Source organism: Rummeliibacillus suwonensis, from assembly GCF_007896435.1.
Lineage (GTDB): Bacteria > Bacillota > Bacilli > Bacillales_A > Planococcaceae > Rummeliibacillus > Rummeliibacillus suwonensis.
This window is the reverse complement of record NZ_VCBL01000002.1, coordinates 57672-115342: the sequence shown is the minus strand read 5'-3', so window position 1 is coordinate 115342 and position 57671 is coordinate 57672. Positions and strand designations below refer to the sequence as shown.

Here is a 57671-nt window from a genome sequence, read left to right as displayed (position 1 = left end):
ACAGAGGCTTCAACAGAATTAACTGGAACAGTTACAGCTGCTGGATCGACTGCACTTCAACCTTTAGCTGAAGAAGCGGCAAATGAAATTCAAAGTTCTAATCCAGAACTTACAGTTACTGTACAAGGTGGGGGAAGCGGAACTGGTGTAAACCAAGTAGCCTCTGGCGCTGTCGATATCGGTAACTCTGATGTTCCTTCAGCAGATAAATTAGAAGATAAAACAAAAGCGGACAAGCTTGTTGATACGAAAGTAGCAGGGATTGCCTTTGCTATGGTAGTAAATAAAGATGTTAAAGTCGAATCTTTGACTGAAAAACAAATTCAAGATATCTTCTCAGGAAAAGTTAAAAACTGGAAAGATGTTGGAGGAAACGATGAAAAAATCAATGTTATTAATCGTCCAGCCTCTTCTGGTACTCGTGCAACATTCGAATCCATTCTTATGAAAGATGCTAAAATTGACGATAGCCTTGGAACAGCTCAAGATTCAAACGGTGCAGTCGAACAATCAGTTAACTCAACACCAGGTTCTATTAGTTACCTTGCAATGTCTTATTTAGTAGGAGACAAAAAGGATGCTTTAAAAGTTTTGAAGATTAACGATGTTGAACCAACTACTGAAAATGTTGCAGCAAATAAATATCCATTCTGGGCATATGAATATATGATTACTGATGGTGAACCTAAAGATGCTGTAAAAGGATTTATTGACTTTGTATCTGGTGAAGATTTTGCTGATACAGTGGAAAAAATGGGTTATATCCCAATGTCAGAATTAAAATAATCAGTTTTTGAATGAAAATAACGGATAAAAAGAAGAGGCGGGCGGGGCTACTGGCCAGCCTCTTCCTTTTATTTGTCAGTAAGGTGGTAATAAGATGAAGGGGCAGAAAAAATCGATCAATTATTTTGTAAATGAGTATATTGGCAAAACGATTGTAACCATTTGTGGGTTGCTCATTGTTGTTGCAACTATTTCAATTATTGCTTTTATTTGTGGTAAAGGTCTTCAATCATTCTTACATGGCAATATTTCACCGTGGGAGATGCTAACATCTACGGATTGGAGTCCAAATGATCCAAAGGATAAATCATATGGCGCATTGATTTTTATCGTTGGTTCTACTTTGGTATCGATTGGCGCTACATTAATCAGTACACCAATTGCACTTGGGATTGCTATATTCAATAATTATATTTCGCCGAAATTTGGCTCCACTTTTGTAAAGCCTGTTCTTGAATTATTTTTAGGTATCCCCTCTGTTGTTTATGGGTTTTTGGGGGTTACAATTCTTGTTCCATTTTTACGGAATCAATTGGGTGGAGTAGGCTTTAGTTTACTAGCAGGGATTATCGTGCTAAGTGTTATGATTCTACCTACTATAGCAAGTATTTCGGATGACGCGGTTAAAGGAGTTCCATTTGAGTTTTTGGAAGGTTCTTATGGCTTGGGTTCTACTCGTTGGCAGGCGATTCATCGTATCATTATCCCAGCTGCCAAAAATGGTATTTTAACTGCTATCGTATTAGGGTTGGCCAGAGCATTTGGTGAGGCATTAGCTGTTCAAATGGTTATCGGTAATACTGTCAAATTACCAGATAGTTTGTATAGTCCAACTTCTACTTTAACAGGAATACTAACTATGGACATGTCTAATACCCTAAATGGTACAGCATGGAATGATGCTCTATGGAGTTTAGCAATGATCTTATTGATCATTTCCTTCTTATTTATTTTAATCATTCGAATGATTGGTAAAAGGGGTATGCAAAATGAACAATAAAAAAAACCATAACAATCAAGCTCGGATTGTCAACAATGTCTGGACAGCTATCTTTTATGCAATAGCTATTTTAGTCATTGCCTTGTTAGTGTTTATAGCTGAAAAAATTATTACAATGGGATGGGGATTTTGGGATACTGATTTCCTTTTTGGAGCTCCTAGTAACACGATGGCAGGGGGCGGAATTGGACCACAATTATTCAATTCCTTCTATTTATTAGTTATTTCTCTAATCGTATCTTTCCCATTAGGATTGGGAGCTGGGATCTATCTATCTCAATATGCGAAAAAAGGAAGATTTTTAAACTTTGTACGACTTTGTATCGAAACAATGGCATCACTACCATCTATTGTTGTAGGGCTGTTTGGTTTGCTAGTTTTTGTAACATTAGCAGATTGGGGGTATACATTAGTAGGTGGTGCGTTAGTGCTGACTATTTTAAATCTCCCAAACTTAACGAGAATTTGTGAGATGGCGATTAGTTCGGTTTCAGCGAGTGTAAAGGAAGCAAGTCTTGGGTTGGGCGCAACTAAGTGGCAAACCATCACAAAAGTATTGATTCCTACTGCTATTCAGGAAATTATTACCGGTGTTATTTTAACTGCCGGAAGGATTTTTGGAGAAGCAGCAGCACTCATTTACACAGCTGGTTTAACGACTCCTACACTAAATGCGGCAGCTCCTCTTGATAGCCCTGTTAATCCTTTTAATATATTTAGACCTGCTGAAACTCTTGCTGTTCATATTTGGAAGTTAAACTCTGAAGGTATTGTTCCAGATGCTCGTGAAATTGCGACAAAATCAGCAGCGATATTAATTATCATGGTATTTGTATTTAATATTGCAGCACGTTTAATTGCTAAATTATTGGATAAACGCTTTAAAGGCTCGGTAGGCGCAAAACCAAAAAAGGTAAAAAGTAAACTAATAAGCTAACTTGTTACAAACATAAAATGCACTTTATTAGACTACTGTATCTCTAAATTTTAGGGGAAAGTAGTCTTTTTAGTAAGTGTTGTGGATAGCAGTTATCCCACTTTAACGGGCAGTAAGACCCCCACCCCCACTTCAAGATGTAGAGAGAAACGAGAAAGATAAGTGGGGGATCAACTGCCCGTAAAAGTCCGATTGGTTTAGCTAACCATCAGTGGGGGATGAAGAAAACCCCCACTGATGGAAGCTTCACTTTATTGGAAAGCGGGCAAGTCTTTGTTGCAATCAACGAATTTCCCTTTCTATGGATTAAATTGGATAATTAGCACATCTATTTTTTATGTTTAATAATAAAATGATACTAGCTTAATATTCGTGTGGTTAAATATGTTAAATGGAATTATTTGAACGTTCAATGACAAAAAGAAATAAAGTCGACTAATAAAAGAGGGAATTGAATCTATGTTAAAAATACATAAATTTAGCTTTCGAATAATGTTGATGGCTCCCATTATTTTAATTATTATTTTATCTTCTAGCATTATTGCATTTGTAAGTTACGATAAAAACAAGAATGTTATCATTCACTCTACTGAGCAGCAGATGCTTTCTTCAGCCGAAGTGATCAATCAAAAAATCACCATGTTAAAATCGACATCCACTGCAGAAGAATTTGATCATAAATTATCCTATGCACTAACTCAAAATAGAAGTAGTTTTAAGTCAGCGTCCTTAACGCCTATGCAATTTAAAATAACAAAGGAAGGAAAGGCTGAGCCCTTTAACCAATTTAAGAGTGAGATACCAAAACTTTCTTCTAGCTTTGCCAAGAAACTTTATCAACAAAAAAATGGAATCATACATGATAACGGGGTGACTTATGCCCTTTCTTTTCAAGTAGAACTAGATCAATCTGTATATGTCATTGCATTAAACGACCAAGAGTATTTAAAGCCTGTATATAGCTATAGAAATTTAATGATAGGTATTACGCTTTTTACGGTGCTAATCGCAAGCATTATCGGATTTATGTTGATCAGTAAAGTGACCAAACCAGTTCTTTCTTTAAAAAAATTAATGGATAAGATATCTCAAGGAGATTTACAAGCAAGGATAAAGATAGGTCAATCTAGTAAAGAAATCTATGCATTATCCACTGGGTTTAACCAGATGGCAGATCGACTTCAATCTTTAATGACTCATGTAGAATCGAGTGCAAAACAGGTAACGCAAACTTCTGATAGATTAAAAATCACTTCTTCAGAATCTAGACAGGCTATAGAACAAGTCTCTATAGCAATTGAAGAAGTAGCGAGTGGAACAGAAGTACAAGTTGAATCTGCGACACAAGCTTCAGGAAAAGTTTCTCATATCTCAACTAAAATGACTCATACTGGTCAATCTATTCATAGCGTCGAAAATTCAATAAATAGCGCATTACAAATAGCAAATTCAGGAAATCAGTTAGTGAATAATACGGTCGAGCAAATATCCTTAGTCGAAAAAACGGTTGAAAATACAGCTGAGATGCTGGAGTCATTACAGCTAAAATCAAAGGATATCGATCAAATTTTGAATTTAATAAGTGAAATATCCAGTCAAACCAATCTTCTATCATTAAATGCGGCAATTGAAGCTGCACGTGCAGGTGAACAGGGAAAAGGTTTTGCTGTTGTTGCACAAGAGGTTCGAAAACTCTCTGATCAATCAGAACAAGCAGTTATGCAAATAAAAGAAATAACCGATAAGATAAGAGAAGAAACAGATGATGTCGCGTTATCGATGAATCAAGGATTAAAAGTATTAAAAGAAGGCATTATAATGGTCAATCAAACCGAAGAATCTTTTGAAAACATTGTAAAAGCCGTTCAAAACGTCACGAACGAAACCAATGACGTTTCGTCTATCGTAGATAATGTAAGTGTAGAAACAAAGAATATGGTCGACCGAATGAAGGAAATCTCTTCGATTTCAGGACAATTCGCTGGAACAATGCAACAGATTTCAGCTGTCACTGAAGAACAATTAGCATCTATGGATAATGTTACAAATGAGGCACTTGCATTAAATCATTTGGCGAAGGGTCTGGAAGATATCATCAATGATTTTAAAGTATAAATATTTGAGATGTGTAAATATATTGATGTATTGATGCCTAAATTATTCTATGTTTTAGTGTGAGAAAAGGCGACATACGAAAATCCCCCATACAGGAATGAATGTATGGGGGATTTGTCATTTTTTATGACATATTGATAGGTTCGCTCCGTTAAGATTTTATAAAACAACTTCTTCTTTTTGATCTACTACTTTCAATACTTCTTGTAATGCACTCAATTCATCAGTGTTTAAAGGAAGAATCGGTAAGCGGACGCCGCCGACAGAAACTCCTTTTAAATTTAATGCTGCTTTAACAGGTGATGGATTTGGCGCTGCGAATAATCCTCTGAAAATAGGAAGAAGTCTACGATGTTCCTGTGCTGCTTCTTTCAATTTTCCATTTTTAAAGTTGTTCACCATTGCTTGCATTTCATTTCCAATGATGTGGGATGCTACTGAAATAACACCCGCACCACCGATTGATAATATTGGTAAAGTTAAACCATCATCACCACTATATAGTGAGAAATCTTCTGGTGTCTGTTCAATGATTTGTGCCATCGCATCCAAATTCCCACTTGCTTCTTTAATGGCAACGATGTTAGGAATTTGTGAAAGACGAACGACTGTATCCACAGCCATATTGATAACACTTCTTCCAGGGATATTGTATAAAACAATTGGAAGTGTAGTTGCTGCAGCAATTGTTTTAAAGTGTTGGTATAAGCCTTCTTGAGAAGGTTTGTTGTAATATGGAACAACCAGCATGATTGCGTCAACACCAGCATCTTCAGCTTGTTTTGTTAATTCGATTGAAGCTTTTGTATTATTTGAGCCCGTTCCAGCAATGATTGGTACTTTTCCATTGACTACTTTTACGACAAATTTAAATAATTCTACTTTTTCTTCTGCGGATAAGGTAGGAGATTCTCCAGTTGTACCAGCAACTACAATTCCATCCGTACCGTTTGAGATTAAATGATGAATTAAATTTTCTGTAGCGGGAAAGTCAATTTCCCCGTTTTGATCAAATGGCGTCACCATAGCGGTTAAAACTTGTCCAAAATTCATTACTTCTCCACATCCTTCATGATTTTTTTATCAACATAATAGAGGGAGAAGGGCAATTAGTAAGATAACGCAAAAAAGCAACAACGAGGCTACGTTGTTGCAGTAGAAACAAAATCATTTCTGTGCGTAGATAGCCCTCCATATAGTTTTCTACTACATGACAGTTCTGTATTTATTCAACAACAGAACCAGCTTTGAGAAGAATGAGATTCTCTCCACTTCGGCAAATTCCCCTTTCCACAATCATCGACGGATCTCATTATCCTCCAATTGTATACTGATGGTCTTTGCTCCTCTATCCTTACTTCAAAGAAATATTGAAATAAGTGAATATTTAAATTAAAGATATCGTAGCACTCCTTTAGAGTTTTTGCAATACCTTCATTGAAAGTTTTAGAAAGTGACCAAGATTTACGATTAATTTTTCAAATGGATTTGACGATTATTATATGATTACTCAAGATGTGAAGCTGGAAGAATTACAGTTACAAGAAGATGAAGTGCAAGCAGTAAAATGGGTAAACAAAGAAGAACTACACCAAATGGTTAAAAACAGGAAAATGATTCCTTATTATTTCTTAGATAAAATTTTTGAACTGAAAAATATATGGGGAAGTAGGATAACAGATATAGAATAGAAATTTTGCATAGCAGTCGTGTTGAGTAGGAGAAATAGGATGAATATTTGGTGTGATTCTAAAAAATTTTGCATTTTTGGTTCCATTTATATAGGGCTTGCTCAAGTCCTAGAAAATGCATGCTCAATTCCTTCGTACAGGTGTCAATTCCGATGAAGCAATTCAAATTCGTAAAGTATAAAAAGCTGTAATGAAAAATCAATACAGCTTTTTAATCTCTATAATAATTCATCTAAAAATGATTGGTGATTTATTTGATAAAATTGAATGCGTGGGACGACTTTTCCAGAAATTGAAACGGAAACTCGGGCATTTCTGTCATCCATGCGATACGTATATAAAGTACTAACGCCAGTAAGTCCGTTATAAGTAAAACATTTCTCATTATTTTTAAAACGATCATTAAAGGACAGAGAGGTGGGATTTGTCTTGATGAATCCACTTCCTAGTTCCTTTAGATAAGCTTCCTTTAATGTCCATATCGTTAACAAATAATCAAGAGCAGCGGGTCTATTTTGTATGGATCGAAATGAACTCAATTCATTTTCAGATAAAAAAATGATCTCTGAACCCTTTATCAATGGGAAAGGATGTAGATCTTCAATGTCTACTCCAATATTTCCATGGGTACTTATTCCTGTCAATATCCATTCTTTAGAATGAGAGATACTAATATCCCCAGCCCAGTTGACAGCTTTGGGTTTGCCGTAACGATTTTTGATGATCGTTATATTTTTTTCAAAATTTGTTTTAAAACAATATTTTAATTGTGTGATAGCTAGCAAAGAGCGCAATTGATCTTCTAGGTGTTTGTAGGCAAAGACTGACTTTCGCTCATCTATTGTACATTGATCCAAAAGGGCAGAAAAGCTTTGCTCGGCGATTGGAATGTATCTTGTCAGAGCTAACACAACCATATTTTGATGACCTTCCATTGTTCTAGAAAGCGAACTCTTTCCTTTTTAGAATTGGAAAATATCCGACATTTTCTCCATGTTGAACAAGCAGTGAAAGATAATTTTTCTTATCAAAGGAAATTCCGCTCGTATAATTTTGTGTTTGTGTGCAGTCCCAGCGGAGCAATGAATCCTTTACACCCTCTCCCTCTAAGATACTTACGGCTAATTGAAGGTCTTCCTTACTTAAACCTTTTTCTGGTAAGAATAAATCGGAGAAGGATTTCTTATCGACCAAGTCTATTTCATAACCAAGCTCTTTCAGATGGTTCATAAACTGAACAAATGATATTGGTTTAGGATCAACGATATGGAATGTTCTTCTGATCGTTTCATGATTCATAGCTATCTCCACAATGGATCTACTAGCAAGATCTACTGGTGTAAGATCAATCAGAGAAGTGAATTTAGGCATTTTTTCTAGTGTCATGGCTGCTTTTAACATGCGATAGAATGCATTGGCATTGATATTCTTTTGGAATTTTCCAGTGACAGAGTGACCAGTTAGATTTCCCATTCGGCAAACCGTTGCTAATGCACCTTTTTCCATAGCATCATAAACTAGTTTTTCAGCTTCAAATTTGCTACTTGTATAAACATTTTCAAGGGCATGAGAAAAATTTGTAGGTTTAGTATTGATATACTCTTCCCATAAGTTTGAATGTGCTAAATCATCAGGAATACCAATTGTAGAAATATAAATAAATCGAATGCTCTTATTTTCTTCAATAAGCTTTAATAATGCTTCCGTTCCATTCACATTGGTATGATTAAAATGACTTTCATCCCCAAAATGTCTTACATCAGCAGCACAGTGAATCACCATGTCTAGGTGAACTATTAGTTCTTTTCTTGTTTTGGCGCCAAGTCCCAAAGCATTTTTTGAAAGATCCCCGATAATCGGATAAATGCGTGATAGCCAAGATTTTGGGTAATCATCGAAATAATAATTTAATGTTTCTTCTAATCTTGTTTTTGCTTCTTCTATACTTTTCGCTCTAGTTAAACAAAAAATTTGGGCCGTTGTATTTTTTAATAAATCATATAAAATATGGCTACCTAGGAAACCTGTAGCTCCTGTTAAAAGTATAGTATTGATCTTTGCTTTCATTTGTTGAGAACAGTCAACAAGAGGTTTTGTGTAAATTGGATGTTCGATGAGATTGCTTTTAACTAGCATCCCTTCATCGTTGGCATGTCCATCATGAATAGCTGTATCCGTTAAAATAAATTGAGCTATTTTTTCAATTGATCTGTATTGGTAGAAGTCTTGAATACTGATGTTAGGATAATTTGGTTTTAATTTCACTAAAACATTTAACACTTTCAAAGAATTTAATCCATTTGTAAACAAATCCTCTGTCGTATCGATTTTTTTTATCTCCAATTCATCACATATCGCCTGCGCCAGTATACGTTCTGTTTCATTTCTTGGCTCAATGATATTGGCAGATTGAAGTTGATCATAATCAAGGATTGCTAGAAGCTTTCTGTCTATCTTTCCAGTTGGAGCAATAGGCATTTCTTCTAGTTGGATAAAATAGCTTGGAATCATGTAATCTGGTAGTGTATTTTTTAGTTCTTGAAAGATTGTACTCTTATCTATTGTTGTGTTTGTTTTAGAAGTATAAAAGGCAAATAATTCTTTTTCCTGATTCTTTACTTGTTTTGGTATAACAGCAACTTCTTTTAAAAATGGAATCTTCAACATTTTATCTTCAATTTCACCAATTTCAACTCTATGTCCTCGAATCTTCACTTGATGATCGTTTCTTCCAACAAATTCTATATTGCCATTATCTAATAATCGAACGATATCTCCTGTTTTATAAAGTTTTGTATCTTTTTTAGTTGGATGATCGATGAATGCTTGGGCTGTTTTTTCTGGTTTGTGAAGATAGCCGACTGATAACCCAGGCCCTTCTATTAAAAGTTCTCCAGATTCATTTGTTTTACACATTTCCCCCGATTCATTCACAATATATAGATGAAAATCTTGAATCGGTTTCCCTATTGGTACATTTGCCATATCTTCCGGCCATTTTCCTTCAATATCATAGAAGGATGCCATGACAGTTGTTTCAGTAGGTCCATAGAAATTGCTTATTTTGATGGAGTAACCAAATTTTTGTTGCCAAAGTCGGACCATCTCGCCAGTCAGAGCTTCACCCGCAAGTGCAATCACTTTTAGAGAAGATAGTTTTGGTAAATCTTCTTCTTTCAATAAAATCGTCATATTACGGAAATAAGCAGTTGGCAATATCATATTGGTGATCTGCTCGTCAGAAATTTCATCGATCAAACGAATAGGATCCTTTCTAGAATCCTCAGATAAAATATGTAAACGAACGCCATTTAAAAGGGCTTGGAAAATATCGATGATAGATGCATCAAAGCTAAAGGAAGCAAATTCAGAAATAACAGTAGCGTCATTAAAACGATAATGTTCTCCAAGCCATTCTGCCAAGTTTAGAACACCTTTATGTTTAATCAAAGTTCCTTTTGGATTTCCTGTAGAGCCAGAAGTATAGATCACATAAGCTAGATCTGATTCATCTAGTTGAGAGCATTGGATATTTTGAGCGTTTGCTTCTATATGATCAACAGTATATACTTTTTTATCAAATCCGATATTTTTCAATTTTCCGTGATGAAGAGAATTTGTGATGACTAGTTTGCAGGATGTATCATCCATCATATATTGAATTCTTTCATCCGGGTAAGCTGGGTCGATTGGTACATAGACAGCACCTGTTTTCATAATGCCTAATAGACTAATGATTCCCTCAATGCTTCTATTGAGGAATACGCCCACAAAGTCTCCCTTTTGAATACCTTGTGCAATGAGATGGTGAGCAATATTGTTTGACAGCTCATTTAAGTCATTATAGGTCAAAGATTTATCTTTCATAGAAATGGCTGATTTTTTTGGTGAATCGCCTACAATTTCGTAAAATTTGTCAATAATCGTCATATGTACTTTTTTATTATTTGAAATCATACTTTATCCCTCTTTTTATTCGTGAAATTTTTAAGTCCATTTTATTGTATATTAGAAAAATTGTAAGACTATTTTATTATAAAAGAATACAAAATCACATGTAGTAATAGTATAATAGGTTTGCTGTTATTTTTAAAGAGTAAGGAGAAAAGTCATGAGAAAAAGTAAATCATTTGTTTTCAGAAATATTTCTATTTCAGTTGTCATTTCCATATTCATCGCTGTAGCCATTAGCCTTTCTAGTTACTTTGTTTTCTCAAGCATCTTAAAAGATGACATTACAAAAGAAGCAAAGAAAATTTCGACAACATGGGCTAAGGAATTGGATGTCGATATGATCCAAAAGGCAATGAAGGAAGATTCAGATTCAGAAGACCAACAAAAGTTAATGGAATTTTTTGATAATATTTCAAAAACCAATAACAAAGTTGCACAGGCTTATGTTTTTAGCTCAGACATTGTTGATGGAAATAAGACACCTCTAGTCAGTGCTCCAACTGGATTGATCAAGGCTTTAAAAGAAAGTGATGTCAATATAGGGGATCCTTATCCACAACCAGATGTCATTGTTTCAGCTATTAAAAAAATGAAACAAGAAAAAGCAATGGTTTCAACGAAAATTTATAATGATTCCATTGGTACATGGATTACAGAACTATATCCACTAAAAGATGAAAATGGTAAAATCTTTGCTTACTTTGGAGTGGATGTAAACGCAAGCTTATTCCATGAAAGTCAAGTGAAATTATTGCAAATGACACTATTTGTTTTCTTACCGGTCTTAATCTTAATCATCATTCTACAAGTGTTACATACAAAAAAATCATTTAGACCACTGGAAGAGTTGGTAAGAGGATTAAATGAAGTGGGTAATGGGAACTTCGATATCAATTTAAAGGTAGAAAAGGACGATGAATTTGGACAGATCGTCAAGCTCTTTAACAAAGTCATTCATAATATAGAGCAGCTTATATCTAAAGTGAAAGAAACTTCAGCTCACATTAACAACGCAACAACTGTTTTGCATCAAGGGGCACAGCAAACTGAAGAAGATTCTATCCAAATTACTCATGATATTGAGAATATGAACCAGGGAATGAATACTCAAAAGGAATCTATTTCTCATACGGTCATTGCAATAGATGGGGTGGCATCTTCCATCCAAATCATTGCTGGTAATTCTTCGGATGTTAGCAGTTCTTCTATAGAGATGAATGAAATAACAAAAGAAGGATCCAAATCAATCAATAATTTAGCTGAACAAATGGAAACGATTAATACATCGTTTAAAAAGACATCAAATGCAATCGTCCAACTTAAGGATCGCTCACAATCGATTCAAGATTTCCTTACAATTATTAGTTCCATTGCTGATCAAACAAACCTTCTTGCTTTAAATGCTGCAATTGAAGCAGCACGAGCTGGTGAAGCTGGTAAAGGATTCTCAGTTGTAGCAGAAGAGGTCAAGAAATTAGCAGAAGAGTCAAGAGGCTCTACAGAAATGATCGCTAAAATTATTGAAGAAATTCAAACTGACACAGATACTGCGGCTAAATTGATCGAGCTTGGAAATAAGGACATTGTTCAAGGTGTAAGTATTGTTCAAGATACCGGAAAAATCTTCGATAAGATTCAAACCTATACAAACGAAGTGGCAAAAGATATTTCAGAAGTATCAGCATCTGCTCAAGAAATTTCTGCAAATGCAGAAGAAATCACGGCTACTTCTCAAGAATTAGAGAATATTTCTTTCACCAACAAAACGATTTCTGATTCTATTAGTGAAAAAATGCAGGCTCAAGAGGAAAACGTTAATAATATGTTCAACGCTTCTAATAAGTTATTTGAACTTTCCGGTGAATTAGAAAAATTAGTAGAAATTCTTAAAGTAAAATAATGTTCTAAATAATAGAAGAAAAAACTGCAATGATCATGCATCATTGCAGTTTTTATCATTACATAAGAAAGGTAATTGGGTTATAAAACTTTTGATTTACTTAGCATATTTTCATTTTTCTATCATAATTTATTGGATAGTGGAGTATAGTGTTATGATAAAGTAGAATTGCCTATAAATGATGGCTTATCATTTTCTTTGAGCAATATATTGTGTAATGTTTTTTTTTGCTTTATTATAAATAAGCTGTATTTGCTTTTTTTAGAGCAAATTTTAACATTTTGCATATGTTTAGCCCACATAAACAGGCATAAGCTCCTTATTATAAGATTCAAGAAATACTGAAAAAATTAATTTCTCTCCAAAAACTTGATCATTTGGGTTCGTAAAAGGAAATAATAGATGAATCTTTATCGATAAAATGGGGATGTTATAGTTTTTCAGTACCTTAAGTAGAGGATAAATAGGAGATCGATTGCCTATAAAAGCCCAATTGATTCAATTAATATGCAGTATGCAGTGGGGAATGAGGATCCTCGCTGTGTGAAGTTTCACTTTATTTTATTCAGTTCAGATGAAACATTTACTATTTTTAAAGATTCAATTGACATCTTATGATGATATAGATGATCAATCATGTAGAGGGGGGAATGGAATTATGGAGAACAAGAATACATATATTCCATCAAAATTTAACGCATTGTCTAAAACGGATGATGGTGGCGTTATTTTATACAATAGTTATACAGGCGCCATTGTTGACTTTTTACCAGAAGAAAAAGAAGAGGTAATGGCCTCTTTGAAAAGAACAGGTACTAGTGAATTAAATACTGAAGTAAAAAAAGCTTTGTTTGATAATGGTTATTTAGTTCCGGGTCATGTGGACGAAAAGAAAAGAGCACAGTATTTGCACCAATCGATGCATCGTACAGATATGCTGCATCTAATCCTTATGACGACAGAACAATGTAATTTCCGTTGTACGTATTGTTACGAAACATTTGCTCGTGGAAAAATGACAGATGAAACAAAAAGTGGTGTAAAAGCATTAGTGAAGGAACGAGCTTCTACTTTAAATAATTTGCATATTAGCTGGTTTGGCGGTGAACCATTACTTGAATTGGGTATTATCGAGGAATTATCCAATACATTTATGCAAGAAGCAAAAGAAAACAAAATAGATTACTCTGCCGACATCGTAACAAATGGTTTCTTTTTAACAAAAGAAGTATTTGAAAAATTGCTATCATGGGAAGTGCGCCAATATATGGTAACAATCGATGGTGTTCAAGCAGTACATGATAGCCGTAGACATATGGCTGGTGGTCAAGGTACATTTGAGAGAATTGTTGAAAATCTAAAAGCTATTAGAGATGTAGATGGTCAATTTGATATGACTATCCGTGTCAACTTCGATGAAGACAATTTACGAGAAACAGGCGAATTGATCCAGTTCTTAAAAGACTATTTTGCTGATGACAAACGTTTTGGTCTATTCTTCCGTCCTGTGGGCAGATGGGGTGGAGAACATAATGATGAAATCCCTACTTGTACACATATCACAGCCAACAAAAAAATCTGGGAATTTACTGAAACAGCAATGGATGAAGGACTTAGCATGAGTAATATGATCACAGGTGCACTTATGCCAACAGCCTCTGTCTGCTATGCAGCAAAACCAAATGCGATGGTCATTGGCTCTGACGGGCAATTATATAAATGCACGACCGTATTAGATGAAGAAGTAAACCACGTGGGTCATATCCATGCAGATGGTACGATGGATCTTGACTATGATAAGATTGCTTCATGGGTAATGTCTGGAGAAGAAACCGATTCAGTCTGCCAATCTTGCTTCTATCGTCCAGTATGTCAAGGAAATCACTGTCCATGGTATCGAGTAGTATCTGGAGAAAGACCTTGTCCATCTGAAAAGAAAAATATTAAAAAAGTATTGAATCTTGTTTGGCGAAATAGCTTACAAAAAGAAACAGTCTAACTAGATTTCTATAGAAGAAGCTTCTCGACTAAATCCGATTAATGTTAAGATGAAATAGAAGGCTCTAGCTTTAAGCCAAAATGAGCAATTGGAAAGGGGGTGAGAGGAATGCGCGTTCTACGCCCTGCAACTTCTCCAGTATGCAAAGTGAAATCTGGAAGAATCATGAAATCAGTACCTGGTAACTTGAAATAGTTCTTGTCAACAAAGAAAAAACTCCTAGCAGTATATAACACTGTGTAGGAGTTTTTCTTTTAGTTTGATGTCCAAGACAAGGAGCGCTCTAATCTTTCATCGCTTCATAAACAACGAGCTTTCCATCCTTTAAAGCCGTTCCACCGTGAAAGTGGGAATGAAGGGTTATTAGATTTTTTAATGTATTTATTTTTTCTTCAGTGATTAATTCTCCAGACATTATGAGTGGGATTCCGGGAGGGTATGGGATCACCATTTCACCAGAGATTTTTCCAATGGCCTTATGTAAGGGTACTTGTTGTTTGATTGCCTGTTTCATATCAGAGTATGACATAGATAGTGATGTAATTTCTTCTAGAGCATTCCTCCAATTACAGTCGTTTATGGCTTCACCAATCTGGCCTTTCACAGCCTCTTTCATTTGATTGATCGTTTGTTTAAAAGGATAGTCTTCCTCTTTTTTTAATAGAGGCAATACAAATAGTACATTTTGAGAATCTGCTAATTCAGTATAAACACCTTTTGTTTCAAGTAATTTTTGTAACTCATAGCCACTAAGTCCGCATTTTGACTGGATCGTCAGTTTTAAAGGATCAAGCTCTCTGCCAACTGGAGGTTCTAATATTTCTATTTCAGGAATAGATGCTAATTGGGCTGTAAACTGAGCGATCTTTCTTATTAACGAATCTACATCCTGCTGAGAATATGAAGCTAAATAGGCTCTAGCTAGATCAAGTGAACCCATTATCGGATAGGAGGGGCTGCTCGATTGTAAGATATGCAAATATAATTCAACTTGTTTGATATCTATCAATGGACTATTGACATGTAAATAAGATCCCATTGTCATGGCTGGTAACGTTTTATGAGCAGAGTGCACAACTATATCTGCCCCAATAGCAAGTGAACTTTTGGGAAAGGGAGTTCCGATGATAAAGTGTGCGCCATGTGCTTCATCAACTAGAACAGGTATGTTTTTCTCATGAGCTAAAGCTATAATTGGGCTTATCTCTTCGGCAAGACCATAATAATTAGGATAAGTTAAAATAATTGCTTTCGTATCTGGATAGGCTATTAATGCTTCTTTCACAATTTTAAAATTTACCCCACTAGCTATCCCCCAGTTTTCGTGATATTGTGGAGCGATAAAAACGGGTTTGACATTGGCTAACATAAGCCCATGAAGAATCGATTGATGGCAGTTGCGCTGCACGAGGACGGTATCTCCTTCTTGACATGTGGCTAAAATCATTGTTAGATTTCCCACGGTCGATCCATTAACAAGAAAATAACTTTTTTTAGACTGATAGAAATCTGTGAGAAGTTCTTGTGCTTCAAGTATAGAGCCTTCTGGTGCATGCAAGTCGTCTAGCCCTGTCAATTCTGTAGCATCAATGGATAATAAAGATTGATAGAAGGGTTTTCCTTTTTCCAAAAAAATCTGTCCATTTTTATGACCTGGAACATGATAGGAAACTTTTTCTTTTTGTTGAAAATGTACTAAAGCATCGAATAAAGGTGTTTGTGATTGATTCATCGGTATCTTCCTTCAGTTGTGTATTCATTTTTTTATCCCGTTTTAACGGGCAGTAAGATCCCACCAAGGATTAAAGAGAAACGAGACAGGCGGGGGATGAAGAAAGCCTCCACTGATGGAAGAAGCCTCACTTTATTTTATCAAACAAAAGACTGCGAAGAGAAAATAAAATGGGAAAAAGAGCAAATAAACCATTAGAAAGAGCGAATAAAATAGAGAAAGGGGCAAATAAATCATTAAAAAGAGCAAATAAAGTAGGGAAAAGAGCAAATAATTTTATCTCTATATTAACTGGCAGTTAAAATCCCCACTGTATAAGACCTTGTATAATAACAGAATTGATTGATTTATCCCGCTTTAACGGGCAGTAAGACCCCCATCTCAAGATTTGGAGAGAAACGAGAAGATAGATGGGGGATGAACTGCCCGTAAAAGTCCGATTGGTTTAGCTAACCATCAGTGGGGGATGAAGAAAACCCCCACTGGTGGAAGCTTCACTTTAAGAAAGAGATCTTACTAATGATAATGGAGGATGTGATGAAATTGAAAAAAGCTGTGTTTTTAGATCGAGATGGCGTTATAAATGAAGTTTTAACAGAACGAGTGAAATTTGTAAATTCTCCAGAGGATCTTTACTTCTTACCAGGTGTCCCGGAGGCTATCCAAAAATTAAATGCTCATTTTGATTATCTATTTGTTGTGACCAATCAGGGGGGAGTTGGTCTAGGGTTTATGTCAGAAAGGCAACTTATTCACATACATCAATATATGATAGATGAATTAAAGAAAAACGGAGCGACTATCGATGAAGTGGCTTATTGTCCTCATAAACCAAGGGCAGGTTGTGCATGCCGCAAACCAAATAGCAAACTCATTGAAGATCTCGCTCAAAAATATCATGTGGATTTGACAAAGTCCTATATGGTAGGAGACACCGATAAAGATATTATTGCTGGTAAAAGGGCAGGTACGAAAGGTGTATTTTTAGGTGAAAATGATCCGCTTGCGGATGCCATATTTCCTGATTTATGGACTGCTGCTGATTGGATGATTGAGGATGCTGAAAAGAATAGCACGATTGAAGACATTTAAGAAAGTAATTATTGATGATTATATCAGCCATGTTTTGAAAATGATTGCTTAGATCAATTACTTCGCATAAAATGGATGTTCTTCATGAAAATTATTCTTAATAAACAGCTAGTTTTGCTTTTTTTAAAGCTAATATAAGATAGATTTTTTTCATCAAAATGGTGCTCAATCTAATCTTTTGACATAAAGTTTTTGGACGAATACGATAGAAGAAGTAAACAACTTCCAACTTAAAATTCTCTTAAGGAGCTGAGAAATGATGAATTTATTTGAAAGCTATACATTTTCAAATGGTATTTCTTTGAAAAATCGTGTTGTAATGGCACCGATGACGAATTATTCGAGTAATGCTGATGGTACAGTATCAGATTCAGAGGTAGCATACTATGCGCGTCGCTCAAAAGGTGTTGGTCTGGTTGTGACAGCTTGTACGCATATTACAGAAAATGGAAAAGGATTTCCAGGTCAATTTGCCGGATTTTCAGATCAATTTATTCCAAGTTTGAAACGAGTAGCGGACGCTATACATGAAGGCGGAGCAAAAGCAGTATTACAAATTTATCATGGCGGCAGACGTTCTATTCCTGAAGAAGTACCGAATGGTGAAATCGTTAGTGCTAGCGATGTCGCATTTCCAGGCAATGCGACGCCACGCCCTTTAACAATAGAAGAAATTAAAGAAATTGTTAAAGCATACGGTGAAACAACTCGTCGTGCGATTGAAGCTGGGTATGACGGTGTTGAAATTCACGGTGCAAATACGTATTTACTTCAACAATTTTTCTCAGGTTATACAAATCGACGTACCGATGAATATGGTGGTTCACTCGAAAATCGTATGCGTTTCCCATTAGAAGTTGTCGATGAAGTAAAAAAAGCTGCGGAAAAATATGCTAAGGAACCATTTATCGTTGGATATCGATTTTCTCCGGAAGAGGAAGAAGAAACTGGGATTACAATGGATCAAACAGTAAAGCTTATTGATGCTCTTGCAGGTAAGGAGTTAACCTATTTACATGTATCACAAGGAGAATTCTTCACAAAACCTCATCGTTTTAGTGGAGATAAAAATAAAACACGTGTTGAAATCTTGTTGGAGACGATTCATGGACGTACCCCGTTAATCGGTGTTGGCTCTATCTATTCATTAGAGGATGCTGAAAAAGCAAGTGAATCAGGAATCGATTTGCTCGCTCTAGGAAGAGAACTTTTAATCGAACCAGACTGGGTACAAAAAGCTGAAGCAGGAGATCACAATATCCCAACAAAAATAGATAAATCAAAACAAAAAGAACTGGTCATTCCAGATCCAATGTGGAAAATGCTACATAGACCTGGTTGGATTCCAGGAATGTAAAACGATAAAGTGAAACTTTCATCAGTGGGGTTTTTTCATCCACCATTGATGGAGAGGAACTCAGGTTAAAAGCGCCACGTCCTGTGGCAACATCTGAGGGACCAACCTCTTGTTGGCCCGAACCAATCGGGTGCATGCGGCAGTTGATTTCTTCCCTAACTCCTTTACTTTTGCTGAATTTTGAGGTGGGAGTACTACTGCTCGTTAAGGCGGGATAAAAATTGCATATTCAAATAAAGAATTGGAAACAATTAGATCATAGGTTCATCATCTATGATCTTTTTGTTCGGTTAATTTTTTAAGGTGAAAAATTTCTTTTTATGGTCTCCAATGATCCTAGTCATCAAATAATGGACACTTTCTTTGAGCGTATCAACTTTTGTATTCCTGTCAATACTAGCTACAAAGGAGGTGTTGTATGATGGCAAAGGATGTTCTTTGTGAAGTAAGCAATTGTACGTTTTGGAAAAATGGAAATCAATGTTCTGCTCATGAAATCTATGTAGTCAGCAATAGAGGGAATCAGGCCTCTACTACTGAAGAAACAGATTGTAAAACATTTGAACCAACAAAATAATTTTGCAATTATTATTAGGATAACCTTTTCGGGTTATCCTTTTATATCTATATTATTGATAATAATTATCATTTTCATACAAAAAATATTTTATTATTAATGACTTAATTGCTTTAGAAGTTGATTTATATGTTTAAATAGTATCCGATTTGACTTTAGAAAATAGCTTTCGATCCACGAGAAATGTTGCCCATCTATGGAAACTGCCCTTCGATCTACGAAAAAGTTGCCTATCCACGGAAACTGCCCCTCCATCCACGGGAAATATTGTCCAATCCATGGGGAATAACCTTCCATCCACGATAATTGCCATCCAATCCACGGAAAAATAAATTGTATCCACGCTTAGAACAATTTAGTTCATACATACAAGGAATCTACTTCCATATTTATTCTGTATTACAACAATGTCGAATATTGGCTAACTGTTTTAATTTACACCTTGACAGAATCCTTTATGAACATTAGAATAATAATCAATAAACATATCTTAAGAAGTAATTGATTATATAGAATGCTTTAGCAAAGCGTTATATACGAATATGATGATTTGAAAAAGTATGTCCATATACTAATATTACAGCTATTTCAAGGTGCTTCCATGCTATTGCTGGAAGACTGTTATAATAGGTAGGCTATTTAAATCCCAAACAATGGGCTAGTTAAAAGTAAACCGATAATTTCTAAATTCTAATGATGAAAGATCGTTAGAATGAGAGATTGTCGGTTTTTTATTTGATTAGATTGAAAATAACACTATTAAAAGAATTTTGATTTTACCTTTCATCAATTTCACAGGAGGAAGTTGAATGTTCAATTTATTAGGTTCCATTTCATGGTCGACAGTATTTTTTTTATTGTTAATGCTTTCCATATGCAGTGCTTTTATTATTTTAATCCCAAAAGTTCCTGTCAATTATGTCCATGTTCATATAGGTATCATTGCTTTATCGCCAATTGTTGCCTTCATGGCATTAGTTTTTAACAATGAGAATGTGATAATAGGGCCTTGGCATTTTGATTCTTTATCATGGCTATGGTCGACATTTGTTTTAACAATTGGACTCATTGTACAACGTTATTCAGTTCATTATTTACTGGGGGATCGATCTTATCGAAAATATTTTGCGCTTTTAACAGCTACAACAGTTGTAGATTCACTTGCCTGGCTAAGTGACGATCTGCGGTTGCTTTTGATCGGATGGGGTCTTACACTTCTAGGATTAACATTACTCATAGGATTAAGAAAAGAATGGAAAGTAGCTCGTCATGCTTCTAAAACTTCAGGGCGTTATTTTGTCATTAGTTGGGTGATCTTGCTGGTCGCAATTGTATGGATTGAACAAGTGACGGGACATTGGCAGTTATCTCAAGTCCTTCGTCAGGATAGTCTTTCACAATTCAACGCATGGGAAAAAACGGGTATCAATCTATTGTTACTCGTATCGACGATTATTCCAGCAGCACAATGGCCTTTCCAACGCTGGTTGTTAGACTCGGTTGTGGCACCGACACCTATATCTGCAATCATGCACGCGGGCATTGTCAATGCAGGTAGTATGATGCTGACACGCTTTGCACCCCTTTTCGATGGGAATTCAGTGCAAGTTGTTTTACTTGTATTGTCCAGTGTGTCCGTATTAGTCGGCACAGGAATTATGCTTGTACAAGTTGATTACAAACGCCAGCTTGTAGGTTCTACTATTGCACAAATGGGTTTTATGTTGATCGAATGCGCTTTAGGAGCCTATTTAGCGGCTATTACACATGCAGTGTTACATGGTTTGTTTAAATCAACATTATTCTTACAAGCTGGTTCTGCTGCTGGGCAACATGAACCGATCACATATAAGGTTCAGCCATCTTCATATGTATGGATGATGATTGGTGGAATTTTAGGGTTATTATTGGGCGTTGCCTTTTGGCTGACTTCTCCAACTGAAGGCTATCAATTAGTAAGCGCTTTAATATTAGGGTGGTCTGTAGTACTTGCTTGGATACAGCTTATTGCTTTTGGAACGGGTCATATTGGACGGATTACCGGGATTATTTTATTCATAGGAGCAGCCACTGTATTCCAAATGGTGCACATTACCTTTGAGCGGCTTTTGCAAAATGCGCTCCCAGTTGGAATCCAACAATCTATTTCAATGGGGATTCTACTCTTAGTCATCTTATTAGTAGCTAGCGTAATGGGAACATGGTTCATTCGTAAAAATTCAAAAATTTCATTGACCATTTATCTCTGGCTCATTCGATTAGGTGAACCAAAAAGAAATTTAGTAGAAAGTCATCCACAGTATCTAACACAATTACTATCTCGAGGAGGGAATGTACATTGAGCATGGCAACTACATTAAACTATGACAAAGAACCTGATGATTCTTATTGTGATATAAATGAATGGGTGAAATCAGCTAGTAAGGTAATCGTACCACTTGGACCTATTAACCAATTTGCAGCTCGAAGTCCTTGGGCAGGGTTAGAACAACAAACCTTTGAACAAGTAGCACGCCGACTGAAAGATAGTCGTGATGTTGACATATACCCAAATAATGCGTTATTAATAGATGCCTATGAAAAGGGAGAGATCGATAAACAGTTTTTAGAAGAGGGAATGAGAAAGTGGCTGGCTACACAGGCTTTAGATTTATCGAAAAATGTAGCAGAACAGTTTTGCCGCAATGCGCTGGCACTTGATCAGCAGCCTTTTCATCCTTCAGAAGGGCAGCACTTAAAAAAAGTAGCACAGGAACTGAGTCACTATCAATCGCAAATTCCTAATAATCATACGATTCATGCATATAAGCAATATGTAGAACAAGTGGGAAAAGGGGAGTTTGCGGATGAACTAAATCTTCATATCATCAAATGGTGTAAATTATATTTAGATGAGTCACAGGCAGTTTGGTCGATGCCTCACCGTGAAAAAGGATTTTATCAAGCTTGGAAGATGATGGTTCCATATGATCCAGCACTCAGCCATAGTATGCGCAAACAATTACAATCCTTGCCAGAGAATCCGGAACGTGCTTTAGTCAAAGGATTAATAGCATTAGAGATTCCTCCATCTGAAGCGCAAGATTATTTTGAAGCACATTTACTCTCATTACCGGGTTGGGCTGGAATGATGCTTTGGCGTTCCCAACAGTCTACTAAAGAGGAAAAGCTATTCTTAGAGTATTTAGCCGTTCGAATTTCGCTGGAATGTGCTTTGTTGCAACCATATTTACCTTTACCTAAGCTAAAAGCAGAAAAGCAAGGGCTAATAGAATCGTTGCTAACAAGATGGATGAAATGGGGAGATACGCCAATAGAAGATTGGGAGAATTTATCCCCTGAAGAAATAAAGGCTCGCTTGTTATTGGCCAATCGTTTTGATCGGTTTGTGCGCAGTCGGCTTTGGTTAGAAGCATGGGAAAAAACATATGAAGTTCATATAAAAGAAATGATGACATCCCCACAGCCTTCAATCGTTCAACCAACGATGCCAGTATTGGCGCAATTTGCTTTCTGTATTGACGTGCGTTCAGAACCTTTTCGTCGTCAACTAGAAAAAATAGGTCCTTTTGAAACATTTGGAACAGCTGGTTTTTTTGGATTGCCAATTGAAACGACAAAGCTTGGTAGTACACATAGTCATGACTCCTTACCAGTAATGTTCAAGCCTAAACACAAAGTCATCGAATCATCAACAGATGACGATTTAAAACAGTATAAACAACGTGAAAACACTATCCATTCAATAAGTCATACATTCAATAAATTGAAGCATAATATGCTAACCAATTTGTTATTGCCAGAGATTAGTGGTCCTTGGCTAAGTTTGCAAACATTGGCTCGCAGCTTTGTACCGCAAAAAACAGGTTATACGATGAGGAAATTGCGAAAAAAGTGGTCGCGTAAACCATCCACTAAACTTTCACTTGACCATATACACACGCTAGATTCAATATTGCCCGTAGGATTTTCTGAAAAAGAGCAAGTGTTTTATGCAAACCAAGCATTGAGAATGATGGGGCTAACAGAGCATTTTGCTCCCTTGGTCGTCATCTGCGGTCATAGTAGTCATAGCACAAACAATCCATATTCCTCAGCATTAGATTGTGGTGCATGTGGAGGGGCATCAAGTGGTTTTAACGCACGTGTTTTAGCAACTTTGTGCAATCTTCCAAAAGTAAGAGAGGCATTAGAAAAAGTAGGAATTGTGATACCAAAAGAAACCGTTTTTGTAGCGGCTGAGCATATTACGACACTTGATGAACTTCGTTTCATTTATGTTCCTGAACTTTCGGAAGCTGCACAACGATCATTGGAATGTGTACAAACAAAATTGTCAAAAGTTTGTGATGAAGCAAATGCAGAACGAATTGTACAGTTACCAACATTGCATTCGCATTATAAAAATTCCAAAGGTGAGGTGCAACGTTTGGCTGAGGACTGGAGTGAAGTGCGTCCAGAATGGGGATTGGCTCGTAATGCGGCTTTTATCATTGGAGAGCGGACACTTACGGCAGCATGTAATTTAGAGGGACGAGCATTTCTTCATAATTATCAGTGGAAAAATGACGACAATGGGGATATACTTGCTAAAATTATTGCTGGACCAGCCAAAGTTGCGCAATGGATTAACCTCCAATATTATGCGTCTACCGTTGCACCACATTATTATGGCAGTGGAAACAAAACGACTCAAACCATAACATCTGGTATTGGCGTGATGCAAGGTAACGCGAGTGATTTACTGTTTGGACTTCCATGGCAGTCAGTTATGCAATCAGACCAAGAGGCATATCACGAACCATTGCGTTTACTGGTAGTGATCCAAGCACCAAGAAAATATATTGAACGACTAATGGATCGTGATTCTGCTTTTCTTCAAAAAGTCCAAAACGGTTGGATCCGCTTAGCATCCATCGATGATGAGGGTCGCTGGGAAAGCTGGTCCTAGCTTTAATCATAATTGAATAATGAATGAATTTATGTTTGTTCATTAGTCACATTTAATTGAATAGGGGATGGAAATGATATTATGGATAAAACAAAAGGAAATATTGAATCAGAAATAAGTAAAGCATTAACTCACTGGGAAAAAACTTATTTAGGAAGAGGCTCGGTTTCTGTCAAATCAGATATCTTGCGAGACATGATTATTATTGTACTACGCGGAATTTTAACACCCGCTGAATATTCAGTATGTAAAAATAAAGAAGGATTGCTGTCCGTAAAAACACATCGGAATAGTTTAGTAGAATCAGGTTTAGAGGAACTCAAACAAATTATTCTAGATATAACGGGCGAAGAAGTGATCAGTTTTCATACGGATCTTAGTACAAAGACTGGAGAGCGTGTTATCCTTTTTAAGCTTTCAGAGGATTTGCAAAGTAAATTATCGTAGAAGGCTAGGATGATGTTTCAAAAGTATTTGTGAAATGGATTTAAAAGGGAGCTGTCCAAATAGATGAACAACTCCTCTTCATATATTTATCGATTACTGCGTTTTGCTTCTTTCGTTTGTCGCTCCCAAAGCAAAAGTGACGGATATGGATCAAATGCCCATTCAGTACGGCCATTGAATTTATAGATGCCGTAATGGAGATGTGGAGGAAATTTACCAGATGTACCCTCTTTACCATAGCCAGAACTGCCGACAAATCCGATTACTTTTCCAGGCTCTACGATATCTCCGATTTGAATGTCCTTGCTATAAGAAGATAAGTGAGCATAATAATGGTACGAATTATTTTGATCTCGTATGCCAATGCGCCATCCGCCGAACTGGTTCCAGCCTTTTGTTTCAACTACACCATAGGATGCGGACAACACGGGTGTGCCATAATCTGCAAAAACGTCTGTTCCTTCATGGATTCTTCTTCCTCCCCAACCACGGTTGGCTCCCCAAGTACCTTTGAAGCTATAGTTGTAGCTAAGTACTACTGGAAAAGAATGTTTATCCAAATCGATTGTGTTGAAATGCTTATATAGCTTTGCATTTGTCAAAATTTGATTGACCACTTTTTCACTTTTGTAGTATTCCCATAAAGCCGATTTAAAATCTTTTTCAGAAGGACCATATTGGCTTAGAAAATTTGCCATTGTAAACATCACATCATCATCATCATCTAAATTGGCAATTCCATCCTGATCACCATCAAGTCCCATTCCTCCGAAATAGTCAATGGTCGTTGGTGATGTATCCTGAGCCAAAGGATTGAAAGGACCCGCCCAATACTCTTCAGAAAATCGGATAGCAATTACACTATCACGTTTGGGAATATCGCGACGAACTGATTGTATATTACGTTCATATTGATCAATCGCAGCCAAAAAGTACCAAGGTACAAGTAAATCCTCAAATTGGACATAATAAGTCATTCGCTGCTTCAAAACTTCTTCCCTTGAGGGTTCTTCTTTCGCAGATGTATTCATGGAGAAAATAGTACTAAAAAACATGGTGAAGGCTAATAAAGGAATTAAATTTCGAACCAATTTACAAACACCCTCCTTTCGATCTTACTTAGAATAACCGAAATTTTATATTCCATGAGTACAGCTTATATATTTGATGATGCTAATGGAACAGGCGGCATCTATTCAAGCGTAAATCGCTATATAACTGGCTATAAACAAAATTTGCTATTGACGGAAATCATAAGGAGGAAGTCATACTGCCCGTTTATGCAGGATAAAAAACGGACAAAAAATTTTTTCAATAGCTTCAACCTATCTAAAAGGAACTGTTTGAGTGATTTTTATTGAAAGAAAATTCACCAAAAAAATAGTAATGGTTATCATTAATTCTTTAACTTCATACTATGTTATAAAACAGGCCTGAATGGAGGGAAAAACTATAGACATCTTAAATAAGTTTAAAAATTATCGTGAAGAAGAAAACAGGCTGAAATGGGAAGGAACTTTTGCTGAATATCTAGACATTATAAAAGAAAGACCAGAAGTAGCCCAAACAGCACATTCACGCGTGTACAATATGATAAAAAGCTCAGGATTAGAAGAAAGAGATGGAAAAAAATTATATCACTTTTTTGGAAAAGAAATATTTGGACTGGAATCAGCCATTGAAAGATTGGTAGAAGAATATTTTCATCCAGCAGCTAAAAGATTAGATGTTCGAAAACGTATTTTATTATTAATGGGACCTGTAAGTGGTGGGAAATCGACTATTGTCACTTTACTAAAAAGAGGATTGGAACAATATTCAAGAACAGATGAGGGAGCAGTTTATGCGATAAAGGGATGTCCCATGCATGAAGATCCACTTCATCTTATTCCTCACCACTTGCGCAATGATTTCTTCGAAGAGTTTGGTATTCGAATTGAAGGAAATTTATCACCATTGAATACAATGCGACTTGAGCAGGAATATGGCGGTCATATTGAAGATGTTCTAGTGGAACGAATTTTCTTCTCTGAAGATAAACGAGTGGGTATTGGAACATTCACACCATCCGATCCCAAATCTCAAGATATTGCTGATTTAACGGGAAGTATCGATTTTTCTACCATCGCAGAATTTGGTTCAGAATCAGATCCGCGTGCATACCGTTTTGATGGTGAGTTGAACAAAGCAAATCGAGGTATGATGGAATTCCAAGAAATGTTAAAACTAGATGAAAAATTCTTATGGAATCTTTTATCTTTAACACAAGAAGGAAATTTTAAAGCAGGGCGCTTTGCATTGATTAGTGCGGATGAACTGATCGTTGCTCATACGAATGAAACGGAATATCGTTCTTTCATCTCCAATAAAAAGAATGAGGCACTTCACTCAAGAATTATTGTCATGCCGATCCCGTATAATTTGAAAGTTAGCCAAGAGGAAAGAATTTACGAAAAAATGATTAAAGAAAGTGATATGAAGCATATCCATATTGCTCCACATGCGTTAACAACGGCCGCCATCTTCTCTGTCTTGACTCGACTTGAAATCCCGAAAAAGCAAGGGATTGATCTAGTCAAGAAAATGCGTCTTTATGATGGAGAAAGTGTTGAAGGCTTTAACTCCGTTGATGTAGAGGAATTGAAAAAGGAATATCCAAACGAAGGCATGAATGGAGTCGATCCACGTTATATTATTAACCGAATTTCTTCCGCTATTATCCGTAAGAAAGTCCCATCTATTAATGCGTTAGATGTGTTGCTTTCACTTAAGGATGGACTCGACCAACATGCATCGATTAGTCAGGAAGATAGAGAAAAATATATGAATTATATTGCTGTTGCAAGACGGGAATATGATGAAATCGCCAAAAATGAAGTGCAGAAAGCATTCGTCTATTCATATGAAGAATCCGCAAAAACGTTAATGAACAACTACCTTGATAATGTAGAAGCTTTTTGCAATAAAAATAAGCTGAGAGATCCACTTACTGGTGAGGAACTAAATCCAGATGAAAAACTGATGCGATCAATAGAAGAACAAATCGGGATTTCAGAAAATGCGAAAAAAGGGTTCCGTGAAGAAATACTTATACGTATTTCAGCTTACGCAAGAAAGGGAAAACGATTCGATTACAATTCTCATGAAAGATTGCGAGAAGCAATACAGAAAAAATTATTTGCAGATTTAAAAGATATCGTGAAAATTACAACATCATCGAAAACGCCAGATGAATCGCAGCTTAAAAAGATCAATGAAGTTGTCGCTACATTGATAGACGAACATGGATATAACTCGACTTCTGCAAATGAATTGCTGCAATACGTAGGAAGCTTATTGAATCGATAACATATAAATAGGAGTGTCCAAATAATTTTAAGGACACTCCGTTTTTTTATCCTAAAAAGTTAAATAATTTTAAAAGCTAGCATAGTATAAGAAAAGAGATTTTTTTAGCATCGAAGATTTACTCAATGTAGCATTTTATGGAAAAATGTTTGTTTTAAAAACTCTTTAATAATAGATGGGTGAGGATAAAAATGACGGAAAACTCAAATAAGCACTTTGTCATCTCTCAGGAAAATTGGTCTCTCCATCGTAAAGGATACCAAGATCAACAACGCCATATGGAAAAAGTAAAAGAAGCCATCCAAAATAATTTACCAGATCTAGTAAGTGAAGAAAGCATCATTATGTCAAATGGTCGTGATGTTATAAAAATCCCTATCCGCTCCTTGGATGAATATAAGATTCGTTATAACTATGGAAAATCCAAGCATGTAGGTCAAGGAAAAGGTGATAGCAAAATAGGGGATGTGGTGGCACAAGATGGTAGTGGAGAAGACCAACAAGCCGCAGGAAAAGGAAAAAAGGCGGGAGATGCTACCGGTAAGGATTATTATGAAGCAGAAGTAAGTATAGAAGAAATTCAGAATGAGTTATTTAAAGAACTAGAGCTGCCGAATTTACAAGAAAAAGAAAAAGCGGATATTACAACAGAAAAAATAGAATTCAATGATATTCGTAAAAAAGGGCTTATGGGGAATATAGATAAAAAGAGAACAATTCTGAATGCCATTAAACGTAACGCAATGAAGGGAAAAGCACAAATTACACCTATTCATAATGATGATTTACGTTTCAAAACATGGGATGAAGTGATAAAGCCCGAATCTAAAGCAGTAGTACTTGCTATGATGGATACGAGTGGGTCAATGGGCAGCTTTGAAAAATATTGTGCAAGAAGTTTCTTTTTCTGGATGACAAGATTCTTACGCTCTAAATATGAAACAGTTGAGATTGAATTTATAGCACATCATACAATGGCAAAAGTCGTGACAGAGGAAGAATTCTTTACAAAAGGGGAAAGTGGAGGAACGATCTGTTCATCTGCCTATGTAAAAGCATTAGAATTGATAAAAGAAAAATACAATCCAACTCGATACAATATTTATCCTGTTCACTTTTCAGATGGAGAGAATATGTCAACAGACAATGAATCCTGTGTCCGATTAGTTCAAGAATTGATGAAGGTTTCTAGTATGTTTGGCTATGGGGAAGTAAATCCACATAATCGTTTCTCTACTCTCATGTATAACTATAAAAAAATAGAAGATAAGAAATTCCGACATTATGTTTTAAAAAGTAAAAGTGATGTATATGAAGCATTAAAATGCTTTTTCCAAAAAGGGCAGCCTGAAGCTGAAATAAGATAAAGTCATTTTATACCGGATGAAAGGCGAAACATCCATTTCAAGACGAAGTCACTGAAAAACGATAACATGATTATTATGAGTGAAAAATACATGTTTTTTTAATCAACATGCCTGTATTTTTAATGAAAAGCTGATATTTTTATTGAATTTTTGGGAGTGAAATGGCTTTCTTAGTGATCTTCTTGCAAGAGGCAAGTATATTTTCATTTTTATGAGCGATTGCTCCAATCCTTTTTATGAAAAAGCTTTAATACAGCAATCGAAGGCGTGAAGGATCAACTGTTGGTCGATTCAACTAACACACAATAGGGATGAAGAAATTCCTTATTGTGTGAAGTTTCATTTTACTTTCGGCTTTGTTATATGATATTGTTGATTTTTTCATATATCTATTTCTAGAGAAAGGCGGCGACTCCTCAAAAATACATGTGCACTTCCTTCGGGCGTGTCGATTCAGTGAAATAAATTCAAAGTCCGCAGAAAAAGTGAGAAAAATGAATTTTGATTCTGATAAATTGATATTTTGCCATTTTTCAATGTCCTAGAAGTCAGCTAGATGAGATCACGAAATAAGCGTAGTGAATGGGTTTGTACATGAAAAAATCCGTCTGTGGAAAAGATGAATATTAACAGTATTGTAAAACAAAGCTTATTATTTAAAATATACGCGGGGGGATTCAATAAATGGAAAAGGAGCTTCACAAAGCAATAGATGAAATTACAGAAATTGCGTTAGGATTTGGTTTAGACTTCTATCCAATGCGTTATGAGATTTGCCCAGCAGAGATCATCTATACATTCGGAGCATATGGTATGCCTACTCGTTTTTCCCATTGGAGCTTTGGAAAACAATTTCACAAAATGAAGCTGCAATATGACTTAGGGTTAAGCCAAATTTATGAGCTTGTTATTAACTCCAACCCTTGTTATGCATTTCTATTGGATACAAACACATTAACGCAAAATAAATTGATCATTGCCCATGTGTTAGCGCATTGTGATTTTTTCAAAAATAATATTCGTTTCTTAAATACAAGGAGAGATATGGTCGAAAGCATGACAGCAACCGCAGAACGAATTTCTCATTATGAAATGATTTATGGCAAAGATGAGGTAGAACAATTTTTGGATGCTGTTTTGTCTATACAGGAGCATATCGATCCCTCCCTAGTACGCCCTAAATTAATGTATAACGATTATGAGGAAGATGATGAGAAAATTTCAACTCCCAAAACGCCATATGATGAACTATGGAGTTTGGATCAGCCGAAAACAGAAGAAAGTAAAATTCGCTATAAAAAGAAGAAATTTCCCCCAAGACCTGAAAAGGATTTATTACTTTTCATCGAAATGTATAGCCATGAGTTAGAAGAATGGCAACGAGATATATTAACGATGATGCGGGAAGAAATGCTTTATTTCTGGCCGCAATTGGAAACAAAGATTATGAATGAAGGATGGGCGTCCTTTTGGCATCAGCGAATTATGCGAGAACTCAACTTAACGTCAGATGAAACGATCGATTATGCAAAACTAAATGCGGGTGTTGTTCAACCATCTACAACGACCATTAATCCATATTATTTAGGTATAAAGATATTTGAAGATATAGAAAGACGCTATGATAACCCCACTGAAGAGATGAAAGAAATGGGGATCAAACCAAACTCTGGTCGAGAAAAGATCTTTGAAGTGCGGGAAGTGGAATCGGATATGTCCTTTATCCGTAATTACTTAACAAAAGATCTAGTGAAGCAAGAAGATCTGTATTTGTTTAATAAGCAAGGATCAGAGTATCGAATTACAGATAAAGACTATAGGGCTGTGCGGGATCAATTAGTATCTATGAGAGTAAATGGAGGATTTCCATACATTGTTGTGGAAAATGGGGATTATTTGCGAAATGGCGAATTATATTTAGTGCATCAATATGAAGGAATGGAATTGGATTCACACTATTTAGACCATGTCCTCCCTTATATTTATCAATTATGGGGGCGGCCCGTTCATTTAAGAACAGTTATTGAAGAGAAGTTTGTCCTCTACTCATATGATGGGAAAAAGCATTCCAAGAAATATTTGTAATCGAGCTTTTCAAAAGCGGTATTTGCTAATTTTGACGGTTTGTTTGCTGATTTCGGAGACTTAATTGCTCTTTACGAGGTTTTATGTGCTCATTGGGAGGATTTATTCGCTCCATTTTGAATTGTATTCGCTCTCCTGCTAATTTACGTCCTCATTTTCAGCGATGAAGACTAATTGGAGATCTCCTAAAGGGCTATCTTGATTCAACAGAGGGCGGCCACTTCTATAGATGGCGAAATGAATGTGATTTTAATTGTTATTCTATTGAGTAGGGGCTACAAACAAACGCCCATTATCAATCGGGATTAACAGGCAGTTGATCACTCACTTTCTCTCCTGCTGGTTATTGGAGTCTTGAAGTGGTACTCATACTGCCTGTTAATGCGAGAAGAAATAAAAATTGCTGCTGAGAATGGTTAAGATACGAATTTAGAGAAATCTGCCCATGAAATTATTTGCGCATAAACCTTAAATAATCAGGAATTTTTCACCATTAAGGGGTGAGATTGAAGCGTTTGTTTTAGCGAAAAATCACTTAAATAAAGGTGAATTTTTATGCTTTTTTAAAAATATACTTGAATACTAGGATTAGTTGGGATTATAGTATTATTAATAAACTTTTTTGAGATTAAGCAAGCAAACAAGAAGATAGTACATCAAAAACTTTATAAAATATTTAAAAGGAGGCCACTATGAACGCTTTACATCAGTTTAATGAACATCTTATTGTAGGACATGTTGAAAAGGGAAAACAGTTAGGAAGGAAGATTGGATTTCCCACTGCAAATTTGAATCTAGTAGAAGAACTTATGATAGACAAGGGTGTTTATGGCGTTTATGTATATCACCATTCAAAGAAATATTTAGGCATAATGAATGTAGGGAATCGCCCAACTTTTAATGACGGAGATCATCAAACATTTGAAGTGCATATTTTGGATTTTCATGAGTGCATATATGATGAATATCTAACGATTGAAGTAATGTTTTATATTCGAAATGAAATAAAATTTGATCAATTACAAGATTTAATAAATCAATTACAAGCGGACGCATTTTATGCACGTAAAAAGTTTCGCTTACTTCAATGATTAAGGAGAGTATGGAGATGGAAAATTATAGGCATATTTTCAACTTGCCAGATTTGAAATTTTCCCAATTTTGTGAACGAAAATTTTCTTTGAATAAGGGGATTTATAATACCATTGATAATTGGTTTTACACGAAGGGAATTACCAATATTCTAGACAGAAGAGAATTAATGGTACAGTTTATGATCTTTTGTTGTTCAAGTGAAACAAAAGTTAAATTCGGACCTGGTGGTTTAACAAAAAAATTAGAAATTTTTTGGGATTATCAAACAGACACATTACAAGTCCATTAATCTCTTTATGAGTACGTATTTCAATTGAAATTGGAAGCTTTGAGTTCAACTTTTCAAATAACCATCTGTGCTAATGACTAATGGGACTTCACACGTTTTAATTCCTTGTATATAGATAAGAATAGTAATTTTATAAGTTCATGATTTTGAATGGAGGAGGAAATGAAAATGAGCAACAGGACATATCCAAATGAGCAGTTGTTAAAAGATGCTAATTGGCTTCATGAACAAATAAATGATGAAAATCTGGTGATTCTTGATGCAAGAGTAAGTGGCTATGATGAAGGGCATATTCCTCGGTCCATTTCATTACCTCCTAGCGATTTAGTAGATTTTAAAAATGAAATCGCGGGTTTTATCCTAAATGAAGAGGAATTTACCACCTTGATCCAAAGTGTAGGGATCAATCAAAATTCAATTGTGCTTGTTTATGATGATGGCCATATTTTAAATGCTGCTAGAATATTTTATGCTCTAGAATACTATGGTTTAAAAGATCAAGTGCGTATATTACATGGTGGGTATCCTGCTTGGCTGCAAGAAGGTTACGCTGTAACAACAGAAGTCCATGATGTTGAGCAAGGAAATTTCAAGGCAAAAGCAAACAAAAATTTAGTATCGACACAGCAAGATATTGAACAAAACCTTTACGCTGAAAATTATGCCATTTTAGATGTTCGTTCCTTAGATGAATACAAGGGAATCGATATAAGAAACAATAAAAACGGTGGCCATATTCCTGGTGCAGTCAGACTAGAGTGGAGCGAAGCGATTACAAAAGATAAAGATAGAATCCGTATTCTCGGCTTTGAAGAATTAAAATCAAAATTTCTGCAAAATGGGATTACTGAACACAAAACAATTGTGCCATATTGCCAATCGAATGTAAGAGCATCAAACACATATTTCATACTTCGTTTATTAGGCTATCCAGATGTTCGTTCCTATGAAGGTTCTTGGTCTGAATGGGGAAATGCCAAAGAAACGGCCATTGAAGTATAACTTTCGAAAAAAATAAAAATACGAGATATATACGAAAAAAACCGTTATTTAGGAATAGAACTTGCTGAAATTGTACTTGTTGTTCGATCAATTCCTTTGTCATTATTTTTAAGCTTTGGACAAACAGAAGATCGTTTCAGTATATTTGCTGTCAGAGTTTCAAAAGATAAAAAGGTCACTAATCTTCTAACAAAGTATTGACAGCATAAAGTTAATCATATTATATTAAACATATCAAATTAATAAGAATTAAATAATTTGCTTACTAGATAACTAGAGGCTTCGAATTTGTTGGATGAATTCGAAGCCTTTTTGTTTACCCATGAATAGAAGGTAAGCACCACCTCATCAAGAAGTAAGTAGCTAAGCAGAGGTTAAGTGGATCAACCGCCTATAAATAAACGATTGGTTTAACTAATACATAGTGGAAGGAGACACCTCTCCACTGAGTGAAGTTTTATCTTCAATGATGTCGAAATGGTAGTAAGTGGAATGAGGTTAATTTGAATAATTTCAGTTTTAAGTTGATAGGAGGAGGTAAGTGATACCTGTTAATAATACTAATTAAATATTTGATAGCAATGGTCTTCATGGGTTGAAAAATGATATAGGCGAAATACAATTTATGCTTGTAGACTATAAGATTTGATATTTAATCTAAAATGTTTTTCAAGTAAGGAGGTATGAACTTGGCAGTACAAATTCAAGTAGATGAAAAAGCATTTCAAATTGATACAACCAAAAAAGTTGTACTGGATGGCATTGAACTAAAGATTGAAGAAGGGGATTTCCTTACCATTATTGGTCCGAGTGGATGTGGTAAAAGTACGTTATTAAAAATTATTGCGGGTTTAGATACAGAGTATCGTGGTTCCATTGAGATTAACGGTAGAAATGTGACAAAGCCGGCTATCTCACAAGGATTTGTGTTTCAAGAGCATCGGTTGTTCCCCTGGATGACCGTCGAAAAAAATATTGCGGCTGACCTGAATTTGAAGGATCCTACCGTTCGAAAAAAAGTGGATGAAATGATTGAGATCGTTCGATTAAAAGGGTATGAAAAAGCATATCCCAGCGAAATATCAGGCGGAATGTCCCAAAGAGTAGCGATAGCAAGAGCACTCATTCGTGATCCTGAGGTATTACTTCTTGATGAACCTTTTGGTGCGCTAGATGCTTTTACACGTAAGCATCTGCAGGATGTCTTGATCGATATTTGGCAAAAGAAGAAAATCACGATGGTACTAGTCACACATGATATTGATGAGTCTATTAGTTTAGGAACAGATATCGCCATTTTACGTTCAAATCCTGGGCAATTACAAAAGTTAATACATGTTGAACTAGCATATCCAAGAAATCGTACCAATCCTTCATTCCAATATATCAGACAACAAGTATTACAAGAATTCGAGAAAACAGATACAGTAGGCTACAAAGATGGAGAAGGTATTTGAGATAAGGGAGGAAATTTAATTTATGAAATTACGTGCAATTGGTTTATTCGTTATAGTAGGATTGTTATTCGTACTCGCAGGATGCTCAAGCAAGGCTGAAAGTAAAGATGGAAGCAAACAAGATACAGTGCGGATTGGTATTCAGCAATCATTAAGTCCGTTATGGATTGCAAAAGAAAAAGGTTGGTTTGAAGAAGCATATAAAAAAATTGGCGTAAAAGTAAAGTGGATAGAGTTCCAAAGTGGCCCTCCTCAATTTGAAGGGATTGCGGCGAATAAGCTAGATTTTACAGAGGTCGGTAATACACCTGTTATAGGCGGTCAAGCTGCGGATGTGCCATTTAAAGAAATCGCTGTAACAGCTGATGGTTATTTAGGAAATGGGATTCTTGTGAATAAAGACAGTAATATTAAAACGATTAAAGACTTAAAAGGAAAGAAGATTGCGGTAGCAAAAGGAAGTAGTGCATTCGGTTTCCTATATCAAGTGTTAAAACTTGCGAATATTGATCCAAGCGATGTAGATATTATTCAACTACAACCGGATGAAGCAACGCCAGCATTTGAAAACGGTTCGGTAGACGCTTGGAGTATTTGGGAGCCATTTATCTCTATCGAAACAATTCAGAATAATGCAAAAATATTAGTGAATGGGAAAGACATTAATATTTCTTCACCTTCCTTTGCAGTAGCACGTCAAGGAATCATTGATGACAATCCAGAGTATGTAGATACATTCCTAAAAGTATTTTCCAGAGCAGCAGAATGGCGTGCTAAGAATCAAGATGAGGCAGTAGAGTTTTATGCCAAAGCACGCAACCTTGAGCCAGAAGTTGTACGAAGTGTTTTAAATAATACAAACTCATTCGCAAAACCTATAACAGATGATTTTGTTGAAGGGCAACAAAAAGTGGCCGATTTACTAACAGAGCTTAAAGCAATTGAAAAACCAATTGATACCTCTAAAGTGACAGAAAATCAATTTGTCGAAAAATTACAGAAAGGAGAATGATAGATGAAAGTTGATTCCCTACAAATTCCTTATTCAAAAGCCGATACTCCGACAAAAAAACAGAAAGGGAAACTTCCACTTTGGCTTAAAGGACTTGTTTTACCAGTCATTGTGATTGCGATATGGCAAACCGTCTCTGGATTAGGTTATGTATCAGAGACAGTACTACCTAGCCCACTGTTGATCGTTCAATCATTTATTGAATTGGTTTTGAGTGGGGAGATATTTGAACACTTGAAAATTAGTATACTTCGTGCGCTAGGTGGGTTTTTGCTTGGAGCAGGGATAGGTTTAGCTTTAGGCTTGATCGTCGGGTTTTCTAAACCGTCAGAAATATATGTAGATCCAACAATGCAAATGTTACGTACAATTCCAAGCCTAGCAGTAACACCATTGTTTATTTTGTGGTTCGGGTTTGATGAACTATCCAAGATTTTACTTATTGCATTTGCTTCATTTTTCCCTATCTATATCAATACATTTAATGGAATCCGTTCAGTAGATGCAAAATTATTTGATGTTGCACGGGTGTTGGAATTTAGCAAACGTAAGCAATTAACATGTCTCATTTTTCCTGCTGCATTAAGTCATATTTTACTAGGTATTCGTTTATCACTTGGTACAGCTTGGTTAAGTTTAGTTGTAGCCGAATTAATGGGATCTAGTTCTGGTGTAGGGTACATGATTATGGATGCTCGTCAATTCTCACAAACGGAAAAAGTATTTGTTGGGATTATTATCTTTGGTATCGTGGGAAAATTAACAGATTCGTTTGTAAAAGTATTAGAAAAACGATTATTAAAGTGGCGCAATAGCTTTGAAGGGGTTCATTAGAAGAGGTTCAGGTTCATAAATAAAAGCCTTGTTACACTCAACCAATATCCGTAAAAAGTAACAATGGAACATAACAGAGCTTAAATAAAAGAGGAGTGATTTGAATGGAAATCTTATGGTTTATTCCAACACATGGTGATGGTCGATATTTAGGGACAACAAAAGGTGGTCGTGAAACAAATTTTCCATATTTAAAACAAATTGCACAAGCAACAGATGAATTGGGATATGCAGGAGTTTTGATTCCAACAGGTAAATCTTGCCTTGATCCGTGGGTACTAGCCTCTGCACTTGCAACTCATACATCAAAGTTAAACTTTTTGATTGCAGTTCGTCCAGGTCTAACGAAACCATCTGTTGCAGCACGGATGACCGCAACACTAGATCAAGTAAGTAATGGTCGATTACGTATCAATGTTGTTGCAGGTGGAGACCCAGTTGAGCTTGCAGGGGATGGATTATTTTCTTCACACAGTGAACGATACGAAGAAACAGATGAATTTCTAGATATTTGGCGTGAACTATTAGCTGGTGAAAAAGTTGATTATCAAGGTAAACACTTAGAAGTCAAAGGTGGAGAGCTTCTTTATCCAGGCGTTCAGCACCCACATCCTCCTATTTATTTTGGAGGTTCATCAGATGAAGGCATTACAGTAGCTGCAAAACATTCAGATGTATATCTAACGTGGGGTGAACGTAAAGAAGACGTGATAAAGAAAATCGAAAAAGTGCGCAAAGCGGCTGCAAAAGAAGGCCGTAGCGTGAAGTTTGGCATACGTTTACATGTCATTGTTCGAGAAACAGATGGAGAGGCATGGGAGGCAGCTAACGAATTGATCCAATATGTTGATGATGAAGCCATTAAAAAAGCACAGTCAGTTATTAATCGCTTTGATTCAGTTGGTCAAAAAAATATGGCAAATCTTCATAAAGGGGATCGTAATAACCTTGAAATTAGTCCCAACCTTTGGGCAGGCGTCGGTTTAGTTCGTGTCGGTGCAGCGACGGCACTAGTTGGTAGTGCTGAAACAGTAGCACAACGTATTCGTGAATATCAAGAATTGGGTATTGAAACATTTGTTTTTTCAGGTTATCCGCATCTGGAAGAATCCTATCGATTCGCGGAGCTTGTCTTTCCATTGCTTGGTTACCATCAAAAAGAAGGCAAGGAAACTGTGGCACCATTAGGTGAAGTAGTTGGAAATGAATACCGACCATCTGCATTAATTAAGAGTTAGTCATAAAGGAAAAGGTGATAATAACTGTTGATAGACGATCCTGCATGAGAGGGCAGTAAGTAAGACCCTATTTCAAAACATAAACTAGTGGAAAAAGGAATCAACTGCCTGTAAAAAACTCGATTGGTTCAACTAATACCCAGTGAGGAATGGAGAAATCCTCACCGGGTAAAATTTCACTTTATGATCACCTTGATTTTTTCATGTGTAATCTAGGTTTCATAATATTTATAGTACTTTAGAAAGTTGAAGGCATTCGTGAATACTTACTCGCATGGAACTGATTTTTTGCAATGATTTTGCTGATCGACATGCTGTTTTTTTGTGATTAATTTTTTGAAATCTACTTCAGCGATGATGACGCCAAGCAGTACGAGGCAAGCACCGATATAGCCCTTTGTTGTTAAGACTTCACCTGCAAAAGCAAAGGCAAAAATAGCTGCAAAAACAGGTTCTAAAGAGAAGAGTAGACCTGTATGCGTAGGCGTAGTATATTTTTGAACGGTCGTTTGTGCTACAAATGCGATCGCGCTACATAATACGCCTAGACCTAAAACAGAAATCCAAGCATTTGTCGTGCTTGGCATTTCGGGTGATTCAAATAATAAAGTAAATAACAATCCCCATATGCCTGTAAAACCTAGTTGTATAACACCTAGAGATATGGCATCTACCCCAGGTTTCTTTGTAAACTTGCCAGTTAAAATGATATGCGTAGCATTAAACAATGCACATAAAATACATAGAAAATCGCCATTGCTAATTGTGAAAGATTGTTTTAAGGTTAAGAAACCGATTCCGATAAGAGCCACAGTAACACCTAAAAGAACCCTTTTTTCAGGTATTTTTCGCACAAAAACGGCAACAAGCAAAGGAACAAAGATTACCGTAAGGCTCACCAAAAATCCTGCATTAGAAGCGGATGTTGATTTCATGCCAAAAGTAAGTGATACGAACACTAAAAACAAAATAGTGCCTAGCAATAGTGCATATTGAACGGTTCTAAAATCCGTATGAATAATGCGATGGTGAAACACAACCCCTGCTAGGATAAATGCAATGATGAAGCGTAATGCAATAAGATTAAACTGCTGCAACTCAGTAAGTCCCATTTTTATAAATAAATAAGATGAACCCCAGAACATGGTTACTAGTAGCAACAGTAAATTGGCTTTTATTCGAGTACTCATAACGACTCCCTTCCTATGAATGAAATCATACAATTATGTTAAATCCATATTGTCTACTTTGTATTATAGTTGTATCTTTTATATAAGAAAATTGAATGTTATTAATGATTTAAATGAAAAATATTCATATAAAGGAGGATGTAAGTTTGTCATTAGCGAAATATGGGATTTTTAATACAGTAGTTGAATTAGGGAGCTTAACAGAGGCAGCAGCAAAGCTAAATTTAACACAATCAGCTGTCAGTCATGCAATTGCTAGCTTGGAGTCAGAATGGGGATTTTCCATCCTGAGTAGGGGACGTTCTGGTATCCATTTAACAAGTAACGGTGAGCAAATGTTGCAATATATTCGTGAAATCTTAAAATGGAATGAACAAATGCAACAGCAAGTCGCTAGTATTAATGGGTTAGAGATTGGAACAATTCGTATTGGTACTTTTTCAAGTGTGTCGATCCAATGGTTGCCAGAAGTTTTAAGTCATTTTAGTGAAGCCTATCCATTGATCGATATTAAATTGTTCGAAGGGGATTATGATGAAATTGAATCTTGGATTACAAGCGGCGTTGTTGACTTTGGTTTTTTATCGTTACCAACTTTAAAATCGCTAGATGTCATTCCACTAAAAAAAGATCGAATGCAAGTGATTGTTTCAGACGATCATCCACTAGCGAAACAAGATGAAGTAAGCTTTCAGCAGATCGAAGAAGAAATGTTTATCTTACCTAAGATCAGCTGCGATAATGATGTGAGAAGAATACTAAAAGAAAACAAAATTACCCCGCATATTAAATTCGAACTGGCAGATGATCAAGCCATTATTTCAATGGTCCAAAATGGAATGGGGATCAGTATCCTACCAGAAATGGTTTTATATCAAGCCATGAAAGGGATTCATGTTCTTCAGCTAAAAGGAGACCATTATCGTTCGATCGGTATGGCTTCGATGTCTTTTAAAACCATATCACCAGCAGCTAAAAAATTTGTGCGATATATGAAAGAGTATTTAAAATAGTTTAGCGGTTTAATGTGAAAAGGAATTTTTATCCCGCTTTAACGGGCAGTAAGACCCTCATCTCAAGATTTAGAGAGAAACAAAAAAGATAGATGGGGGATCAACTGCCCGTAAAAAGTCCGATTGGTTCGGGCGGGCAGGATGTTGGTCTCTCAGGTGTTGCCCAGGACGTGGCGCTTTTCACTTCCGTTCCTCTAGCCCAGTGGGGGATGAGGAAAACCCCCACTGATGGAGTTTCACTTTATGAACCTTTCTTTAGAAAAAGACAGTGGTTATATAAGCAATTTTGACTTATGTAATCACTGTTTTGAATTGGTGGAAGGTAAATTATACATGCTATTAAATAGATGATTGATAGGCTTGTAGCAATTTTCCTTGTTTGTCAATCATCCCTAAGCGATAGGCTTTATCAATGATACTATCCACTGCATTATAAAACGATATTTTGCCAGAGGAACTTCGATTCATCCTTGTATGAATTTTGGCATCTCGATCCACTGTACGAATGTCTTCTGGATGAATGATTTCATTTTTTTCAAGAGCAGTTTTAAACTCATTGTAATCGGTATCAGATTGATATTTAGAAAAGTTTTTTAAATTTCCATCGGTCTGTATCGCTTTTTGGAGTGGTCTTATAACATTTAAAAAAATGTATGCATCGTAGGTAGGGCTATTCAGCCATGTATCTCTTGTTCCAGTGACCATGAATTTGTACATCTCCTTTTCACTTATTCGTGTGTAATATTTAAAGTAGAAATAATGGTATTCCAGGGATAGTTATAGGAATGGGCTCGATGTTTATAGACGCCTCCATTTGGAATAACGTCATCAGAATTAAAGGCAACTCCATAAAGGAGACCATCAACAATTGAGTCTCCATCCAAATCTATGTCTTCGAAAGCACTTTCATAATTTTCGCTGATGCCTAACGGAATTAAAACATCATTTAAATATGGATAATTATAGCCATATCCAATAATCAATGTATAAACTTCTGTCTGCCCAGCAACAGGGAGTGGTGTTGACAAAAGTCCAGAAGTGTTTTGTTGTCCCGTATCAGAAAAAACTAGAAAAGTGTCAACTGATGTAACTGGTGGAGCTGAGGCAAAAGGCGTTACACTTGTTATTGCATTAGAATTATTTATAAATTGTGCTTTTGGATATCGTTTTTGTATTTTTTGCAATATTTCTTCTGTCGTTATATTTGGTTTATAAGAAGTCGTAGAAGTAGCATTTGCTTTTTCTGGGTTAAAAGCAAAATTGAAAAGCAAAATTACTGAAAATATAATAGTAAAAAACGTTCTTTTCATAATTTCAAATCCTTTCATAACTTATTTAATGCCTTCCACCATTACTTATATCGACATAAATTTCCATTTATTAATAGAATAATATAAATTATGTTTTATATATGTACAATAATTGTAAATGATTCATTCTTTTCTTTTCCAAAAAGGTAGTGATAAAAGTTGGTAATCAGTTCATGATTTGTCCTTAAAAATTATATATTAGTTCAGGCGTGTTGATTAGGAAAAATAGGTGACAAATTTAGCATAATTCTATAAAAACATGTATTTTATCTCCAGCTATGTAGATTGGAGCGGAGGCTTGCTCGACTCCCGCGGGAAGAGCGAATAGATGAGACCCCACAGCGTAGCGAGGAGGCTCAGCGTTCGCCCGCAGGAAAGCGAGTAAGCCGGAGCGGAAATCAGCGAATACATTATATTTTGTGGGGAAAATTGGATAATCAACACGCTTGATATTAGTTTTATCTTTAGTAAAGTACATACCTAAATACTAGTAATAGAAGCGATAAACTTGATACTATTAGAAAATAGTGAAACCTTTCCCTTTTTAGGACGTATGTTGTAGAGGAAAAAGAAAATGACCCGTAAATTTTATTAGATAGCTATGATATTCTTTAGGAAAATAGTTTAAATTGTAGCATAATGGTAAGATTGCTTTGAAGTATCTAAGAATTATAGATATGATAAGTTAGGTAGTATTTTCCTGAAAAAATAATAGGAGGTTATTAAGTGAAAATTCAAAAAACAAGTAAAATAGCAGTATGGTTGCTTATTTTTGCATTGATCTTTGGATTTACAATACCAGAGAAATATCATGCAGACGCCGTTTCAGCGACATCAATCGATGAAGCAGTCACTATTACAGAAGGGAATATGATCGATGGAACTTTCGATTCGCCAGGAACTCATTGGTATAAGCTGACTCCAACACAAGATCAGCTTTCAAAATATTCTCATATGAAATTGACCGTCAATAGTGATCAAGTTGTCAATGTCTCTGTGTATTCTAGCAAAGAAAAAGCACAAGCAGATGAAACATTCGAACAATATACTACAGGAACAATACCTGGTGAAGCAGCTACTATTCAGTTTCCATATGCTTGGGAAGGCTCTTACTACATAAAAGTAGAATACAACGGCATGGTGGATTATTCAGATGAAGATTCATCTGAATATACAGAAACGCAGCCGGTGGAGGATATTGACTTAGGACCTACTAGCTACACGCTTCAAGAAGAATCTGTAAAACTTCCTCCGTCTGTAGGGGAAACAACAGGTTCCACATGTCCTGTCGAATATAGCGTAAATGGTACAAAAAGTGCCAAAGAAATGCTAAAAGAGATCCGTCTTTTCCGTGATGGAGTGCTTTCAAAAACAAAAGAAGGCAAAGAATTATCATCTTTGTATTATAAAGCAGCACCATTTATCGTAGCAAAGATGGCTTTCAACAAAGATGTAAAACAGGATCTTTATAATGATTTAGTTACGATTCAACCACTAGTTACAGAATTAAATAAAAACGGTGGAAGTAGCTCAGCCGTTATTAGTAAGGAAGAAGCAAAGGCAATTGATGAACTATTTCAGATTGTAAATGGTGCTGTACCCTCTAAATTAAAAACACAAATGGATAGTTTGGCAAAGAAAGTAGGGCTTTCTTCCAACCTTGCAGGCGAAAGATTAGTAGATGTTGCTAGTAAGGCAATTGCTGAACTTCCTGAATATACTACAGGTGGCAAGTATATTCTTAAACTAAAAGATGGTAAAACATTAAAATCTGTACAATCTAAGATAAATGGCAATAATACTTTATCTACACTATCATCTACAGATCAAAATGATGAAATTTTCGATAATATGTATGTTGTTGATTTGAATAATGATCAAAATTCAAGAATGAGTGCTAAGGCACAGGCAAAAGCATTTAAAGCAACAGTTGCACAAGTCGAAAAGCTTCCTGAAGTTGAATACGTCGAACCTGTGAGAACTTATCATGCCTTATCCAATGATATTCAATCATCTTATCAATGGTCATTAAAAAATCTTGGCGCAGATGAAGGGAAAAAGAATGCGGACATTGGCAATGAAAAGCTTCAACAATTGATAAGCAATAAAAAAATTCAAGATACATTGATCGCTGTAGTTGATACAGGGGTTGATTATACGCTGGCGGATTTGAAAAATCATGTTCGTACAGATATTGGTAAAAACTATATAGATAAAGATTTACCACCTATAGACGACAATGGGCATGGCACACATGTTTCAGGTATTATTACAGCACAAGCGAATAATGGCTATTCTATAGAAGGTATCGATCAGCATGCTAAAATTATGCCTGTCAAAGTACTGGATGCAGAAGGTTCAGGTGATACAGAACAAATTGCCAAAGGTATCCTATATGCAGTTGATCATGGCGCTAAAGTGATCAACTTAAGTTTGGGCGGAGATTATAGTCGCACATTAGAATATGCATTGCAATATGCAGCTTCTAAAAATGTTGTCGTTATTGCGGCAAGTGGAAATGATGGTCAGTATGGTATTTCTTATCCTGCATCATCAAGATATGTGATCTCTGTTGGGGCAACCAATCCATTAGATATTGTTTCTAACTACTCGAACTACGGTGAAAAATTAGATTTAGTCGCACCAGGTACGGATATTCCAAGCCTTGTACCAAATGGTAATGTCACCTATATGAGCGGTACATCCATGGCAGCTCCACATGTCACAGCTGTAGCGGGATTACTTTTATCAACAAATTCAAAATTGAAGGTAGCAGATATTAGGGCCCTTTTACATGAAAGTGCCGATAATGTCGCATTTAAAGAACTAGACAATGATGGTGAAAGTGGAAGTTTGACCGATTTAATCGGCAGTGGCCTTAGCGGCATGGATCCAGAAGAATTGGATCTTCCTATTGGCAGTGATCTTGTTTCAGGTTATGGGCGATTAAATGCATATAGTGCATACAGTGCTATTGATCTAAAAGTGAAGGTCAATCCAATCATTGAAAAGAAAACAACAGTTTCAGGAACGGCTGTTAAAGGTTCAAAAATCGAAGTGAAAAAAGACAAAAAGGTGATTGGAAAAGCAACAACATCTTCTAAAGGAACATTCTCTGCTAAAATTCCTGCACAGAAGAAAAACCAAAAACTCCAAGTAACCATAACAGGATCAACCGGTGTTGCAAAATCAACACTTACGCTTTATGTAGGAAAAGATTTATCACCGGCAGCTCCTAAAGTTAAAACGATTAGCAACAGAACAACATATGTAACAGGTACTGCAAAATCTAAACTCACAGTAGTGATCAAAAATGCATCTAAAAAAGTGATTGGACAAGGTAAAGTAAATAGTAAAGGCCAATTTAAGATTAAAATCAAAAAACAAAAGGCTGGAACGAAACTTTATATCACAGCTGTTGATTCGGCTAAACGAACAAGCAAAATTGTAAAAATTACTGTAAAAGATAAAATTGCACCATCTACACCAAAAGTGTATAAAGTAACAAGTCATTCAACAATTGTTAAAGGAAAAACAGAGAAATATGCTACTGTAACAGTAAGAGCGAAAGGCAGAACGATTGGGAAAAGCAAAGCAACAAGTAAAGGGAACTTTTCGGTAAAAATCAAAAGACAAAAAGCTGGCACAGTTGTATATGTAGCAGCAAAAGATAAAGCTGGAAATACAAGTAAAGCAAGAAAAATCACTGTAAAAAAATAATATAAGTATTTTCTAATATCACATACAGAACCTTGAATAATAGTCATTTACATATGGCTTTGTTCAAGGTTTTGTTGTCTGTACGATATTTCGTTCACAGGAAGATCCACCCTAAGATTCAAATAACAACAGAGGACAAGTGGGACAATCAACTGCCAGTAAAAGCCCGATTAATTCAACTAATGTTTAGCAGATGATAAAAAATCTATTCAGTGCAGCTTTTTACTTTATACTTTTAAAAAGTGCCAACCACTCATACGATTTAAGTTTTATTAGATCTAATTTTACTTAATATTTTACAATATAAATTAAATTTGGAACAATTTAAGTCCGAAAAAGTCTGTCCGTGGCATATATTTGGCATAATCCATGGTATTTGTAGGACTTAAGAATTCTCGTTCGTGGATACAATTCATTTTTGCGTGGATTGGAAGGAAAGTTCCGTGGATAGGGGCATGAATTCCGTGGATAAAACAGTATTTCCCATGGATTGAACCATATTTCCCGTGGATAGCACCATTTTTAGGTAAATTCAGTTGGATAACGAGCAAATGGTGTATTTAACTCAGTTAACCATTAATAAGAGTGTATAATTATATTCATAGATAAAGTGAGGCTTCCATCAGTGGAGGTTTTCTTCATCCTCACTGAACTAGAGGAACGGAAGTGAAAAGCGCCACGTCCTGTGGCAACACCTGAGTGACCAACATCTTGTTGGCCTAAACCAATCGGGCGCATGCGGCAGTAAGACCCCCACCTATCTTTCTCATTTCTCTCTAAACCTTGAGGTGGGGATCTACTGCCAATTAATGCGGGATAAAATGTCAGCCAGAGCATGTCCCTAAAATCAGATTTAAAGGAGATGAAACTATGCAGCATGATGAAAAGCATTGTCCACTTTGTGGGCAAGAAAATAATTGTATGGCAGGTACAGGAGAAGAAAATCATTGTTGGTGTATGACAGCAAAAATTCCTAAAGGGATTCTGGAATTAGTTCCTCAACATCTAAAGGGAAAACATTGCATTTGTCAAAATTGTGTTGAGAAGTATCGGGAAAAATAAAAAGAATCAAAAATCGCTTATACCGCAGTAGATAGCAATGTTTGAAATTTAGATTTCAATGATAATCGGTAGAATCATCGGCTTTCTCTTAGTTTGAGCAAATAGATATTGACCAACTGCTTTTTTGACTTTCCTTTTAACAACATTCCATTGTTTTGCTTCACCTTCCTGAATGTCCTGCACAGTTGTGACTACTAAACGGTTAACATTTCGAAGTAAATTTTCAAAGTCTTTTGCATAGACAAAGCCGCGTGAAATCGAATCAGGTTCAGAAATGATCGTACCATCTGCTTTGCTGATTGTTAATACAATGACGAGCATACCATCTTCTGCAAGCTGTTTTCTATCACGCAACACAATTTCTCCAACTTCTCCGATATCGATACTATCTACATACGTATCACCAGCAGGGATTTTGCGTGTTTGTTTGGCTTCGCCATCTTCAATATCGACAACATCCCCATTTTTGATGATGAACGTATTTTCTCTTTCTACTCCAACTGATTCGGCTAGCTCACGATGAAGGTAAAGCATTCTGAATTCACCGTGGATCGGGATAAAGTATTTTGGTTTCATCAGTGTAATCATAAGTTTTAAATCTTCTTGGTAGCCATGTCCTGAAACATGCATCCCCGTAATACTTGAAGAACCATAAATCACTTTAGCACCGAGTTGAAATAAGTGATCTACAACACGTGAGACGTCTTTTTCATTTCCTGGTATAGGGGAAGCAGATAAAATAACAGTGTCATCAGGTAGTATTTGTACATCTCGATTATCTGAGTTAGACATGCGGGATAGAGCAGCAAGAGGTTCGCCTTGGCTGCCTGTGCACAGGACGACGACTTCTTCTGGAGGAAGGCTCATGACTTTACGTGCGTCTATCAGCATCCCAGGTGGAACGTTTAAATAACTATTTTCGATGGCTACAGAAACGACATTGACCATACTACGGCCCAGTAATGCAAGCTTACGATTGGTCATTTTGGTTGCTTCCACGATTTGTTGAATACGATTAACATTTGATGCAAAAGTAGAAATAATGATTTTTTGCTGCGCACCTAAAAAAGCTTCTTCGATATGTTTTCCAACTTTTCGCTCTGATGGTGTTGAACCAGGACGTTCTGCATTAGTACTTTCAGATATTAGAGCTAAAACACCGTTTGTCCCAATTTCAGCCATTTTATGAATATCGGAAATCTGGTCATTAACAGGTGTTAAATCAAATTTGAAATCCCCTGTATGCACAATAACTCCTTCTGGCGTATGAAAAACGATACCGAGACAATCTGGAATACTATGGCTTGTTTTAAAAAATGTAACGAAAATATTGCCAAGATCTAGTTTCGATTCAGAATCAATCTGTATAAGTTCTGTTTCCCTAAAAATTTTATGTTCTTTTAATTTGATCTCGATCAAACCTAAAGTAAAACGAGTTGCATAGATAGGTATATTTAATTTCTTTAGAAAATAAGGAATACCGCCGATATGATCTTCGTGACCGTGTGTAACGACAAGAGCACGAACTTTTTCTTTGTTTTCAAGTAAATAAGTAATATCGGGGATAATCAAATCGATTCCCAATAAATTCTCATCTGGAAATTTTCCTCCACAATCGACAAGGACGATATTATCTGCATATTGAATAGCATACATATTTTTGCCGATTTCGTTTATCCCGCCTAAGGCATAAATAGATAACACATTCTTTTTCGTAGCCAACAGCCATTCCTCCAACTTTCCATTTCTATTTCAGTAGTGGGTTTTGAAATACTGTGAGTTTTGTTGAATACTCAATTATTTTTTAGTATAGCTAGCTATTCTTAGTCCTATACGAAAACTGTTAGAAATCACTCTACGTTATGACTGTATTTCAAATTTAGAGCGTTGCGATAAAATATAAAAAATAGCAATGACTCATGATTTCCTAACTGAGAATGTTGGAGGCTCATAAAAAATAGGGGATGAAAATCGAACTGATTTTCATCCCCTAGTTCAGGCGTGTTGATTATCCAATTTAATCCATGAAAATAGGGGGATTTGTTGATTGCAGCGAAGGCTTGCTCGCTTTCCTGCGGGCGAATGCTGGGGGCAACAGGATGTTGGTCACGGAGTCGTTGCCACAGGACGTGGCGCCCTTAGACTCCGTTCCTTAATTGCTACGCTGCGGGGTCTCATCTATTCGCTTTTCCCGCGGGACATTGAATTGGCTTCATCGAAACAACACCGCACGAAGGAAATGCGCATGCATTTTCGAGGACTCGAGCAAGCCGCAGCGAAGATCTATATAAATGGTCTTAAAAATACAGGGCTTTTCAAAAATTACACCAAACAGACACCCCTATTTTTTGCAAAATCAACACGTATGCCCCTAGTTGATTTTTCTTATTTAAGTTTTAAAGATAGTTTATAAGGATCGATGGAGGCGCGTCCTTTTTGATCGCGAACCTTCACATAATAGGTTCCCTTTGTCAGCTTCAAATTTAGAATTTCTTTATCACCCTGTGCGTAAATATCAGATGCCGCCACTTTCTTGCTATTACGATATACTTCGATAACCCCATCTATTTCTTTTCCTGCATCAAGTGTAAGGGTTGCCTGATTTGTTTTTGAGGATTTATAAATATACCAATCAGAATCCCCATTTTCATATCCAGCATTGAAGAAGCCAGTAGCAGAGTATGATTTGCTGCTATTCTTCTTTAACTTTAATGGTTTAGATGGCTTGTTTTTTGTTATTTTAGATTTCGCATCTTCATCTGATTGATTGACAGCATTGATTTTTAATTGATATGGCCACAGCGTTAGTCCTGCCATTGAATCGATTTCGGCATATGTTGTGACAAAATAAGATTTGCCCTTTTTCGCTTCAAATGAACCAGTAGTTGTACCATCTTCAGTGACATTTAAAATATAGGATGTGCGATCCATATCTTGTTCATCGAGCTTGTGATTTTTATTGACATCTTCTGAGATTTCGACATAGCCATAATATGGTGCCAATAATTCTTTCGGATATTTGGCTTTCAATGACGATGTTAATGTTGCTCTTGAGAATTTAACACCATACACAGCGCTTTTTGATGCAGTGAAATAATAAGCATCTACATCATTTGTCGTAGCAAAGTTTGCCGTTACACCATTTGTAGGGAAGTTTTTCGCTTTCTCTGGTTCATTATTATTTTCATATTGATCACTAGGATTATTGACCAACAATTTTGAAGTTATTTGATAGCCGTCATATGGAATTTGAGATGTTTCAGAATTTGGCGCAATCGACATAAAATAGGTCTTATCCGCTTCTAAGCTAGCCGTAAAATTATTTTTGATCCAATCTTCCCAAGAATCCCAATCTTCATTTGTTGCAACTGTTGACAGATACTTGAATTCTTTTCCGTCTTCATCTTTTTCAGTGACGACTTCATAAATCGAAGCATAAGGAATATTTTTTGCTGGGATCGGTAATTCAAATTTATATATACCGCTATCAGTTGGATTTAATTTGAACCAATCTTCATCTTCTGTATTTTGAAGATATCCTTGTGTAGAGCCTCCTAGTGTATAAGGAAGTGCATTAGATTCTAGTTGGTCAATAAACTCAGACTCATCTTCTACTCCTCCTAGCACGATAGAAATAATTGTTCGATTACCAGCATTGACAACGGATACTGAATCGTCCTCTTCTGAAAAGTCCGCGCTATAATTGTCTTCATCTTTTGGAATCGTCTTTCCAACGAGTTTTACGCTATACGGAATAGCAGATTGAGCAGGTTCTTGATCCAAATTGAAATTACCGAGTAGTTGAGAAATATCAATATCTAAAAAAGAAAGACTGTTAGAAACTTTTACATAATACTCTTTGTTCGGCTCTGTTTGGAATGATACCTCTTCACCTGCACCGATGCCATTGATATTACTTGAATTTAATGGTGCTGCTTCTTCTGAAGGAATCTCTGAAGATTCATCAGTAGGAAGAGGATTACCATCTTCATCAGTTGCTGGTGGGAAAAGCTGTTCTTTTTCATAGACAGCAAGTCCTACGTCTACTCCTGGGATTCCAGTCGTGCTGAATTGCATAAATTGTGCTTCTTTTGATGTGAAGTGGAAGTAGTCTTCATCGCCTTCTACACCTGTCATATAGAGATCCTCTTTGTTATATGGCAAACTTTCAATTTGAATAGGTTCTTCAAGTGTCGATTCGTCTTCGGGTAGTTGATCTAGTTTCTCTACTTTTAGTGTAGCATGTGCTTGTTTGGCACTTGAATCATCGTAGCTACCATTGACATCTTTTATACCGATTGCAACTGTTCCGCTAAATGGTGCTTGGATTAGTTTTGCCTCAGCTTTTCCTTCGGTTACATCATTGATTTCCGTTTTTTGTTGTTGATTGTCACCAAAAAATTGGATATTCAATTTGTAGTCATATTGCGAAGAGCCAGTTAAAGAAGCTTGAATGTATTGTCCTTTCTCCACATGAAGTTTTACCCATTTTTGTTCGGATGGTTTGGTAAAGTTATGCTTGATCTCTGCTGGAGCTGTAATTTGTTCTGCATTATTTAAGATTGTCGTTTCATCCCAATTCTCTGTTACGAGTGAAGGAATCTTTTTTACATTGAATTTAAGTGCCGCTACTGGATTGACTAATCCATTTCCATACTTATTGTCAAACCCTTTTCCACCTAGATCTGTTGCTGTTTTTTCAAGAATATATTCAACTTCTGCAGGCTTTAGGTTTGGATATTTTGATAATAATAAAGCTACTGTACCGGCTACAACAGGTGATGCCATAGATGTTCCACTTATTTTTGTGAAAGTAGATCCCTTTTGATAATCATAATAAGAAGAATAGACATCTTCACCAGGTGCTACTAAATCTGTTGAAGAACCATATGATGAATAATCACTTAATTTTTTATCTTTGTTGATAGAGCCTACACTGATAACACCCTCAAACTTTGCAGGGTAAACATCTGCATCAGAGGCTTCATTTCCAGCGGCTGCAACAACTACGACACCTTTGCTGATGGCTTTATCGATGGCTTCTTTTAAGATTTCGGAAGGGTTGCCTCCTCCTAAACTCATGTTAATGACATCTGCCCCCTGATCGACAGCTTCAAGGATTGCCTTGGCGATTGTATAATCGAATGTCCAATCACCGCCATCAAATATATCTAAAGAAAGAATCTTAGCGGCGGGGTCTAATCCATAACCACCAATGCCATTATCTTTTTTTCCTGCGATAATACCTGCGACATGGGTACCGTGGGTATCAACAGTCGTTGGATTCATAGGATTGATGATATTTTCACTTTTGATGATGCTTCCCTTAATTTCAGGATGATTTTTATCAAGGCCTGTATCAATAACAGCGACTTTTACTTGATGTTTTCCCGCAAGCTTTTGGGCATCTGATGTTTTCAGTAAACTATGCATATACTGTTCACTTACTTTAGGATCAGTTGTACCAAAAAGTTTATATTTAGGACTCAAACTGACAGAAATAACCTTTTTATTCTTTTGATAATTCTGAATGACTTGTTGCAGCTTTTTTTTATTTTTCACTTTAACCGCCATATATTTTAAACTGGGGATTTGTTGAAGAACCGTACCTCCAGCTTTTTGGTGTTCTTTTTGGGTCAACGGACTTGAATATTTGAGAATAATGGTGTCATCACTATAATTATTCGTTTTCTTGTTGATCTTTTGTTCGGGTTGACCAAGTTTTTGAAGTACGGTTGAAGCAGAACCCGTTTTAGTGGTTGCTGCAAAACTACTGATGGGTGTTAACGCTATTGCACAACTTAAACCAGCAGCTACGAATTTTTTTGATATCGATTTCACAAGATTCCTCCTAAATGGAACAACTATATGATTATAGAAATATAGAGTTCCTGTAATGTTAATATATACCATTATAATCTATTAGTTTTTTAAAAGATAGGCGTATTTTGGGATATTATTAATATTATTTTACTAGTTTTGCAAAAGTGAGTGTATTTTCAACAAAAAAATTAAATCTTAAAAATTTAGTACCTGTGGATATTATAGAAATGTTATAATTTATTTAATTAAAAAGGGAGGTATGAAGTTATGGCACTCGATTATAAAAATATTATTGTTGGTATTGATGGTTCAAAAGAAGCTGAAGCTGCATTCAAAAAAGGTGTAGAAATTGCAAAAAGAAATCATGCAACGCTGCATTTGGTAAATATCATTGATTCTCGTGTCTATTCAACACTTGAAGCTTATAATTTCACAGAAGAAAAAAGACGCGCTGAGGAATTTGCTACAAACTTATTAGAAAACTACAAAAAAGCAGAAACCGCTGGCTTAGAAAATGTTAATGTTATTGTACAATACGGTTCTCCAAGAACTGCAATCACAAAAGATGTTGCTAAGGAAGTAAAAGCAGATTTAATCATTTGTGGTGCTACAGGTCTTAATGCAGTTGAGCGCTTTTTAATCGGTAGTGTTACAACAGGTATCGTCCGTTCAGCAGATTGTGATGTACTTGTCGTACGTCCTGAGGAAGAATAATAATCGTATAACTTGATCGTAACTTTACAATAGTTACGCAAGAAGGGCTATCAGAAAGAGTGAAAACTTCTTTCTGATAGCCTATTTTATCCCGCTTTAACGGGCAGTAAGCCCTCCACCTCAAGGTTTAGAGAGAAACGAGAAAGATAGGCGCGGGGGGAACAACTGCCCGTAAAAGCCCGATTGGTTTAGCTAACCATCAGTGGGGGATGAAGAAAACCCCCCACTGATGGAAGCTTCACTTTATAAGAAAAAACTTGGTTATCTTAGTCAAAAGTTATTGCAAGTACTTTAGCTATAGGGAAAATTTGATGTATAATAGGATACGTAAAAAATGGTTATTTCAAGAATATTTCAGTAATGAGGGGGAAGTAATGGATGGATGCAAAATTGAAAAAGAGTGCATTACGAGGAATCACTTATGGATTATATCTTGTCGGTACAAAGGATGAAAGTGGTTTAAATGCTTTTGTTGGAAACTTTTTAACACAAACCTCCTTCGAACCACCATTGGTAGCTTTAGCAGCGAAGGTAGGTACGCGTTCACAACAACAAATTGCGAGCAGCGGTGTGTTCAGTGTGAATGTTTTAGAGTCAGGTCAAAAAGATATGGTTATGGCATTCTTTAAATCATTTGAAACAGAAGACAATAAAATGGCAGGCTTTGAATTTTCTACAGAAGAAACAGGCTGTCCGATTTTCAAAGAGGCTCTTAGATATTTTGAATGTAAGGTAGTCGATAAAATAGAAAAGGGAGATCATTTTATCTATATAGGTGAAGTCATCAATGCAGGTGTTAATCGTGAGGGTGAACCATTACCTATGAAGGAAACAGGTTTCTATTATGGAGGCTAATAAAATAAATCGTCATTTCTAGCAACGTAATTGAATGGTTTTAACGATAATCATGCATTGCTAAAAGTAAAAAAGTACATTAGGAGAAAATCCTGCTGTACTTTTTTACTATTTCATAAATACCTTATTTTTCTACATCCGATAAAACAGCTTCGAACCACACTATTTTAAGCTGCGTTTAAGAAAGACTTTCGTACGATCGAATTTGGGATGATCAAACAATTCTTGCGGTGTACCAGATTCAAGAATTTCCCCATTGTCCATAAAAAGGACTCGATTAGCCACTTCTCTTGCAAATCCCATTTCATGTGTAACCACAATCATGGTCATATGTTCTTCTGCTAAATCTTTCATCACCTGAAGCACTTCACCAGTTAACTCAGGGTCGAGTGCTGAAGTAGGTTCGTCGAATAACATAATGTCTGGATTCATCATAAGCGCTCTAGCTATTGCCACACGCTGTTTTTGACCACCTGAAAGATTTGCAGGATATGCAGAAGCCTTGTCAGCAAGTCCGACTTTTTCTAATAGTACCATGCTGCGACTACTAAGCTCTTTAGCGGATTCCTTTTTGACAAGTCGAGGAGCCATTTCAAGATTATCTTTCACCGTTAAATGTGGGAATAGATTAAAATGCTGAAATACCATGCCCATTCTAGAAGTAACTCGTCTAATTTCTTGTGGTTTTGAATAGACGCCATTTTTCACAAGATTATCACCGGCAACCATGATACTTCCTCCATCAATTTTTTCAAGATGAACAAGACTTCTAAGCATTGTGCTTTTACCAGATCCAGAGGGTCCAATAACCGCTACAACATCATTTTTATTGACATCAAAGGTAATTTGCTTTAACACATCTAGATTACCGAATGATTTTTTTAGTTTGGAAACTTCAATGATAGCCATATCGACCACTCCTCTCTATTCAAATGTAAATCGGCGTTCAATCCATTTAAAAATGAGCGTAAGGACAAGTGTCATGATCAAATAGATGGCACCTGCAACGAAGAATGGAAAGATCGTAAAATCACGATTTACAGCGGTTTCTGCATAGTGTAATAATTCAGGGACAGCCACGGCATATAGTAGTGCAGTGTCTTTTACAAGTGTCACTGATTCGTTTGCTAAAGCTGGAATAGCGATTCGGAACATCTGAGGCAAAATGATACGGGTAGTCGTTTGAAATTTATTCAATCCGAGTACTTGTGCTGCTTCATATTGGCCTTTATCGATCGCTAACAAACCACCACGGAAGATTTCAGCAAAATAGGCAGCATAGTTAAGGATGAAGCCGATACACGCTGCAGTAAAACGATCTAATACTAAGTATTGACCAATGCCCGGAATCATGGGTAGCCCAAAGCAAATAATCAATAATTGAAGTAAAAGTGGCGTACCTCGCATTATATAGATATAGGCTTGTGCCAGCCAGGATAGTGGTTTAAATCTACTGTTTACCGCCAATGTTAACAAAAAACCAAGAGGTATAGATAACACGATGGAGATAAAAAATAGTAGTATCGTCATTTGAGATCCTTGGAGCATCGGCTTCAGGATCGACGTGAAATAATCTAAGCTCATACAAGTGCTCCTCCTAATGAAATTCGTTGCTCACTATTACCGGAATAGGAACGATTCCAATATGCATGTTAAAAACAAAACAGGTTTCCAAAAAAGGAAACCCGATTTTGCCCATATACATTTTACTTTAATACTTTATTTTCGCCAAACCATTTTTTAGAAATCTCAGCGGCTGTGCCGTTTTCATTCATTTTATCAAGCGCTTTTTGTAACTTGTTTAATAATTCATCGTTGCCTTTTTTCACACCAACACCATATTCTTCAGGAGCAAGTGATTCATCAAGAATTTTGAATGTGTCTTTTTCTTTTGACATATAGTAGTCAATAACAACCTCATCAATAACGACTGCGTTAGTACGACCATTCTTTAAATCATTTAGTGCCATTACATTATCAGAGTATTCACTGACATTTTTTAGTTTTGATTTAATAGAACTTGCATTTAAAGCATCAGCTGCTGAAGATTGAGCTTGTAAACCAACAACTTTTCCTTTTAAATCATCTAACTTAGCAATTTTGGAATCTGCAAGTGTAACGACAACTTGAGCATTCTTTAAATATGGCTTTGTAAAATCAACTTTTTTCTTACGTTCGTCTGTAATTGTGTAGCCGTTCCAGATCAAATCAATTCGACCACTGCTTAACTCAGACTCTTTTGTTTTCCATTCGATTGGTTGAATTTTTACTTTGTAGCCCATTTCTTTAGCGGCTGCTTTTGCATAGTCAATGTCAAAACCAACGATGTTGTTATCCTTATCTCGGAATCCCATTGGGGCAAATTCATCATCAACACCGATTACTAACGTTTTGTCATCTTTTGAAGCAGATTTATCAGATGAACATCCAGCCATAATACTAAAAATAGCAACGACGAACATTGTCATAATTGCAAAACGTTTCATACTTTAGAAAACCACCTTGTTCTTATTATTAAGTTTTTCATTTCACTTTAGTTTGCTAATACGTTGATATATTATCAAGCTAATAAATTATAACATTTTTCAATAGCAAAAAACAATAACTTTTTTGATATATTGATTCCTATATAAATAGTAGAAAATCTTCCTCTCTTGACTGTATTAGTTGGCGATAAGTCCATGGGTTGTCCGAAAAGCAATGAGTGGGAAAAAATTTTTTCTTTCAGGTGTGTTGGCTCTACACCAAAATCTGTTCTTGACATAAAATTAGATAGCCTATTGATTTCCGCTCCGGCTTGCTCGCTTTCCTGCGGGCGAGCGATGAGCCGCTTGGGGGAACAGGATGTTGGTCACGGAATCGTTGCCACAGGACGTGGCGCACCACAATTCCGTTCCGTAAATTGCTCCGTGCAGGGTGGTCTCATCTGTTCGCTCTCTCTGGGACATTGAATGGACTTCCTGAATCCACACTGCACGAAGGAAATGCGCATGCATTTTCGAGGACTCGAGCAAGCCGCAGCAAAGATCTATCTAAATGGTGTTATTAAACACTATTTTTTACCAATAAATATGATATTCATTTCGTCAAGCACACGTTTTGGCAAAGACCTAGTGTGTTCGTTAGGAAAAAATCAGGATGGAAATCTGTGTAAACTTCTACGGGAAAAAGCTATGATTAAAGGAATAGCGATAATTTACTGGGTGTGCTAGTTTAGAAAGAAAAGCAAGTCGTAGCAGAAATCTGTTGACAATTTTTCTTTTGTATACAAAATGTATATCAACAAGCCAACGATAGCTACTTTCGTGATAAAATGGAATAAACAGTACAAGAGTTAATCTACTTAAATTTTCTTAAAAATATTGACAATTTCCAATGTTTTGTGATTTGATATAATATAAAAATATAAAGAGTGTAGCAAAGAAGGAGAATGGATTATGGTACAAATTTTTTCTGATCGAATGTTAAAAACAGATAGCTCATTTATTGCGGAAATTATGCGATTGACTGAAGCAAAAGATATTATTTCTTTCGCAGGAGGATTGCCAAATCCAATTTCTTTCCCAGTGACTGAATTTCAGGAGTCTATGGATCGAGTATTACAAACATCAGGTGAAAAAGTATTCCAATATGCAGGTACTCAAGGATATTTGCCATTACGTCAATGGATTGCTGATCGATATAAAAAAAGATTCGATATAGATGTTTCAGCAGATAAT

The 57671-nt window shown here is 36.1% G+C and carries 47 protein-coding genes and 1 riboswitch (2 of these 48 cut by a window edge); of the genes, 32 read left to right on the top strand and 15 right to left on the bottom strand.

Annotated elements, in window-relative coordinates; all coding sequences use genetic code 11:
* The 4 genes from FEU33_RS13900 to FEU33_RS13885 all read left to right on the top strand — a co-directional run.
* Positions 1–786 carry the 3' portion of a phosphate ABC transporter substrate-binding protein PstS family protein gene (locus tag FEU33_RS13900; RefSeq protein WP_146550372.1) on the top strand. It extends 99 nt beyond the left edge of the window, so the window shows 786 of its 885 coding nt (coding positions 100–885); its start codon lies off the left edge, out of view; the stop codon is at positions 784–786.
* Between the two features lie 94 nt (positions 787–880).
* A complete protein-coding gene (pstC, locus tag FEU33_RS13895; protein ID WP_146550087.1) occupies positions 881–1786 on the top strand; it encodes a phosphate ABC transporter permease subunit PstC in 906 nt (301 codons plus the stop codon).
* The gene (pstA, locus tag FEU33_RS13890) at positions 1776–2723 is read left to right on the top strand and encodes a phosphate ABC transporter permease PstA (RefSeq protein WP_146550086.1); all 948 of its coding nucleotides are present in this window, start codon (positions 1776–1778) and stop codon (positions 2721–2723) included. The genes pstC and pstA overlap by 11 nt, the downstream gene beginning before the upstream one ends.
* Before the next feature lie 459 nt (positions 2724–3182).
* On the top strand, positions 3183–4838 hold the full coding sequence (locus tag FEU33_RS13885; protein ID WP_146550085.1) for a methyl-accepting chemotaxis protein: 1656 nt from the start codon (positions 3183–3185) through the stop codon (positions 4836–4838).
* A 159-nt stretch (positions 4839–4997) separates the two neighbouring features.
* Here FEU33_RS13885 and dapA read toward each other — a convergent pair whose 3' ends face one another.
* Positions 4998–5891 (bottom strand): 4-hydroxy-tetrahydrodipicolinate synthase, encoded by an 894-nt coding sequence (gene dapA, locus FEU33_RS13880; protein ID WP_146550084.1) that lies wholly within the window; start codon positions 5889–5891, stop codon positions 4998–5000.
* A gap of 123 nt (positions 5892–6014) precedes the next feature.
* A riboswitch (Lysine riboswitch) is annotated at positions 6015–6197 on the bottom strand.
* A 143-nt stretch (positions 6198–6340) separates the two neighbouring features.
* On the opposite strand from dapA, the gene FEU33_RS13875 reads away from it, so the two are divergent.
* Positions 6341–6529, top strand: coding sequence for an NUDIX hydrolase (locus tag FEU33_RS13875; RefSeq protein ID WP_146550083.1), 189 nt, complete (start codon positions 6341–6343; stop codon positions 6527–6529).
* 218 nt (positions 6530–6747) lie between these two features.
* Here the strand turns inward: FEU33_RS13875 and FEU33_RS13870 are convergent, their stop codons facing one another.
* Together FEU33_RS13870 and FEU33_RS13865 are read right to left on the bottom strand one after the other, a co-directional pair.
* Positions 6748–7446: a 4'-phosphopantetheinyl transferase family protein gene (locus FEU33_RS13870; protein WP_186731432.1), complete on the bottom strand. Its 699-nt coding sequence runs from the start codon at positions 7444–7446 to the stop codon at positions 6748–6750.
* 22 nt (positions 7447–7468) lie between these two features.
* Positions 7469–10486, bottom strand: coding sequence for a non-ribosomal peptide synthetase (locus FEU33_RS13865; RefSeq protein ID WP_146550081.1), 3018 nt, complete (start codon positions 10484–10486; stop codon positions 7469–7471).
* Positions 10487–10640: 154 nt separating this feature from the next.
* Here FEU33_RS13865 and FEU33_RS13860 point away from each other — a divergent pair, with 154 nt between their 5' ends.
* Both FEU33_RS13860 and FEU33_RS13855 read left to right on the top strand, forming a co-directional pair.
* A complete protein-coding gene (locus FEU33_RS13860; protein WP_146550080.1) occupies positions 10641–12383 on the top strand; it encodes a methyl-accepting chemotaxis protein in 1743 nt (580 codons plus the stop codon).
* 658 nt (positions 12384–13041) lie between these two features.
* Positions 13042–14382: a radical SAM/SPASM domain-containing protein gene (locus tag FEU33_RS13855; protein ID WP_146550079.1), complete on the top strand. Its 1341-nt coding sequence runs from the start codon at positions 13042–13044 to the stop codon at positions 14380–14382.
* Between the two features lie 283 nt (positions 14383–14665).
* Here the strand turns inward: FEU33_RS13855 and FEU33_RS13850 are convergent, their stop codons facing one another.
* Positions 14666–16114, bottom strand: coding sequence for an aminotransferase class I/II-fold pyridoxal phosphate-dependent enzyme (locus FEU33_RS13850; protein ID WP_146550078.1), 1449 nt, complete (start codon positions 16112–16114; stop codon positions 14666–14668).
* A gap of 170 nt (positions 16115–16284) precedes the next feature.
* On the opposite strand from FEU33_RS13850, the gene FEU33_RS19325 reads away from it, so the two are divergent.
* From FEU33_RS19325 to FEU33_RS13835, 3 genes are all read left to right on the top strand, one after another.
* Positions 16285–16416, top strand: a complete 132-nt coding sequence (locus tag FEU33_RS19325; protein ID WP_280524863.1) for a hypothetical protein — start codon at positions 16285–16287, stop codon at positions 16414–16416.
* A 241-nt stretch (positions 16417–16657) separates the two neighbouring features.
* Complete coding sequence (locus FEU33_RS13840; protein WP_146550371.1) at positions 16658–17206, top strand: D-glycero-alpha-D-manno-heptose-1,7-bisphosphate 7-phosphatase; 549 nt, start codon at positions 16658–16660, stop codon at positions 17204–17206.
* Between the two features lie 256 nt (positions 17207–17462).
* Positions 17463–18563 (top strand): NADH-dependent flavin oxidoreductase, encoded by a 1101-nt coding sequence (locus FEU33_RS13835; protein ID WP_146550077.1) that lies wholly within the window; start codon positions 17463–17465, stop codon positions 18561–18563.
* On the opposite strand, the gene FEU33_RS13830 is transcribed toward FEU33_RS13835, so the two are convergent.
* Positions 18505–18699 (bottom strand): hypothetical protein, encoded by a 195-nt coding sequence (locus FEU33_RS13830; protein WP_146550076.1) that lies wholly within the window; start codon positions 18697–18699, stop codon positions 18505–18507. The two genes, FEU33_RS13835 and FEU33_RS13830, sit on opposite strands and share 59 nt — an antisense overlap.
* A 285-nt stretch (positions 18700–18984) precedes the next feature.
* Here FEU33_RS13830 and FEU33_RS13825 point away from each other — a divergent pair, with 285 nt between their 5' ends.
* The 4 genes from FEU33_RS13825 (at position 18985) to FEU33_RS13810 (ending at position 24538) form a co-directional block, all read left to right on the top strand.
* Entirely contained in the window at positions 18985–19140 is a 156-nt protein-coding gene (locus tag FEU33_RS13825; protein ID WP_146550075.1) for a DUF1540 domain-containing protein, read from the top strand.
* A gap of 809 nt (positions 19141–19949) precedes the next feature.
* Positions 19950–21482: an NADH dehydrogenase subunit 5 gene (locus FEU33_RS13820; RefSeq protein WP_146550074.1), complete on the top strand. Its 1533-nt coding sequence runs from the start codon at positions 19950–19952 to the stop codon at positions 21480–21482.
* A 2-nt stretch (positions 21483–21484) separates the two neighbouring features.
* A complete protein-coding gene (locus FEU33_RS13815; RefSeq protein WP_146550370.1) occupies positions 21485–24091 on the top strand; it encodes a DUF2309 domain-containing protein in 2607 nt (868 codons plus the stop codon).
* An 81-nt stretch (positions 24092–24172) separates the two neighbouring features.
* The gene (locus tag FEU33_RS13810; protein WP_146550073.1) at positions 24173–24538 is read left to right on the top strand and encodes a Na-translocating system protein MpsC family protein; all 366 of its coding nucleotides are present in this window, start codon (positions 24173–24175) and stop codon (positions 24536–24538) included.
* A gap of 86 nt (positions 24539–24624) precedes the next feature.
* On the opposite strand, the gene FEU33_RS13805 is transcribed toward FEU33_RS13810, so the two are convergent.
* Positions 24625–25629 carry a M23 family metallopeptidase gene (locus FEU33_RS13805; protein ID WP_376752469.1) on the bottom strand — a complete coding sequence of 335 codons (1005 nt, stop codon included), beginning with the start codon at positions 25627–25629 and terminating at the stop codon, positions 24625–24627.
* Positions 25630–25990: 361 nt separating this feature from the next.
* Here FEU33_RS13805 and FEU33_RS13800 point away from each other — a divergent pair, with 361 nt between their 5' ends.
* The 10 genes from FEU33_RS13800 (at position 25991) to ssuD (ending at position 38265) form a co-directional block, all read left to right on the top strand.
* Complete coding sequence (locus FEU33_RS13800; protein WP_146550368.1) at positions 25991–27886, top strand: PrkA family serine protein kinase; 1896 nt, start codon at positions 25991–25993, stop codon at positions 27884–27886.
* Positions 27887–28077: 191 nt separating this feature from the next.
* On the top strand, positions 28078–29253 hold the full coding sequence (gene yhbH, locus FEU33_RS13795; RefSeq protein ID WP_146550072.1) for a sporulation protein YhbH: 1176 nt from the start codon (positions 28078–28080) through the stop codon (positions 29251–29253).
* A 684-nt stretch (positions 29254–29937) separates the two neighbouring features.
* A complete protein-coding gene (locus FEU33_RS13790) occupies positions 29938–31338 on the top strand; it encodes a SpoVR family protein (RefSeq protein WP_146550071.1) in 1401 nt (466 codons plus the stop codon).
* A gap of 692 nt (positions 31339–32030) precedes the next feature.
* Positions 32031–32429, top strand: a complete 399-nt coding sequence (locus tag FEU33_RS13785) for a riboflavin kinase (RefSeq protein WP_146550070.1) — start codon at positions 32031–32033, stop codon at positions 32427–32429.
* Positions 32430–32446: 17 nt separating this feature from the next.
* Positions 32447–32722, top strand: coding sequence for a hypothetical protein (locus tag FEU33_RS13780; protein WP_146550069.1), 276 nt, complete (start codon positions 32447–32449; stop codon positions 32720–32722).
* A gap of 168 nt (positions 32723–32890) precedes the next feature.
* The gene (locus FEU33_RS13775) at positions 32891–33724 is read left to right on the top strand and encodes a sulfurtransferase (protein ID WP_186731431.1); all 834 of its coding nucleotides are present in this window, start codon (positions 32891–32893) and stop codon (positions 33722–33724) included.
* 689 nt (positions 33725–34413) lie between these two features.
* Positions 34414–35181: an ABC transporter ATP-binding protein gene (locus FEU33_RS13770; protein WP_243881190.1), complete on the top strand. Its 768-nt coding sequence runs from the start codon at positions 34414–34416 to the stop codon at positions 35179–35181.
* Positions 35182–35203: 22 nt separating this feature from the next.
* Positions 35204–36193, top strand: coding sequence for an aliphatic sulfonate ABC transporter substrate-binding protein (locus FEU33_RS13765; RefSeq protein WP_146550066.1), 990 nt, complete (start codon positions 35204–35206; stop codon positions 36191–36193).
* A gap of 3 nt (positions 36194–36196) precedes the next feature.
* Complete coding sequence (locus FEU33_RS13760) at positions 36197–37027, top strand: ABC transporter permease (protein ID WP_146550065.1); 831 nt, start codon at positions 36197–36199, stop codon at positions 37025–37027.
* Between the two features lie 104 nt (positions 37028–37131).
* Entirely contained in the window at positions 37132–38265 is a 1134-nt protein-coding gene (gene ssuD / locus FEU33_RS13755; RefSeq protein WP_146550064.1) for an FMNH2-dependent alkanesulfonate monooxygenase, read from the top strand.
* Positions 38266–38531: 266 nt separating this feature from the next.
* On the opposite strand, the gene FEU33_RS13750 is transcribed toward ssuD, so the two are convergent.
* The gene (locus FEU33_RS13750; protein WP_146550063.1) at positions 38532–39455 is read right to left on the bottom strand and encodes a DMT family transporter; all 924 of its coding nucleotides are present in this window, start codon (positions 39453–39455) and stop codon (positions 38532–38534) included.
* A 146-nt stretch (positions 39456–39601) separates the two neighbouring features.
* Here FEU33_RS13750 and FEU33_RS13745 point away from each other — a divergent pair, with 146 nt between their 5' ends.
* Complete coding sequence (locus FEU33_RS13745) at positions 39602–40468, top strand: LysR family transcriptional regulator (RefSeq protein WP_146550062.1); 867 nt, start codon at positions 39602–39604, stop codon at positions 40466–40468.
* A gap of 339 nt (positions 40469–40807) precedes the next feature.
* Here FEU33_RS13745 and FEU33_RS13740 read toward each other — a convergent pair whose 3' ends face one another.
* Positions 40808–41173, bottom strand: a complete 366-nt coding sequence (locus tag FEU33_RS13740; protein WP_146550061.1) for a hypothetical protein — start codon at positions 41171–41173, stop codon at positions 40808–40810.
* Between the two features lie 23 nt (positions 41174–41196).
* The gene (locus FEU33_RS13735) at positions 41197–41796 is read right to left on the bottom strand and encodes a hypothetical protein (RefSeq protein ID WP_146550060.1); all 600 of its coding nucleotides are present in this window, start codon (positions 41794–41796) and stop codon (positions 41197–41199) included.
* 708 nt (positions 41797–42504) lie between these two features.
* On the opposite strand from FEU33_RS13735, the gene FEU33_RS13730 reads away from it, so the two are divergent.
* A complete protein-coding gene (locus FEU33_RS13730; RefSeq protein ID WP_146550059.1) occupies positions 42505–45498 on the top strand; it encodes a S8 family peptidase in 2994 nt (997 codons plus the stop codon).
* A gap of 576 nt (positions 45499–46074) precedes the next feature.
* Here the strand turns inward: FEU33_RS13730 and FEU33_RS18870 are convergent.
* Entirely contained in the window at positions 46075–46236 is a 162-nt protein-coding gene (locus FEU33_RS18870) for a hypothetical protein (RefSeq protein WP_186731430.1), read from the bottom strand.
* 132 nt (positions 46237–46368) lie between these two features.
* Between FEU33_RS18870 and FEU33_RS13725 the strand changes: the two genes are divergently transcribed.
* Positions 46369–46560, top strand: a complete 192-nt coding sequence (locus FEU33_RS13725) for a cysteine-rich CWC family protein (protein ID WP_146550058.1) — start codon at positions 46369–46371, stop codon at positions 46558–46560.
* A gap of 48 nt (positions 46561–46608) precedes the next feature.
* On the opposite strand, the gene FEU33_RS13720 is transcribed toward FEU33_RS13725, so the two are convergent.
* Complete coding sequence (locus FEU33_RS13720) at positions 46609–48282, bottom strand: ribonuclease J (protein WP_146550057.1); 1674 nt, start codon at positions 48280–48282, stop codon at positions 46609–46611.
* A 325-nt stretch (positions 48283–48607) separates the two neighbouring features.
* Between FEU33_RS13720 and FEU33_RS13715 the strand changes: the two genes are divergently transcribed.
* On the top strand, positions 48608–48973 hold the full coding sequence (locus FEU33_RS13715; protein WP_146550056.1) for a hypothetical protein: 366 nt from the start codon (positions 48608–48610) through the stop codon (positions 48971–48973).
* On the opposite strand, the gene FEU33_RS13710 is transcribed toward FEU33_RS13715, so the two are convergent.
* Complete coding sequence (locus FEU33_RS13710; RefSeq protein ID WP_186731429.1) at positions 48946–52401, bottom strand: S8 family peptidase; 3456 nt, start codon at positions 52399–52401, stop codon at positions 48946–48948. The two genes, FEU33_RS13715 and FEU33_RS13710, sit on opposite strands and share 28 nt — an antisense overlap.
* Before the next feature lie 249 nt (positions 52402–52650).
* On the opposite strand from FEU33_RS13710, the gene FEU33_RS13705 reads away from it, so the two are divergent.
* Positions 52651–53097, top strand: coding sequence for a universal stress protein (locus tag FEU33_RS13705; protein ID WP_146550054.1), 447 nt, complete (start codon positions 52651–52653; stop codon positions 53095–53097).
* Between the two features lie 378 nt (positions 53098–53475).
* On the top strand, positions 53476–53952 hold the full coding sequence (locus FEU33_RS13700) for a flavin reductase family protein (RefSeq protein ID WP_146550053.1): 477 nt from the start codon (positions 53476–53478) through the stop codon (positions 53950–53952).
* A 162-nt stretch (positions 53953–54114) separates the two neighbouring features.
* Here the strand turns inward: FEU33_RS13700 and FEU33_RS13695 are convergent, their stop codons facing one another.
* The 3 genes from FEU33_RS13695 to FEU33_RS13685 form a co-directional block, all read right to left on the bottom strand.
* On the bottom strand, positions 54115–54861 hold the full coding sequence (locus tag FEU33_RS13695) for an amino acid ABC transporter ATP-binding protein (protein WP_146550052.1): 747 nt from the start codon (positions 54859–54861) through the stop codon (positions 54115–54117).
* A gap of 15 nt (positions 54862–54876) precedes the next feature.
* Positions 54877–55536, bottom strand: a complete 660-nt coding sequence (locus FEU33_RS13690; RefSeq protein ID WP_146550051.1) for an amino acid ABC transporter permease — start codon at positions 55534–55536, stop codon at positions 54877–54879.
* A 122-nt stretch (positions 55537–55658) separates the two neighbouring features.
* Positions 55659–56438: an amino acid ABC transporter substrate-binding protein gene (locus FEU33_RS13685; RefSeq protein WP_146550050.1), complete on the bottom strand. Its 780-nt coding sequence runs from the start codon at positions 56436–56438 to the stop codon at positions 55659–55661.
* A 336-nt stretch (positions 56439–56774) separates the two neighbouring features.
* Between FEU33_RS13685 and FEU33_RS19320 the strand changes: the two genes are divergently transcribed.
* Positions 56775–56903, top strand: a complete 129-nt coding sequence (locus FEU33_RS19320) for a hypothetical protein (protein ID WP_280524862.1) — start codon at positions 56775–56777, stop codon at positions 56901–56903.
* Positions 56904–57389: 486 nt separating this feature from the next.
* Positions 57390–57671: the 5' end (the start) of an aminotransferase-like domain-containing protein gene (locus FEU33_RS13680; protein ID WP_146550049.1), read on the top strand. 888 nt of this gene lie beyond the right edge of the window; the window shows 282 of its 1170 coding nt (coding positions 1–282); the start codon lies at positions 57390–57392; the stop codon falls past the right edge of the window.

Bases quoted from the DNA above. Each gene is read 5' to 3' on its own strand.
- pstC (WP_146550087.1), top strand. From the start codon at position 881: ATGAAGGGGCAGAAAAAATCGATCAATTATTTTGTAAATGAGTATATT.
- pstA (WP_146550086.1), top strand. From the start codon at position 1,776: ATGAACAATAAAAAAAACCATAACAATCAAGCTCGGATTGTCAACAAT.
- FEU33_RS13885 (WP_146550085.1), top strand. From the start codon at position 3,183: ATGTTAAAAATACATAAATTTAGCTTTCGAATAATGTTGATGGCTCCC.
- dapA (WP_146550084.1), bottom strand. From the start codon at position 5,891: ATGAATTTTGGACAAGTTTTAACCGCTATGGTGACGCCATTTGATCAA.
- FEU33_RS13875 (WP_146550083.1), top strand. From the start codon at position 6,341: ATGATTACTCAAGATGTGAAGCTGGAAGAATTACAGTTACAAGAAGAT.
- FEU33_RS13870 (WP_186731432.1), bottom strand. From the start codon at position 7,446: ATGGTTGTGTTAGCTCTGACAAGATACATTCCAATCGCCGAGCAAAGC.
- FEU33_RS13865 (WP_146550081.1), bottom strand. From the start codon at position 10,486: ATGATTTCAAATAATAAAAAAGTACATATGACGATTATTGACAAATTT.
- FEU33_RS13860 (WP_146550080.1), top strand. From the start codon at position 10,641: ATGAGAAAAAGTAAATCATTTGTTTTCAGAAATATTTCTATTTCAGTT.
- FEU33_RS13855 (WP_146550079.1), top strand. From the start codon at position 13,042: ATGGAGAACAAGAATACATATATTCCATCAAAATTTAACGCATTGTCT.
- FEU33_RS13850 (WP_146550078.1), bottom strand. From the start codon at position 16,114: ATGAATCAATCACAAACACCTTTATTCGATGCTTTAGTACATTTTCAA.
- FEU33_RS19325 (WP_280524863.1), top strand. From the start codon at position 16,285: ATGGGAAAAAGAGCAAATAAACCATTAGAAAGAGCGAATAAAATAGAG.
- FEU33_RS13835 (WP_146550077.1), top strand. From the start codon at position 17,463: ATGATGAATTTATTTGAAAGCTATACATTTTCAAATGGTATTTCTTTG.
- FEU33_RS13830 (WP_146550076.1), bottom strand. From the start codon at position 18,699: ATGCACCCGATTGGTTCGGGCCAACAAGAGGTTGGTCCCTCAGATGTT.
- FEU33_RS13825 (WP_146550075.1), top strand. From the start codon at position 18,985: ATGGCAAAGGATGTTCTTTGTGAAGTAAGCAATTGTACGTTTTGGAAA.
- FEU33_RS13820 (WP_146550074.1), top strand. From the start codon at position 19,950: ATGTTCAATTTATTAGGTTCCATTTCATGGTCGACAGTATTTTTTTTA.
- FEU33_RS13815 (WP_146550370.1), top strand. From the start codon at position 21,485: ATGGCAACTACATTAAACTATGACAAAGAACCTGATGATTCTTATTGT.
- FEU33_RS13810 (WP_146550073.1), top strand. From the start codon at position 24,173: ATGGATAAAACAAAAGGAAATATTGAATCAGAAATAAGTAAAGCATTA.
- yhbH (WP_146550072.1), top strand. From the start codon at position 28,078: ATGACGGAAAACTCAAATAAGCACTTTGTCATCTCTCAGGAAAATTGG.
- FEU33_RS13790 (WP_146550071.1), top strand. From the start codon at position 29,938: ATGGAAAAGGAGCTTCACAAAGCAATAGATGAAATTACAGAAATTGCG.
- FEU33_RS13785 (WP_146550070.1), top strand. From the start codon at position 32,031: ATGAACGCTTTACATCAGTTTAATGAACATCTTATTGTAGGACATGTT.
- FEU33_RS13780 (WP_146550069.1), top strand. From the start codon at position 32,447: ATGGAAAATTATAGGCATATTTTCAACTTGCCAGATTTGAAATTTTCC.
- FEU33_RS13775 (WP_186731431.1), top strand. From the start codon at position 32,891: ATGAGCAACAGGACATATCCAAATGAGCAGTTGTTAAAAGATGCTAAT.
- FEU33_RS13765 (WP_146550066.1), top strand. From the start codon at position 35,204: ATGAAATTACGTGCAATTGGTTTATTCGTTATAGTAGGATTGTTATTC.
- FEU33_RS13760 (WP_146550065.1), top strand. From the start codon at position 36,197: ATGAAAGTTGATTCCCTACAAATTCCTTATTCAAAAGCCGATACTCCG.
- ssuD (WP_146550064.1), top strand. From the start codon at position 37,132: ATGGAAATCTTATGGTTTATTCCAACACATGGTGATGGTCGATATTTA.
- FEU33_RS13750 (WP_146550063.1), bottom strand. From the start codon at position 39,455: ATGAGTACTCGAATAAAAGCCAATTTACTGTTGCTACTAGTAACCATG.
- FEU33_RS13740 (WP_146550061.1), bottom strand. From the start codon at position 41,173: ATGGTCACTGGAACAAGAGATACATGGCTGAATAGCCCTACCTACGAT.
- FEU33_RS13735 (WP_146550060.1), bottom strand. From the start codon at position 41,796: ATGAAAGGATTTGAAATTATGAAAAGAACGTTTTTTACTATTATATTT.
- FEU33_RS18870 (WP_186731430.1), bottom strand. From the start codon at position 46,236: ATGCGCCCGATTGGTTTAGGCCAACAAGATGTTGGTCACTCAGGTGTT.
- FEU33_RS13725 (WP_146550058.1), top strand. From the start codon at position 46,369: ATGCAGCATGATGAAAAGCATTGTCCACTTTGTGGGCAAGAAAATAAT.
- FEU33_RS13705 (WP_146550054.1), top strand. From the start codon at position 52,651: ATGGCACTCGATTATAAAAATATTATTGTTGGTATTGATGGTTCAAAA.
- FEU33_RS13700 (WP_146550053.1), top strand. From the start codon at position 53,476: ATGGATGCAAAATTGAAAAAGAGTGCATTACGAGGAATCACTTATGGA.
- FEU33_RS13695 (WP_146550052.1), bottom strand. From the start codon at position 54,861: ATGGCTATCATTGAAGTTTCCAAACTAAAAAAATCATTCGGTAATCTA.
- FEU33_RS13690 (WP_146550051.1), bottom strand. From the start codon at position 55,536: ATGAGCTTAGATTATTTCACGTCGATCCTGAAGCCGATGCTCCAAGGA.
- FEU33_RS13685 (WP_146550050.1), bottom strand. From the start codon at position 56,438: ATGAAACGTTTTGCAATTATGACAATGTTCGTCGTTGCTATTTTTAGT.
- FEU33_RS19320 (WP_280524862.1), top strand. From the start codon at position 56,775: ATGAGCCGCTTGGGGGAACAGGATGTTGGTCACGGAATCGTTGCCACA.